Genomic DNA, 57,671 nt, shown 5'->3' with positions numbered 1-57,671 from the left:
CCGCGCGAGACGTCGCGCGAATCGGGTCTGCGACGGCCACCACACCCGCGAGCGCACCGTCGACCGCGACGTACATCGCCGTCTTGCCTTCGTCGGCGAGGCGATGGGCAACAGCGCGCAGGGGCGAGACGTCGACGGCGAAGTCCTGCAGCAAGGCTTCGTTTCCGACGGCCAGCGCGCGTCCCAGCACCACCCCTGTGGCCCCACGCCCCGTGTAGGATGCGAAGGCTTCCGGAGTCTCGACGGTGAGCCCCCGGCCGCGGGCATGGCGAACGAGCGCATCGGCCAGCGGATGCTCACTCATCGTCTCGAGTGACGCGACGAGCGAGAGCAACGCGTCGCTCGCCATCGGGCTGTCCTGTACGACCTCGACGTCCGTCACCGTTGGCCGTCCTTCGGTCACCGTGCCGGTCTTGTCGAGCACGACCGTCGTAATGTCGCCGGCACGCTGCAGCGCCTCCCCACCCTTGATCAACACGCCGAGCTCCGCACCCTTGCCCGTCGAGACCATCACGGCGGTGGGGACGGCCAAGCCCATGGCACAGGGGCACGCGATGATCAGCACGGCCACGGCCGCCGCGAACGCCCGGACGGTCGCTTCGCCCACGCCGCCGCCCGTCGCGTGCACCGCCACAAACCACGCGGCGAACGTCGCCACGGCGAGCGAGACCACGACCGGAACGAAGATCGCGCTGATGCGATCCGCCAGGCGCTGGATCGGGGCGCGCGATCCCTGCGCATCGCGCATCAGCTTCACGATCTGCGCCAGGACACTCGTTTCGCCAAGCGTCGTGGCGCGGTACCGGAATGCCCCCGTGCGATTGATCGTCCCGCCGATCACGCGATCACCCGTGCGCTTCGTGACGGGCAGTGACTCGCCGGTCAGCATACTCTCGTCCACCGCGCTCTCTCCGCTGACGATCTCCCCGTCCACCGGCACGCGCTCTCCGGGCCGCACGAGGATCATGTCGTCCGCGCGCACGCTGTCGACCGGCACGTCCTGCTCCGCCTCATCGCGCAGCACACGCGCCGTCTTCGGCTGCAGGTTCGCCAGTGCGCGGAGCGCGGTCGACGTCTCGCGCTTGGCGCGCGCCTCGAAGGCATTCCCGGTGAGTATGAGCGCGATGATGATGATCACCGCCTCGTAGTACACGTCGGGCGCTACCCCATGGCGCACGAAGAAGCTCGGTGCGACCGTGGCGACCACCGAGTACACGAACGCCGCGCCCGTGCCCACGGCGACGAGCGTGTTCATGTCGGCGGAGTGATGGCGAAAGGCAGCCCACGCCCGCGTGTAGAAGTGCCGGCCCGCCCACGTCATGACGCCGAGCGTCACGAGGAGCAGCCCCCATGAGAGGACCGAAGCCGGAATGGCGTAGAGCCATGGCAGCACGCTCCGCAGGCCCGGCGTCATGTGCTCCATTGCCCACCCCATGAACGGGTCGGCCACGGGCCCATTGTGTCCTGCATCCATTGCACCCATAAGGGGCATACTGAGCAGCATCGCCAGGACGCCCGCGATGGCGCTCGCCCACGCTTTCGCGCGCAGCTCCCGAAACTCCTCCGCCGTCGCGGCGTCGCGCGCAGCTTGCTCCTCGAAGGCGGTGCGATCCGCACGAGGCAACTCCGCGCCATAACCGGTCGCGCGAATCCGCTCGACCAGCGCGTCCGGCGTGATCGCCGACGCGTCGTACGCAATCGTGGCATTGCCCATCATCAGATTCACCGAGGCGTCGACGACGCCCGGTGTCTTGCTCAACGTCCGCTGAACGCGACCCTGGCAGGCGGCGCACGTCATGCCCGTCACCGGGATGACGACCTGCTCCGCCGATGGCGGAGGCGCAGCGGGCCGCGGGTGCGTGATATTCGCGGTGGTCATGGTTCGTGTCCTCGCGCGGGGGGAACTACTCGGCGATGAGCTTGCCGCGCAGCATGCTCATCCCGCAGGTGAATTCGTAGACGCCAGGCTTCGCCGGGGTCACGGTGACCGCGGTGGTCTCGTGCGCCGGCAGGTAGGTGCGGATGCCGAAGTCCGCAAACACGACTTCTTGCGAGCAACTCGAGGTCTCCTGGCGGTCAAACAGGAGGCGAACCGGGGCGCCGGCCTTCACGCGAATGGCGGAGGGCGTGTAGCCGCCATGGACGGCCACGGTGACCTCCTGCGTGTGCCCTGCCGAGCCTATGGCGGCCGTGGCCGGGGCGCGCTCCGCGGCGAAGAAGTACCAGTTGACCCAGAGGATCGTGGTGCCGGCTCCGGCGATCACGAGCCAGTCGATGCCGCCGAGTGAGGCGAACATGGTGGATGTCTCCGTGTGTGTTGAAGGAACGTGAAGGAGCAATCAGCGCGACGAGCAGCAGCCGCCGCTCGTCGGCGCCTGCGGAAGACCCGTCTTGGCCTCCGCACTGACCGCCGTGCCTGCACCGTTGCCAAGACCCGACCCTGACGCGAAGCTGGCCGGGTAGCCGGCCTCGCGGAGCGCCTGGATGAGCGCGGCAGGGAGCACCGTCCCTGGCTCGAGCCGTACCGACGCCCGGCCGATGCGTACGTCATCGACCTCGACACCGGGCAGACCGTTCAGGGCATTGCTCACAGCCCGGACACAGTGTCCGCAGGTCATTCCAGCTACCGCTAGGTCGAGGCGTTGTGAGGCTCGGGACTCGGCTGCGTCAGCAGCAGCGGAGGAGGGGGGTGGGCTCATGGCGGCGCAGTGGGCGCCAGCCGTCTTGGGGGTACTCGGACCAGTCATGTCGCGGACTCCGATTGACAAAGGATCGGGGTATCCGTGTGGATACCCTGGTGGGGTATATGATACATACCCCCACCCCCTATGTCAACAGGCTCCGGGACTAGGCGGTGGACACAGCCCCGTCGATTCGCACGGCGTCCTGACGCACGTGCTCATGCGGGCAGCGCTGCCCGGGCTGGTGCTCGTGATCCACCGCGCAGAACAGGTGCGAGAGCGCGTTCTGATGGACGTGCGCGCAGTGCGCAACGCCCGCAGCGGCGCCCGTCGGCATGGGATGCGCTACCACGAGGCCTGATACCCACACCGCGCTGAGCATCGCGGCTGCCCCGAGCAAGGAGCGTCTGGTGAGATGAGAGGAGACCACCGCCGTTCACCGGCAAGTCGCCGCACGCGGCGCTCCAGCAGCGCGTCGTGCTGCATGGGCCGGCCGCCTTGACTCAGAACCAGGCCGACGACGGCACTCCGCGGCAGCGAGCTCGAACCGCCACCTCCGAGCGGCGGAACATCCCACGCCGCCACGGCCAGGATGGCGCTCGCGAGGTCGAGCGGTCGTTCTCCCGCCGCAGCATCGTCTGCCACGACCGAGCGCTCGGAGTGGCTTGTGACCCGGTCCGGTCGGTGGAGCGATCCGTGGCCCGATGTCGACATTGCCGAACATGCCGAGCGATCCGGCGCCGCGCGCATCATCGCCGGAGTATTGAGCACGGCGCCGCCGACTGGTCTCGGAATCAATGTGACCGTCTCGACATTATGCGAGGAGTCCCAAGATCACGAAGAACGGGTCTCGCAATCACGCACATAGCTCGCCCGAGACCCGCGAGCGTAGATCGCCCGCCTGGACCGTCCAGTCATTTCCGCAGACGGATCGCTTCCCACTCGAGAATTCAGGCGACAAACGGCGCGTGGCATCTCAGATTCAATGTGTAGAGCGTTTCAGAATCAACAATCGGTGCGTCGCAACTTCATGCAAGCGTTAGGGTCAGGGCCCCGCCACCGCGGGGCCCTGACTCGTTCCCCCATCACTCATTCCCCCACGCACCGTCCGCCTGCAGCGCACACGTAGTGCCTTTCCCCTGCGCCAACACGCGCCGTTTGCGCCGCGGCCGTGCGGTGTTCGCCCGTCGCGATGCTCATTGGTCGGACCTATCGTACCGCGTCACCCAAACGGGGTACGACCGTGAGCACGACACATCCCTCAGACCACGCGACGCCCCCCACGGCGCCCGAACGCCGCTCGCTGTTGTTCCCCCTGGCCTGCATCGCAGCCGTGATGGGGGGGATTGTGGGCCTGCTCGCCCCTCGCATCGTCCCCGGCGCCCCCTACGGCGTCACCTTGGCCATCGGCGTGATCGGCCCCTTCCTGGGGGCGGGGGTCGCCCGGACCATCGGCGTGACGCTGCGCTGGCTGGTCGCGTAGAACGACGTTGGGGCGACGCCCTCGTGGGCGTTGCCGCACAGGGCCGAGCGTGTGAGGCGCGCGGAGGCCAGCGACCGGGCGCAGGGTGACGCCCCACCCGCCCGCCCCCTCCTCCGCGGCCGCTGCGTATCGCGGACTGGTGCCTCGGTCGGCAGATTCCGAGAGTCTGGCACCCGTCTCGTTTGGCGCGCGCCTCGTTCCGCCCCTCGCAATCCGTCGCCGTTTGGACCCCTCAGCCACGACGCGCTCGCTCAGCCGCAGGCTCGATCTACCCGCCACGCTCGAATCGCCCGCGACGCCGGCACTCTGCCAGTGCGAGGGCGTAGCGTCGCCCCGGCCTCGGACGACGGCGCCGTCCGTCTCGCGCGGGTGCGTGCGCGGCATCCTCGCGTCGCACCTCTCATCGCGCCTCGCGTCCCGCCTCGCCTCGCTCGCCCTACTGTCGCTGCTCGCCCCTCCGCTCTCCGCCCAACTCGTCCGCGGCGCCGTCACCGAACGTGGCTCCGGGGCGCCCCTCGCCGGCGTCGTCCTCACGCTCGTCGATGACGAAGGACGCACCGTCGTCGCCGGACTCAGCGACGCCGGCGGCGCATACGAACTGCGAGCCCCCAGGGCCGGGCGCTTCGCCCTCCTGGTCAAGCGCATCGGTGTCCGGCCGACCCGCACCGCGCCGTTCGCCCTTGCGGCTGACGAGGCGCGCCGCGAGCCGATCGAGGTCGACGCCGTCGTCCCCGCCCTGGGCGCGGTGCGGGTGACGGAGCGCGCGAGCTGTCGGCAGCCGAAAGACGGCGACCCGCGGCTCGTCGCCCTCTGGGAAGACGTACGCGCCGCCCTCACCGCGTCGGTGCTCACCGCGCAGCGCGCCGAGAGCGGACGCGTGACCCGCTTCAGTCGCGATGTCGACGCCGGATCGGGGCGCGTCGTGCGCGACGAACGGCGCACCTCGATCGAGACCATCGGCCACCTCTTTCGCAGTCTCCCCGCGGCACAGCTGGCCAGCGACGGCTACATCGTGCGGCGCGCCGACGGCAGCACCGACTACTACGCCCCCGACGCCGACGTCCTCCTCTCCGAGGAGTTCCTGGCCGCGCACTGCTTCCGGCTCGTGTCGGGTGTAGGCGCGCGCGCCGCGTTCAACGGCCTGGCCTTTTCCCCAACGCGCGAGAGCGAGCGCCCCGATGTCGCCGGCGTCCTCTGGCTCGACGGCGCCTCGTCCGAGCTGCGCGAACTCGAGTTCACCTACACGGCGCTCCCCCCCGGCGTGCCGGGCGACGCCGCTCGCGATGGGCTCGGCGGGCGCGTGCGTTTCGCGCGGCTCGCCGATGGGCGCTGGATCGTCGACGACTGGCGCATCCGGATGCCGCGCGCGGCGGCCACCGGGAACAGCGCCGGAGAGACACGCCTCACGCTGTACCACGATGCGGGCGGGAGCGTCGAGAGCGGCGTCACCGCCGCCATGGCGGCGTCGACTCCCACGGGGGCGTCGATTGCGGGGACGGTCTTCGACAGCGTCGCCGGCGCACCGGCGGCCGGGGTGACGGTCACCCTCGAGGGGACCGCGCTCGCGGCAACCACCGGTGCGGACGGGCGCTTCTCGCTCGTCGGCGTGCCGGCGGGGGCCTACGCCATCGGGCTCTCCACCCCGGCCTTCGACTCGTTAGGGCTGGTGGTGCCGTCGCCCTTCCTCGACGTGCCGGCCAGCGGCACCATGCGCGTTAGGCTCGCGCTGCCGTCGCTGCGCACGCGCGCCGCCCGCCTCTGCCGCACCCCGGTCGACCTCGCGCGGGAGGGGATCGTCGTCGTCACCGTGCGTGATGCCGCCAGCGGAGAACCGCTGCGCGCCGCCCCCATGCGCGCCACCTGGCGCGCCGTCGAGTCGCGGGGGAGCACACTCACGGAGGTGCAGCGCGACCTCGAGGCAGTGCTCGACGACGCGGGGCGCGCCACGCTGTGCGCGCTCCCCGGCGCGACGCTGGTGCAGGTCGAATCCGCCGCCGAGACCGGCGCCCGGTGGCGCGACACGTTGCGCCTGACGGCCGGTTCGATCGGCGCTCGCCGCCTCCTGGTGCGACCACCGGTGGTCGCGCGCCGTGACACCGTCGCACCGCCGAGCGCCAAGGGAGAGCGCGCTCGCGGGCTCGCGCTCTTCCGCGAACATCGCGCCGCCGGACGCGGGCGCTTCCTCGACGAGTCGGCGCTGCGCGCGCGCGACGACAGTCGCACCTCCGACGTGCTGCGCTCCATCACCGGAGTGAGGCTCCTCCCGCTTCCCACGGGGGGAAACGCGGTCGCGTCTCCCTCACCACCGAGCTTGCCGCAGGTCGCGATGATCCAGGGCTGGGAGCAATCGGGAGAGCGATTCTCGCGCTCGTGCTACATGCAGGTCATCGTCGATGGCATGCGCATGTGGACCTGGGGGATGCAATCGCCCTTCGATGTGGACGCCCTCCCCGTGCAGTCGCTCGCCGGCATCGAGCTGTATCGCACGGCGGCCGAGACGCCACCTGAGTACGCCGGCAACTCGTCGGTCTGCGGCACCGTGGCGTTCTGGACGCGTCGGTCGTGAAGTCGGCGCCATCACGCTGCACAACGAAACTGTCACGCTGTGTGCACAGCTGCGCATCGTGGATCCCACTCGTAGTTCCCCGAGTTGCGCCTCAACGGTTCACACGTCTTATTACTGATACTCGCAGCTATACCTGTTCGCCTTCGTGCTAGGGTCGCTGGCTGCGAGCCGCCCCCGGGAGCAATCCCGGGGGTTTTCTTTTTCCACCCACTCCGCTCCCGAACCTCGGCGCTGCACGCGCCCCACCACCTTCGCCCGACCGGCGAGCCCGTGCGTGCCGGAACACGGTTAGGCGTCGCGCGGTTATCCTGCTACGAGTCCTTTCAGCCCCCGTACAGGAGACCTGCTCTTGGCGCGCACCGAATCGACCATGCTCGCGCTCGGCACCACCGCTCCCGACTTCGCCCTCCCCGACGTCGCGCACGGACGCACCTTCACGCGCGATGGCGTTGGGCAGGGACGCGCGATGCTGGTGATGTTCATCAGCCGTCACTGTCCCTATGTGCAGCACGTGGCCGCCGAGCTCGCCCGCCTCGATGCCGACTACCGCGACCGCGTGGCCCTGGTGGCCATCGCCTCGAATGACGTCGTGAACTATCCCGACGATGCACCGGCGAGCATGGCGGCGATGGCGCGCGAGTTCGGCTATGCCTTTCCGATTCTGTTCGACGAGTCGCAGGAGGTGGCCAAGGCCTACGCGGCGGCCTGTACCCCGGACTTCTTCGTCTTCGATACCGATGGACGGCTGGTCTATCGCGGCCAGCTCGACGACTCGCGACCGAAGAACGAGCGCCCGGTGACGGGGCGCGACCTACGCGCCGCCCTGGATGCCGTCCTCGCGCACGAGCCGCCCGCCGCCGACCAGTTCCCCAGCCTCGGCTGCAACATCAAGTGGCGCAAGGGCAACGAGCCGACGTACTTCCCGACGCCGGCCCGTTAGGCACGCTACGACGAGTAGTACGCCGCGTTCTCGTCCACGTACCCCTTGGTGAGGTCGCAGCCGTAGGCCGTCGCCGTCGCCGTGCCGAGTCCGAGGTCGACCACCAGCTCCACCACCTCGGCCTTGAGCGTCTCGCGTACGGTGGCGTCCGCGAAGTCGAGGCGCATCCCGCCGCGCACCACCGGCGTCGCGTTGATCCAGGCGTCGGTGCGGCTGGCGGCGATGGGAACCTCGAAGCACTTCCCCACGGCCATCAGCAGGCGCCCCACGTTGGGATCGGCCCCGTGTACCATCGTCTTCACCAGGGGCGAGTTCACCAGCGACTTGGCCACACGGCGCGCCTCGCCCTCGTCGCTCGCCCCGCGCACCGTCGCTCGAATGAGGTGCTCCGCGCCTTCGCCGTCGCGCGCCAGGATCTCGGTCATGCGCAGGCAGCCGGCGGTGAGCGCCGCCTGGAACGCGGCTTCGTCCACCGCGCCGGCGAGACCGTTGGCCAGGATGGCGCAGGTGTCCGACGTGCTCGTGTCGGTGTCGACCGAGAGCATGTTGAACGAGACGTGCACCGCCTCGCGCAGCATGCGGTCGAGCGTGGCGGCGTCGAGGGCGGCGTCGGTGAAGATGTAGGCCAGCATCGTCGCCATGTTGGGCTCGATCATCCCCGACCCCTTGGCCACGAAGGTGATCGTCGCCTCACCCACGCTCACCGACAGCGCCTTGGGATGCGTGTCGGTGGTCATGATCCCCTCGGCGCCTAACAACGGATCGTCGGAGAGGTCGCCCATGATCCCCTTCACCCCCACCTCGATCTTCTCGATGGGGAGGGGGACGCCGATGACGCCTGTGGAGCTCACCAGCACTCGGTCGGCCGAGGTCCCGACTTCGGCGGCGGCAGCGGCGGCCATGCGGCGCGCGCGGCGCACCCCTTCGTCTCCCGTCGCCACGTTGCTGCACTTGCTGTTGGCGATGATCGCCCTGAGCCGCCCGCCCCTGATGGTCTCTCGCCCGAGGATGATCGGCGCGCCCGGAAAGTGGTTGCGCGTGAAGACGGCGGCCGCGTTGGCCTCGACGTCGCTCACGAAGAGCGTGAGGTCGCGCGCCGTAGGCTTGAGCCCGACGTTACGCGACGCGTTATGAAAGCCGCGCGGGAAGCGCGCCGGCTGGTGGAAGTGCACGGGCTGGGACACGGGGCGATCGGGGGTCGGTGAGCCGGGAAACATCCTCACCGTGAATCGCGCGCGCTAGCCCGCGGTCGGGCGCCCGCGTCGACAACTCCCCGACGCGGATGCGTCGGCCAATCGTCGGCGATAGCTTCGGTGATCCCCTCGCCCCCCTCACATGATCGTCGCCATCACCCGCGAAGTCTCGCGCTCCATCACCGAGTGCGAACTGACCCACGTCGCCCGCACGCCCATCGACCTCGCCGTCGCTCGCGACCAGCACGACGCGTATGAGGAGGCGCTGGAGTCGTTGGGCGTGCGCGTGATCCGCCTCCCCGAACTCCCCGACCTCCCCGACGCGGTCTTCGTCGAGGACGTGGCGTTGGTGCTCGACGAGGTCGCGGTCCTCACGCGCCCCGGCGCCGCCTCACGCCGCCCCGAGGTCGACGCGATGGCCGAGGCGCTGGCGCCGTTCCGGCGCTGCGTGCGCATCCCCGAGCCGGCCACCCTCGACGGCGGCGACGTGCTGCGCATCGGGCGCACGCTGTTCGTCGGGCTCACGCAGCGCACCACCGCCGAGGGGATCGCTGCGCTGCGCGCGCTCGTCGCGCCGTTCGGCTACGACGTACGTGAGGTCGCGGTCGCCGGAGCGTTGCACCTGAAGACCGCGGTGACCCAGGTGAGCCCGGACTGGATCCTCGTCAACCCCGACTGGGTCGACGCCGCGCAATTCGATGGCTTCGACGCGCTCACCGTCGATCCCGCCGAGCCGTTCGCCGCCAACGCGGTGATGGTGAGCGGTGGAGTGATTCACTCCACCGCCTTCCCGCGCACGCAGAACATGCTGCGTGCCCACGGGGTCAGCGTGATCGGCGTCGATGCATCGGAACTCGCCAAGGCCGAGGGCGGGGTGACCTGCTGCAGCCTCCTGTTTGACGTCCTCGAGGCTACACTCCCGACCGCCTGACGAACGGACCCACCGTCCTACGGGTGCCCCAGCTTGTACACGTACGCGGTCACGGCGCGGCGGTGCTCGTCGGTCATGGGGATGCCGCCGTCGGCCGGCATCATGCTGGTGAACTTCTTCGGGGCCGACACGCCCGCCTGCACCGTCTTGTAGATCCCCTCCCAGCTCCCGTCGCTGTGCAGCCACTCGGCGTCGGTGAGGTCGGGGGCGACGGTCGCCTGCTTGGCGTCGGCGCCATGGCACGCCTGGCACGAGGTTGCCCCAATCAGCCCGTGGAACAGGCTGTCGCCCTGGGCCAGCATCTGCGGCGTAATGGCCGCCGGGTCGAACGAGGCCGCCCCAGCCGCCACCGCGGGGGCTTCGGACGCGGCGGTCGCCGCCGCATCGGCCGCGGCCTCGCCGCCACCGCCGCACGCGGCGCTCAGGGTGGCGACGACGAGGAGGGTGCTCAGGCTCTGCAGGGAACGCAAGGGCAGGGAACGCGGGGTGCTCAGGGGGCGCATGGCGGCTCCGGAGAGGGTAGGGGCGGGGTGATTCCGGTGGTCGTTTTGGTCGTTCTGAAAAGAAATAGATTTGCTGCAGGTATGACGTCGGGGGGGCCCGGAACCGCTGTCTCAGAAGTCCCTACGCTTGAAGGCCCGCAGCGCCAGGAGCCCCGGCGCGACGGTCCAGACGGCGAGTCCGGCGACCGCCGCCAGGATCCCCATCGGGCTCCCCAGCAGGCGCTGCATCACCGCCCCCGTGTAGCCCATCAGGGCCGAGACGTCGAAGCGCAGGACGAGGAGGACGCGCGCCAGGTCGACCGGATTGGCGAAGGTGAGCGCCAGCATCGGACCCTCGAGCGGGTAGTCCTGGTAGGCCATCGCGACCCACAGCACGAGCCCGTCGTACGCGACGGTCATGAGGAGCCAGACGCCTAACGCCAGCCCCAGCCCCTTGAGGCGATCGTCGACCAGCCCGGCGATGAGCACGGCGAGCGCGCCGAACACCGCGGTGAGCGCGCAGCCGGCCACCAGCATCATGCCGAGCAGTGCGAGCGTCTCGCCGTCGGCCGCGCGGTGGACCAGGACGGGGATCGAGACGCCGACGACAAAGGCCGCCGACAGCGGGATCACCAGCCCGGCAAAGAGGCCGTGGAAGAGCGTGGCCCGCGCCACGGGCTGGGAGAGCAGCAGCTCGTTGAACTCGCGTGCCCCGTGCCAGTAGATCGTCCCGAAGACGATCGTGACCAGCGGGATGAGCAACACGACGACGTTGAGGAGCGAGAGCAGGGCGCGCGGCCCGCTCCCGCCTAACCGCAACAGGACGTCGGTGACCGCGACGAAGAAGAGGGCGTAGCCGATGACCCAGCGGTTGCGCAGCACGTCCATGAGGACGTAGCGCATGATCTTGAGGACGGTGCTCACGCGCGCGCCTCGCCGAGGGGCGCGGACGTCCCCTGCCGCATGAGGTGGGCGATGGCCCGCTCGAGCGTCGACTCGCCGGTGAGCGACTTGAGCTCGTCCTGCGTCCCCGAGAAGTGTACGCGCCCGTCGAGCAGGAAGGCGATGCGGTCGGAGAGTTCCTCCAGCTCGCTCATGACGTGCGAGGTGAGGATGAAGGTGCGCCCCGCTTCGCGCTCCCGGCGGATCTTGTCCTTGAGCGTCCCGCTGGAGATGGGGTCGAGCCCGGCGGTCGGTTCGTCGAGGAGGAGGAGGGCGGGGCGGAAGAGGAACGCCAGCGCCGCATTCACGCGCTGGCGCATACCGCCCGAGAGGACGCGAATCGGCGTCTTGAGCACCGGACCTAACGCGAACTCGTCGACGAGCTGCTCGTCGCGTCCGGCGGCCGCGCCGCGCAGGTCGGCCAGCATGCGAAAGACGTCGTAGGCGGTGAGGTTCTCGGGGAAGCGTGCGGCTTGCGGCATGTAGCCGATGTGGGCGCGGTACGCCGAGCCGCCGTCGAGCCGCTTGCCGTCGATGGAGACCTCGCCGCCGTCGGCGCGCACGAGCCCGAGGAGGATCTTGTTGAACGTCGTCTTCCCCGAGGCGTTGGGGCCGATGATCGCCGTCACCTGCCCGCGCTCGACGTCGAGGTCGAGCCCCTGCAACACCTGCAGGCGCCCGTAGGCCTTGGTCACGCCGCGGGCCCTAACCACGCGCACCATCCTGCGCCGGACGCTTCATCAGCGGGCGCTCGTCGAGCAGTGTCTCTGGAGTGAGCGTCGGGATCACGCGTTCGGCCAGGTCGAGCAGGTCGACCAGGAGCGACCGCAGGAGGAGGAGCGTCGGTGGCGATTGCTCTACCACCAGGGCAAAGAGGCGCACCGGGGCGTGTGGCACGTCGCCGATCCCGTTGCGGTCCAGGTCGTAGCCGCGGTAACGATCCCAGTAGTTCTCCTGGAAGCGCGACACGTTGGACGTGCTGTTGGTCCCCACGTCGAAGGCGTTCCCCTCGAAGGTGTTGCGCTCGAACAGGTTCCCGGTGGCGTTGGCCATCGTCTTGAGCGCCCAGCCGTTCGCCCGGAAGGCGTTGCGGAGCACGACGTTGCGGTTGGCCCCCTCCAGGTAGAGTCCGACCGAGTTGGAGAGGAAGGTGTTCCCCTCGATGCGCGAGTCGTTGATGTCCTTGAGGAGGAGGCCGTAGGCGGCGCTCCCCCAGTTGTGCTCGAAGCGGTTGCCGATCATCTCCACCCGGTTGGAGTACATCACGGCGATCCCGTTGGCGTTGTCGCGGTACAGGTTGTCCTCGTAGCGGCAATCGTCGGAGAACATGAAGTGCATGCCGTACCGCGCACTGCGCTGCGACCGGTTGCCGACCACACGCCCGCGCTTCACGAACTCGAAGTAGATCCCGTCGCGATGCCCGCGCACGTCGTTGCGCAGCACCTGCACGCGCTCGCTGGACCAGATATGCACGCCATTGCCCGACACCGTCTGGGCGCGTTCGTGCCCGCGGATCACGTTGTCGCTCACGAGGCAGTCGTGCACCTTGGCGAGGTAGATCGCGAAGAGTGTCTCCTCGAGGCGGTTGTGCTGCACGCGGCATCCCCCCACGTCGTGCACGAGGATCCCCGCGCGTTCCTCCGACTGGCTCGGCCCCGTGTTGCGGATTGTCAGTCCGCGAACGGTGACATCGTCAGCGGTGATCTCGAGGATGGTGTGCGTGCCGCTGCCGTCGATGATGGCCCCCGCTTCACCCTCCAACGTGATCCCGGGCGATCGATGATGATGCGCGGCTCGCGATACGTCCCGCGCCTGACGAGGATGCGCGTCCCCGGTGCCGCCGACCGGAGGGCGTCGCCGATGCGCGGTACGCGGCCCGTCGGGGAGACCTCGATCGTGCAGGCTGGATGTCGAACGCGACGGCCCGCCCTCGTCCCCACGTCACGCGGGCGAGGGCGGCGACGGCGAGCAGCATGGCGCCGGCGATCGCCGCCACTCGTCGCACCACCGCGCGGTGGCGCGGGGGTGATGAGGGGCGAGAGCACGGAGTGAGGAGGGGGCTCACGGTACTCACGGTGACGGGAATGCGCGACGATCAGTGATGGTGCGACATCGCGGCCGGCTGCGCCGCTGCCCCCTGCGGGGGCGTCGGCGCCGACGCCAGCACCTGCTGCCACGACTTGACCTCGCCGCCGTGCCTGGCCACGAGGTCGGCCGGCGACGCGTCCGGGGCGAACGACGTGATCTGTCGCCCCATCGGACTGTGCAGCGTGCCGCCGGTCACGTAGCGCGCCTCCGCGGCCGGGACCATTCCGCCCCCGTCGAAGTCGGCGACCCACACGCCCTCGAACCGCGCGCTGTCGCCGGCTGCGGCGATGTAGCTCGCCAGGCATTCGACGGCGTCGAAGGTGACGATGCGCCCGGTGGTGGTCCGGACCTCTCCGCCGTAGCGGGTATCCGAGATCGCCATCTTGCAGAAGTCGCAGGAATCTTCCCCCACGACCAGCGGGCGCGGCCCGTCGCCGCGTTGGCAGGCGCCGACGGCCAGCAGCATGGACGAGACCTGCACAGGCGCACCAGGGCCCGGCGAGCGTTGGCGCGGTGCATGGTCAGGCCACCAGTGCTGGGGTCTTCAACCCGGCTGACCTGAGGGCCCGCTTCAGGCGGGACGAGGCGGCGGCGCTCGAGCACGAGCACCAGAAGCCCCAGTCCGAGGGAGATCATTGCGGCATAGCCGCCCACACCCGGAATCGACGTCGCCGTGAAGTTCAGCAACTGCTTCGACCCGATCAGCGGTGGCTGGTACGTCATCCCCGGCACTTTGATGATCGCATTCTCCATGTCGAGGTCGTGCCCGTACTCGTACTCCCACTTGTAGAAGTCGACGAGCCCCGCTAGCGCGACGACGAGGAAGGTCCCGACCCATACTTGTGCCACGCGCCGGCGCCCCAGTGCGGCGGCGGCCAGCCCTCCGGCCATGAGGGCCCCAACGATGAACGGCATCAGCTTGAGTTCGGGGATCGCATCGGGGACGATGCGCTTCATCCCGATGTAGTGATTCAGGTTGTTGATGTTGTCGAGATCGTTCTCCTTGGCCCCTTTGACGGTGTTGATCCAGATCTGCATCCCGATCCCTTCCGGGTACTGCGGGGCATCGAGGAAGACGCGCCAGATCGGCGTCACGAACATCGCCACGAGCAGGAGCGCGGAGAGGGCGAGCAGGAGGCGGGAGCGATTGGACAGCATGGCGGTCATGCCTCTAAGAGTGAAAGGGAGCGAGCCAGGCGAGCACTCGCCCCCTCGAACGCGTCAACCTATTTGCCGGCGCCCGTTGTGGCGGCGAAGGCATCCCGCGACTTCTTGCTCGTCGTCGCCGAGAGTGCCACCGCGCTCCCCGACGGGGCCACGCGGATGTAACCCTGCATCTCCTGGTGCAGCGCGCTGCAGAAGTCGGTGCAGTAGAAGGGGTACACGCCGGCATACTTCGCCACCCACGTCAGCGTGCGCGTCTGGCCAGGCATGACCAGCAGTTCGGCGTCGTTGGCCGAGCCGATCGCGGCGAAGCCGTGCGGCACGTCCCAGTCCTGCTCGAGGTTGGTCACGTGGAAGAGGACCGTGTCGCCCTGCTGGATCCCCTCGATGTTGTCCGGGGCGAAGTGCGAGCGAATGGCCGTCATCTTGACGTGCACCGTCTTGCCCTTGCGGCTCACGCCCACTTCCTGCTCATTGCGGGCGACGTACGGATGCTTGTTGTCGGCGAGCTTGAAGAACTTGAGCTGCTCACCCTTGATCTTGCTGGCCAGGATCGCCTGCGAATAGTGCGGTTCGCCAATGGTCGGGAAGTCGAGCAGGAGCTTCATCTTCGGCCCGCTGATGTCGTACAGCTGCGCCGACTGCGTGAGCTCCGGTCCCGTCGGGAGGTAGCGGTCCTTCGTGATCTTGTTCATCGCGATCACGTACTTGCCGTACGGCGTCTTGGTGTCGCCGCCGGGGACGGTGAGGTGACCGATCGAGTAATACGTCGGGACGCGGTCGGCGACCTTGCAGTCCTTGAGCGACCACTTCACGATTTCCGACGAGATGAAGACCGAGGTGTAGGCGTTGCCCTGGGCGTCGAACTCGTTATGCAGGGGGCCGAGCCCCGGGTTCTGCACTTCACAGTACATGGTGGCGTCGTAGTTCACCACCGGGATGCCGTAGGCCTCCTTCTCGAACTTCTTGTCGGCAATCGCCTGCTGGAACTTGCTGTACGAGTGCACCGGGATGACCGTGGCGAGCTTGCCGCCGCCGACGATGTACTCACCCGTCGGGTCGACGTCGACGCCGTGCGGCGACTTGGGCGTCGGGAGGAAGTACACCGCCCCGGCGCAGTCCTTCGGATCGAGGACCTTGACCGTCGTCTTCATCTCGGTCGTCGCGGCGTGCGTCTCGTGGCTGTACACGTTGTGCGCGTACTTGGTCGGCCACGTCTTCGCCTTGCCGGCGGCCACGCACTGCTCGGCGGCCTTCCAGTTCACGGCGGCGATGTAGTCCTTGTCGTTCTTGGAGGCGTTCACCTCGAGCTTGGTGTTGGCCTGCTCGGTGTTGTACGAGGTGAAGAAGACCCACCCGTGCGACGGTCCCTTGCCGGGACGCCCGAGATCGTAGTCGAAGCCAGGCATCAGGATCTGGAAGGCGACGTCCATCTTCCCCATCTCGTCGGCCTTCACGAAGGAAATCGTCCCCTTGAACTCGTCCTTGAACTTGTCGAAAGCGACATCCTTCTGCGGAATCGGCACCGAGAAGCGCGTGGCGCCGATCACGTATTCGGTGTTCTCCGTCGTGAACGGGGCGCCATGGTTGCCGCCGGTGTTGGGCAGCTCCAGCGTCTCCGTCGTCTCGAACGACTTGAGGTCGATGCGGGCGAAGCGCGGGGTGTTGTTGGCATTGATGAAGAGCCAGCGCCCGTCGTGCTCGCCGGCCGTCATCGAGAGCGACGGATGGTGCGTGTCGTCCCAGGGCACGTTGCCCCACGACGTGTTGAGCATCGCCTTCGTCTCGACGTTGTAGCCGTACCCGTTTTCCGGGTTTTGGGAGAAGACCGGGATGACACGCAGCAGGCGCCCCGACGGCAGGCCGTAGACGCCGACCTGGCCGGAGAATCCGCCAGACGTGAAGAAGTAGAATTCGTCGTAGCTGCCAGGTGCAACGTAGGTGCGCGCTGCCGCGTCGCCTAAGTTGCCGATGCCGCTCGGCTTGGCCTTGGGGGCGCAGGCGTAGAGCAACGTCACGCTCAGCAGCACTGCGCCAGCCGACGCCAGGACTCCTGACTTCCGCGTGAAGGACATAGGGGGGGCCTCTCAATAGCAGTGAAGAACCGTTGATGGACTGGACCGAAACGCGGCGTCCGGATCGCACCAATAGCTTCGCACCAGATACTGCATTGGGCGGTAGTGGAATCCTCTATCTTTCGTAGAGGTTTTGCAGCGGTTCGTTGGGAACTCTCCCGACCGCATTGCTGTCGATCGAATCTACCTTTTGCTCCGGAGCCAGTCTGCCTTTTCGCCAGTCTCTCTGGAGTCGTTATGCGCCTCACCCGATTCACCGACAACGCGCTTCGAGCGCTGGTCTATTTGGCGCTCGACCCTGACGATATTCCGACCGTGGGCGAAGTCGCCCGGAAGATGGGAATGTCCGAAGACCATCTATTGAAAGTCGTCCAGCGGCTGTCGCAGCTCGGCTACGTCAAGACCATTCGCGGACGCAACGGTGGGATGCGGCTCGCCAAGCCGGCGGTCGAGATCGTGGTTGGGGAAGTGGTTCGCCGGACCGAGGACAACATGTCGCTCGTGCCGTGCTTCGATCCCACGGAGATCTCCTGTCCGATCTCGGCGGCATGCGGGCTGGCGCCGGCGCTGGATGAGGCGCTGCAGGCCTTCCTCACCACGCTCGATCGCTACACCGTGGCCGATCTGCTCGGCCGGCGCAACGAGCTGCGGCATCTCGCGCAGTTCCCCGCCGAAGGGGTCATGGCGGGAGAAGGGGCGCCGCAGTAACGGCGCTCCAGCGTCACCCCGGGCCGCCGCTTCAGGCGCGCGGCGCGTCCCCGTTCCAGCGGCACCGCTACTGGTACTGGATGTAGAGCGGCTTGGGGTAGAGGGCGAGCACGTCGGCCGGGCGCATCAGGCGCCACCCGGCTTTCCGCACGTCGTTGTGGTAGAAGATCTTGAAGCCGGTGAACTGCACCGGCTCGCTCGCCACGTACTGATCGTACGACGCCTTCTTGAGGCTCGGCGACCCCCATCCATCCATGTGGATGACGACCTGCACGCGCGGGTCGAGGCGGATCTGCTTCGCGTTCGTGAGCATCGGACGCGTGAAGCGATGCACGACCAGCACCTTCGGCGGGAGCTTGTACCGGTCGACGATCTCCGCGAGATAGTCGATCGCCCAGTTCACGTCACGTGCGTCGTAGGTCCCCACGCGCTTCCCCGGGTTGTGCCCCGATTTCATCGAGAACTCGGGATCGATCCCCAGGTGCACGTCGGGGCGTGACAGGTATTTCTCCAGCGGCGGCAGCTCGGCCTGCAGCGTGCTCTTCGCCACCTGCACGTCGAGGAAGAGGATCCCGCGACGACGTCGCGCCCAGTCGTACACGCGTTCCACGAGCGAGTCGGACATGCGCGTCCGCCACTTGCCGTCCTTCCCCGCGCTCCCCTGGGCCACGGTGGCGATCAGGTGCAACGCCGGCACCACGGGAGTGAGCGTGTCGGTCCGCGACCACTCCTTCACTTCACGATCGAGGCGGCGCAGCATGTCGTCCGCGTCGTACTCGCCCAGGACCCCCATGCGCCTGGAGAGCGGGTTGCCGTAGTACGCGACGATGCGCTTGCCGGGGAGGATCGATCCGGGGAGCGGCTCGGGCCCTTTGACCGGCCACCCGGGGGCGAGTCGCGGCACCGACGGCTTGCGCGCCGCGGAGCCCCCGGCCGACTTCGTGACCCGCGACTTCTTCGACGCCGCCTTCTTTCGCCCCGTCGCCTTCTTTCGCCCCGTCGCCTGCTTCCGTGCGGTCGCTTTCGCGGCGGGCTTCACCGTCTGCCTTGCCGCGGGCTTCGTCTGGTCGACCCGGCCAACGAGAAGCGGCGCGGCCGATTCGGTTCGCGACGGAGGGGCGGACACGCGCCTGGCCACGGTGCTGGTGGCGGAGACCGCGAGCGAGAGGGCGAGCAGGAGTGGGGCGAACATCGGTGCCGGAAATGCAGGATTCGGGCGGGCGAGCGAGGCAGCCTAACGGGGACCTGCGCCTTCGGCAAGCGAGGGGCGCATCACCGAAAAATCGGACATTAAGTCCACCTCATCTGACTGAAAACGATACGCTCGAGATCGGTGAGACGCGACGGCGAGTTGCGCGTCATAGGAGCGTGAAACTCCTCGTACTCAACTGCCACGAGGCCTGGATCCACCAACTCGGTGTTCTCCGGGCTGAGCTCGATATCGTCGTCGGTCTTCCCGGTCGATACACGCGCGGATGGGACCAGCGCATGCGCCCACTCCCCGAGGGAGCGCGCACCGTCACGCTCGACGACGTCCGCTTCGGCGGCGTGCAGTACGACTGCGTGATCAACCACAACATCACCGACCTGCTCGACACGAAGTTCCTCGACGCCCCCAAGCTCCTCGTGCTGCACGACATGCTCGAGGGACGGATGGCGCAGCAGGACGCGGACTTCGATGCGCGCGAGATGCGGGCGGTGCTCAACACGTACCTCGCCTCGGTGGGCGGGCACGCCATCGCCATCTCCCGTTCGAAGGCCAAGTCGTGGGGGGTGACGCACGTGGTGGTGCACAACAGCGCCGATCCCGAGGCGTACCTCCCCTACGTCGGCGACCTGGCGTGCGGCCTGCGCGTCGCCAACCACGTGTCGTCCAAGCGCGTATTCCTCGCCTGGGACTTCCACGAGGAGGCACTGGCCGGGCTCCCGCTGCGCATCGTTGGGCACAACCCCGACCTGGCGGGGGTCGACGCCGCCGACGACTGGGATCACCTCAAGCGCATGCTCGCCTCGCACCGCTTCCTGGTGCACACGGCCGACCCGCGCTTCGAGGACGGCTACAACATGGCGGTCCTCGAGGCGATGGCGGCGGGCATGCCGATCCTCACCCACCGCCACCCCACCACGATCGTCGAGCACGGCGTCACCGGCTTCGTGGCCGAGTCGCCGCGCGAGATGCGGACGTACGCCGAGCGACTGCTCGCCGACGAGGCGCTGGCGCATGAGCTGGGGGCCAACGGGCGGCGCCACATCGAGCGCCACTTCTCGCCGGACCGCTTTCGCGTGGAGCTCGGCAAGGCGATCCAGGAGGCGCGCAAGAAATGGTCGCGACGCCGGGGGCGGACGATCGCGCGCTAGGCTGGCTTCTGTGAGCAGGCCCTGAAAAGCTCGACACGGGGGTTCACGGAGGGAACACGGGGGTTCACGGGGGAGGTCCTGGGGGCGAAGAGGTGTCCCCATTCCAAGCCGTGGCGCGCCCAAGTGTTGCGTCCGCACACGAATCCTGCACCGGCGCGTGCCTTCCTCCGTGAACCCCCGTGTGACCTCCGTGAACCTCCGTGTCATGCTGTTGAAGTAGTCCGGTCCACAGACGGCCGCACGTCGAGCCTCTGACGTCGCCCTCGCGCCGAAAAGAACCGCGCGCCTTCCCCCGGAAGTGCTCCTCGCGTCCCCCGCCAGCCACGCGATAGCTTCCCGCGCCTCTTCACCGCGAGAACTCCCGTGTCGGCACGTTTGCGCGCGCTCCTTGCCTCTCTTTGCACGCTGGCCCTCGCTGCCCCGCACGCGGCCGCCCAGCCCAAGCCCGGCGACTTCTCCCTCCCCGAGTATCGCTTCGAGTCGGGCGAGCGCCTCACGGACGTCCGCCTGCACTACGTCACGTTAGGCACCCCGCGGCGCGACGCCACCGGCGCGGTGGGGAACGCGGTCCTCATCCTCCACGGGACCGGTGGCACCGGGAGCCAGTTCCTGGGACAGGGCTTCGCCGGCGAGTTGTACGGGGCAGGGCAGCCCCTCGATACCGCGCGGTTCTACGTCATCCTCCCCGACAACATCGGGCACGGCAAGTCGAGCAAGCCGAGTGACGGACTGCACATGCGCTTTCCGCACTACGGCTACACCGACATGGTCAAGCTCCAGCGCATCCTCCTCTCCAAGGGGCTCGGCGTGGAGCGGCCGTACATCGTGATGGGGACCTCGATGGGGTGCATGCACGCCTGGGTCTGGGGGACGCTCTTCCCCGATGCGGCGCGCGCCCTCGTCCCGCTGGCCTGTGCCCCCACGCAGATTGCCGGTCGGAACCGCATGATGCGGCGCATGATGATGGATGCCATCACCCAGGACCCCGACTTCAAGGGCGGGGAATACAGCGCGCCGCCGCGCGGCCTGCGCGCCGCCCTGGGGCTGCTCTACATGATGGGGTCGGCCCCGCTGGTACAGCATCGGCAGGCCCCCACGCGGGCCGCCGCCGACTCCGTGATCACCGCCTACCTGGACGCGCGCATGAAGGCGACCGATCCCAACGACATGCTCTATCAGTTCGACGCGTCGCGCGACTACGACCCCTCCTCCCTGCTGGAGCGGGTCACCGTCCCCGTGCTGCACATCAACTCGGCCGACGACCTCGTGAATCCCCCCGAACTGGGGCTCATGGAGCAGCTGATCCCCCGGGTGAAGTCGGCGAAATACATCCTCCTTCCCATCACCGACCGCACCCGCGGGCACGGGACGCACACCATCCCGGCCATCTGGGGCGATTCACTCCGCCGCTTCATGGCGACCCTCCCGCCGCCCCCCGGGGGCGGGCGGTAGCGGGCGGGACTGGCACTGATTTCGCCACGGAAATCGACTGGTCCCGGGGATTGACCTCGGGCGATTCCAGTCGTCCCTCTGGTAATGCGCCAAGCTCTGCCTTATCGCCCCCGCTTCAACGCGCCGCCGGCTGCGGTGCGACCCACGTCGGGTGCGCGCCCTGCGTCCGGAGCGCGTGTCGCGGCGGAGCGCCGGCCACGTCCAGGCGTCGCCCGCTTCTGGTGGCTGGTGGGGGGGATGCTCGCGCTGGGCGCGCTGCTGCAGTCGGCAGAGGCGCAGCGCCCCGCGGTGGCGACGCGCCGCGCCCACGACTCGGCGCTGGCCGTTGCGACGGCCGACAGCGCCTGGGCCCGCATCGCGCACACCTTCTACGACACCACCTTCCGCGGCCAGGACTGGGCGGCGGTGGGGCGCACGGTGCGCGACCGCGCAGCCCGCGCCGAGGGGATGGACGAGGTGCGCGCGGCGATCGAAGCGATGTTCGCCTCGCTCGGGCAGTCGCACTTCGCCCTCGTCCCGTCGGAGGCGGTCGCGTCGTGGAGCGACGCCCCGGTCGATGGCGAGTCGTTAGGCGACGTCGGGCTCGAGTTCCGCTATCTCGACGGCGTGGTGATCGTGTCGCGCGTGGTCCCGGGATCGCCCGCCGACGTGGGGGGTGTGCACGCGGGCTGGATCGTGAAGACCCTCGGTGACCTCGACGTCGCCGGTTTCACCAGGACCCGCTTGCAGGTGCCGGCGGGGAGCGCGCGCAAGCTGGCGGAGTTGCAGCTGCCGCTCTCGCTGATGTCGCGGACGCAGGGGCGCGTGGGCTCGGTGCTGCGCGCCTCGTTTCGTGATGGCGAGGGGCGCGAGCGGACGCTGGCGGCGGCGCGTCGCCCGGTGCAGGGCGAGATCGTGCGCTTCGGCCACCTCCCGCCCCAGGTCGTGCGCTTCGAGACCCAGCGCTTCACCGACGAGCGCGGCTGTGTGGGCGTGGTACGCTTCAACGTCTGGATGACGCCGGTGATGCCCCGCCTCGACGACGCCATGGTCGAGTTCCAGCGCTGCCGCGGGATCGTGCTCGACCTGCGCGGCAACGTGGGCGGGGTGGCGGCGATGGTGATGGGCTTCGGCGGCTACTTCGTCGACACCGTCACGTCGTTAGGCACGATGACCACGCGCGCCACGGCGCTGCGCTACCTCGCCAACCCGCGCCGGAGCGACCGGCGCGGCGCCTCGCTGGCCCCCTTCGGCGGGTCGCTGGCGATCCTGGTCGACGGGCTGTCGGTGAGCACCAGCGAGATCTTCGCGGCCGCCATGCAGGTGGTGGGGCGCGCGCGGATCTTCGGCGAGACCTCCGCCGGGCAGGCGCTTCCCGCCATGCTCGCCCCGCTCCCCAATGGCGACGTCATGCAGTACGTGGTGGCCGACTTCACCGCGCCGGACGGCCAGCGCATCGAGGCCCGCGGGGTCACGCCCGACCATCGGCGCCCCCTGCGCCGCTCCGCGCTCCTGGCCGGACGCGACGAGGCCTTCCTCGACGCCCTGGCGTGGGCGGGCGGGGCCCCGGTGACGGCCACGACCACGGCGGCCGATTCCCGTCCGGTCGTTCCCAAGCGCTAGGGCAACCGGACTCCCGGTCCGCGAAAACTCCTGCAACTCGCGCCGCCCGACGTCCGTAGGATCCTGCACGAACGCCCCCGTTCCGGCACGTGTTAGCTTGTAGTCGGGCGCCGGTTGGCTGTCTGGCGTTCACCCACACTCTCGGAGATTCCGAATGTCGACTGTGTCCCTCCGTTCGCCGCGCGTCGTGCGCGCGCTTGCGGCTGTGCTCATGCTCCCCGTCGTTGCCTCGGTTGCCAGCGCGCAGGCGCTTCCGCCGGCCAAGGACCTCATCGCTCGCTGGGCGAAGGAAACCAACGCCGAGGGGTGGAAGAGCCACAAGTCCTCGCGCATGAAGGCGGCCTTCGACCTGCCGGCGATGGGGATGAGTGCGAACATGGAAGTGGTGACCGTATTCCCGAACCTGATGGCGTCGAAGACCGAGATCCCCGGGATGGGGGAGATGCGCCAGGGCTTCAATGGCGACGTGGCGTGGATGATCAACCCGATGCAGGGGCCGTCGCTCCTCACCGGGCCGCAGCTCGACGCGGCCAAGGAAGACAACGACCCGAGCAACTACTCGCGCATCTCGCCGGCCATCGTCTCCAGCGAGACGGTGGAGAAGGCGACGTTAGGCGGCCAGGAGTGCTACAAGGTCAAGCACACCTGGAAGTCGGGGAAGGTCTCGTTCGACTGCTTCGCGGTCGCGGACGGGATGATCACCTGGTCCAACGCCAAGTCGGTGACGCCGATGGGTGAGGTCGAGACGACCCAGACCTTCGCGGCCTACAAGGACTGGGGCGGCGTGAAGCGCGCCACGACCACGACGATCGACCAGATGGGGCAGCAGATCGTGATCACCGTCCAGGCCTACGAGTGGGACACGGTCGACGCCAAGGAGCTCGAACTCCCGGCCGAGATCAAGGCGCTGGTCGAGAAGAAGTAGGCGGGGCTGGCTGTGAGCCCCAAGACGCGCTGGTTCTGGTCGCTCGCTGCCACCGTCCTGGTGGGCGACGTGGTGTCCAAGCGACTGGCGGAGCAGGCCTTGCAGCCGATGCACGTCCCTCACGAAATCGTGGGGGACGTGCTGCGTTTCACCCTGACCTACAACCGGGGAGCAGCGTTCAGCATGTCGCTGGGCGAGTACTCCCGCTGGGGCTTCGCCGTCATGGCGACGATCGTCCTCGTCGTCCTGCTGCGCAGCCTGGCCTCTACCCCGGCTGGCGATCGCTGGCAGGGGGCGGCGATCGGGCTGGTGTCGGGGGGGGCGCTCGGCAACCTGATCGACCGCCTGCGGCATCCCAACGGCGTCGTCGACTTCATCGACATCGGCCTGGGCGACGTGCGCTTCTGGATCTTCAACGTGGCCGACATGGGCGTTACGTTCGGGGCGATCATGCTCATCATCGCGATGCTCAAGACGCCGGCCCAGGCTCCCCCCACCGAATCGGTCCTATGATCGCGCTCGTCCATGCGGCACTCGCGGCGACAGCCTGCCTCGCCTCGCCGGTCGCGGCGCTTCCCGGCCATCCGGTCGTCGTCGCCGCGGTCGCCTATCCGTCAGCCGCAACATCGGCGGTCCCCGACACCACGTACCGTCGCTTGTTCGAGGGCGGGGCCACGATGGAGGCATTCCTCGGCGCGGCGAAGGCGCGCAAGGAACAGTGGGCCGCCAACTACGCCCGCGGCGCCGTGGCCGACGCCGTCCTCGCGCGTGCGCGCTCGGCCCCGGGGCCGTGGAAGCTCCTCGTCGTCGCCGTCGACGGCTGTTCCGACTCGGTCAACACCGTCCCCTACATCGCGCGGCTCGCCGAGCAGGTGATGGGGGTCGAGCTGCGCATCGTCGACAACATCGTCGGCCGCGCGGTCATGGACGCCCATCGCACCCCCGACGGACGCGGTGCGACGCCCACGGTGATCCTCCTCGACGCCAACTACCAGGAGCGGGGCTGCTTCATCGAGCGCCCCGCCGAGCTGCGCGACTGGATCCTCGGCAGCAAGGGGAACAAGGCCGACAAGGAGATCTTCGACCACAAGATGTCGTGGTACGACGAGGACAAGGGGACCAAGACCGTGTCCGAGATCGCCGAGATGATCGAGGCGGCAGGGAAGGGGGAGGTGAAGTGCTGACCTACATCTTGGGCTTCGAGCCCATGGCGAGGTAGTCGATCGCCAGCGAGGAGAGCGCCTTCACCCCCGGCACGAGCGCCGCTTCGTCGGCAAAGAAGCGCGGCGAATGGTTGGGGGCGATCTTCGCCGGGTCGGTCCCCTTGGGCGTGACGCCAAGGAAATAGAAGACCCCCGGGACCTTCTTCTGGAAGAGCGAGTAATCCTCGGACGTCGTCGTCTGCCGCCCGATCTCCACCTGCGCGGCGCCTAACGCACGACGCAGCGTGGGAGCCATCGCCTCGGTGAGCGCCGGGTCGTTGTACGTGACCGGCGTCCCGGGCGTGATCACGACCGTCGCCTTGGCGCCGTTCGCGTCGGCCATCGCCGTGACGATGCGCTGGAAGCGGACCAGCAGCGAGTCGCGCGTCGGCTCATCGAAGGTGCGAATCGTCCCGCCGAACTCCACGGAATCGGGGATGATGTTGTGGCGCACCCCGCCCCGGATGTAGCCCACGGTGACGATGGCCGGCGTGAGCGTGAGGTCCACCTGGCGCGACACCAACGATTGCATGCTGGTGATGACCTGCGACGAGACGGTGATCGGGTCGATCCCGTTCCAGGGGAGGGCGCCGTGCGTCTGGCGGCCCCGGATCACGACGCGATAGGTGTCGCTCGACGCCATGAGCCCCCCCGAGCGATAGACGATCTTCCCGGTCTCGAAGGGGAAGACGTGCAGCCCGAAGATCGCGTCGACCTTGGGGTTGTCGAAGACCCCTTCCTCGAGCATGACCGCGGCGCCGCCACGCTCCCCGACCGGTGCTCCTTCCTCGGCGGGCTGGAAGACGAAGACCACGGTCCCTTGCAGCTGGGCCTTCATCCCGCTCAACAACTCGGCGACCCCCATGAGGATGGCGACGTGGTTGTCGTGCCCGCAGGCGTGCATCACGCCGACGTCCTGCCCGTTGTAGGTGGAGCGCACGGTCGACTTGAACGGGAGGTCGACCTCCTCCGCGACCGGGAGCGCATCCATGTCGGCGCGCAGGGCGACCACGGGGCCGGGCCGTCCGCCGCGCAGGATCCCCACCACGCCCGTCTTCGCCACCCCGGTCCGCACCTCGATCCCCAGCGCCTTCAGGTGCTCGGCGACGAGCTTGGCGGTGCGGAACTCGCGGTTGCCCAGTTCGGGATTCTGATGAATGTCGCGCCGCCAGGCGACGACCTTGGCCTCGAGGGCGTGGGCGCGCCGGTCCACCTCGGCGTCGAGCTTGGTAGGCGCCTGTGCGGAGAGCAGGGCGGGGGCGAAGAGCAGGGGGATCAGCGTTAGGCGCATGGTCAGGTGCCGGGCGTGGTGGGGCCTTGTTTCGCTACCGCAGAGAACACAGAGACAGTACGAGAACGCGGGGGGGATGGTGCAGCGTTGAATCCGGCGCGCGTCGTGCGGAGGAGAAGCATGACACGGAGGTACACGGGGGGAACACGGGGGTTCACGGAGGCGAACAACAGCTGAACGGCATGATCGTCCAATGGCGCCAGTCCGCGAGAGGGAGAGGAGGATCTGATGTGCGGGCAGATGCCTCGCCACAAGGAACTCCTCCGTGAACCCCCGTGAATCCTCCGTGAACCTCCGTGAAGAGCTCTTGACCTTTGGATACGTCGCCAGCACCACCTACCGCCCCTCCCCCACCCGCCCCACCGGCGCGAAGAAGTTCACCCCGCGCACGTTTTCATCGATCGACAGCGCCCGCTGCAGCGACGGAAAGGCCCGCGCCTCGCAGCTGATGCGTTCGCAGGTGCGGCAGGTGATCCCCACCGGGACGGCGGCGTCGATGTTGGTGAGGTCGATGCCGTCGGCATAGACCACGCGACGCGCTGAGGCCAGGTCGCAGCCCAGGGCGACGGCGTACATCACCGCCGGCGTGCGGAAGTCACCCGAGTGACGGCGCACCGTGCGCGCCACCGAGAAGAACGCCGTGCCGTCGGGGAGCCGCGACAGTTGCGTGCGGAACATCCCCGGCTGGAGGAAGGCCGCGTGCACGCTCCAGAGCGGGCAGAGCCCCGAGAAACGCGGGAAGCGCATGCCGGCAGGTGCAAACTTCTTGGAGATGTTGCCGGCGATGTCCACGCGCACCATGTGGAACGCGACCCCCTCGCTCCCCGGCTTGTGCAGGTTGGTGAGGCGATGGCACACCTGCTCGAACGACGCGCGGAAGCGATGCCCCAGCAGCTCGATGTCGTAACGCAGCTGCTCGGCCGCCTCGAAGAAGTCATCGTACGGCATCAGCACCGCCGAGGCGAAGTACGAGGCCAGGGCGACGCGCGCCAGGGAGCGGCTCTCGTCGGTGGTGAGGTACTGGTCGGCGGCAATGCGGTCGAGGGTCTCGCCGCACTCGAGCAGGCCGATCTGGTGTGCGAGCTGGAAGTTGCGCGAGCCGCGGCGCAGCACCTCGGAGAGCGACAGTTCGCGGCGCGGGGCATCGTACCGCCGCACCGCCCCCTTCATCTCGGCCACCGTGCGGATCGTGACGCGCACGCCGTGCCGGGCTTGCAGGTGACGGGAGAGGGAACCGAACAGGTTCTCGCGATCGATCGTCGCCTCGCGCCAGAGCCGCGCGGCTTCGCCTTCCAGCTCGGGGAAGTAGTTCTTGTTGCGCTCGAGCAGGTCCGAGACCTGTTCGCTCGACAGGCGCACGCGGCCGATGGAGGCGAGTTCCTGCGACATGTCCTCGCCGCCGCCATCCTGCGTGTCGGCCATGCGCTGCGCCATCGAGTCGAGCGAGGTGCGGCTCGTGGTGTACGCGTGGTGCAGCCGCACGACAGCGCGCGCGAGTTCGGGGGCCGTCTCGGACAGCTCGCGGATCTCGCGCGGGGTGACCGGGTGATCCTCGAAGAGCGGGTCGGAGAAGACTTCGCCCAGATCGGAGGCGAGGGGGGCGTCGGAGCCGGCGGCGAGGTCGCGGAGCTCGAGCCCGAGCACCTGCGCGAGCTTGAGGAGGAGGACCGTGGTAAGCGACCGGCGGTCGTGCTCGAGCAGGTTGAGGTACGACGCCGAGATCCCCAATCGCTCGGCGAGCGCCGCCTGACTCAGGTTCTGCTCCAGTCGGGCCGCCCGGATCCGGCGCCCCAGTCGCAATCGATCTGACATGCGTCCTCCTCGCTTTACCGACTTTTCAATTTACTGAAAACGTTACCATTTACTCTAACAGCGCCCTGGGGGCCAAGGAAAGCGCCGATCGGTTCCGGAATTCGCCCCAGGCCCTGCATGGCTGGGAGCGTGGGAGGGGGGGAGAGGAGACGCTCGGAGGGGCGCAGGAGACTGAGGAGAGCGCAGGAGAGCGGGGGAGATCGCGGGGGGCAGGACAGGGCGGGGGGCGCAGGAGGCGCGCGGTGGCGCGGACGCGGGGGCGGTCCCGCGACCACGCGGCGACCGGACACGGAGGGGATGCGCGGCGTCAGAGAGACGGGGGCGGCGCCTCAAGAAACGCCAACCGAGGCCGACAATTAGGGGACCGTAACCTCTCGCGAGACGCCGCCAGACATGCCTGTCCCGATGGAATCGACCGAGCGGGCGCTCGACCCCTCGCCGCTGAGCGACGCCGCCAGCCGGGCGATGATCCAGGCGATGAGTCACGGCGCGATGATGCACGATGCCGACGGGCGTGTCGTGGCGTCCAACAACAGCGCCGCGCGGATCCTCGGCCTCTCCGCCGCCGAGCTGGTCGGCACGACGCCGCACTCCCCCTGCTGGAGCGCGGTCAGCGAGGACGGCGCGCCGCTTCCGCCTGAGGATCACCCGGTGCTCGTGACGTTGCGGACCGGCGTGGCGTTCAACCAGGTCGTCATCGGCTTCCCGCGCCCCGGGGGGCGGCGGGTCTGGATCTCGCTCAACACGCGCCCCATTCCGGCCGACGACGGCGAGGGGGTCGGCGCGGTCGTCTGCACCTTCAGCGACTTCACCACGAGACGCGAGGAGGTCGCGGAACTCGAGCGGCAGGCGCTGGTCGCGCGACGCACCAACGACGCGGTGATCATCACCGACGGCGTGGGGCGCATCGAGTGGGTCAACGCCGCCTTCCTCGCCATGACCGGCTTCGGGATGGACGCCGCCGTCGGGCGCACCCCCGGCGAGCTGCTGCAGGGGCCCGAGACCGATCCCGAGACGATCGTCGAGATGCGCGAGGCGCTGCGTTCGGGGAACGGCTGGCACGGCGAGGTGCTCAACTACCGCGCCGACGGCAGCGCCTTCTGGATCGAGCAGACCATCGCGCCGGCGCACGACGGTGGCGGGCAGATCACGCACTTCGTCAGCATTGCCCGCAACATCTCCGGGCGCCGCGAAGAGGCGCGCCGGATGTTCCAGCTCTCGGCGGCGGTCGGCGCGTCGGTGGACGGGGTGGCGCTGATCGATTCGTTCCAGGACTTCCGCTTTGTGAACGATGCCTTCGGGCGCATGATGGGGCACGAGCGCGGCGAAGCGCTCGTGGGCAAGTCGTGGCGCACGATGTACGACCGCGAGGCCATCCGGCACTTCGACGCCGAGGTGATCCCGTACCTCTACATGCACGATCGGTGGCGCGGCGAGATCCTGGCCAAGCGGCGTGACGGCTCCACCTTCCCGCAGGAGCTGTCGGTGACGCTGCTCTCCGGCGGCGGGATGGTGCTCGTCACGCGCGACATCTCCGACCGCAAGGAGGCCGAGGCCGAGCAGGCGCGGCTGACGGCGATCCTGGAGGCGACGCCCGACCTCATCGCCATCGCCTCCATCGACGGCGACGTCCCCTACCTCAACGCAGCAGGGCGGCGCATGATCGGGGTCGGGGCCGACGTGCACCTCACCTTTGCCGACATGTTCCCGGAGTGGGCGCTGCAGGAGGTGCAATCGGTCGGCGTTCCGTTCGCCGTGGAATACGGGGCATGGAACGGCGAGACCGCGCTCCGCACCGCGGACGGGCGGGAGATCCCGGTGTCGCAGGTGATCATCGCGCACAAGGGGACGCAGGGCGAGGTGGAGCACCTCTCCACCATCATGCGCGACATCACCGAGCGAAAGGAGGCCGAGGATGCGCTGCGCAAGATGTCGTTATGCGACCAGCTCACGGGGCTCTACAACCGGCGCGGCTTCTTCATGCTGGCGCAGCAGCACCTCAACGTCGCCCGCACCAATCCCGGGCACGCCATCCTGCTGTACTTCGACCTCAACGACTTCAAGCCGATCAACGACACCTACGGGCATGCCGCGGGTGACGAGGCGCTGAAGGAAGTCGCGGCGATCCTGCACGAGACCTTCCGCGACTCCGACCTGTGCGGACGGCTGGGGGGAGACGAGTTCGTGGCGCTGGCGGTGAACTGCCTCGATCCCACCGGGCAGGTGCTCGTCAACCGACTGGACGAGCGCATCGCGGCGCACAACGCGCGCGAGGGGCGCCCGTTCAAAATCTCCATCGGGCGGGGGGTGGCGCGCTTCGACCCGCACAACCCCAAGAGCCTGCAGCAGCTGCTCGACGAAGCCGACGCTCGACTCTACGAGGACAAGCGGGCGCGGAAGGCGGCGCGTTAGGCGCTGCGCCGGACCTTCCGCACCAGTAGGGCCGGCAGGATCACCATCGCCGCCAGCGTCCCGGCCAGCGTCCCGCCGGCCGTGGCCAGGGCAATCGCGCCAAAGAGCGTGTCGGTCTTCTCCCCCACCGCCAGCGGGAGGAGCGAGGCGAGCGAGGCCAGCGTCACCAGGACGATCATCCCCGAGCGGTCCACCGCCGCGCGCAGTGTGCGCAACGGAGTGAGGCGGTGCAGCTGGCGATTGACCGTCCCGGCCCGGCGGCGCTGCAACGCGGCGTCGATCATCAGGATCGCCTGGTGCACCGCCAGCCCCACCACCAGGATCACCCCAACCGCGGCTTCGCGCGTGAAGGCGGCCCCGGCCATCCAGAACGCCGCGATCACCCCGCCTAACGCCACCGGGAGCGAGAGGAAGACCATCGCCGCCCCCCACACCGAGTCGAAGACGATCGCCACGGTGAGCAGCACCAGCGTGACCCCGATGGCGAAGACGAGCCACAGCCCCTGCTCGCTTTCGTCTGGCTCGAAGAAGCCGAAGCCGGCATCGGCCGCCGAGTAGCCCGGCGGGACGGAGATCGACTTCATGAAGGCATCGTGCGTGCGCTGCGCCAGCTTGTTGGGGCCGCGGAACTCGTACGCCACGATGCGCACGTACTGCTGGTCCTCGCGCGAGATCGCGCTCAGCGCCTCGCGCTCGTCGACCGCCGAGAGCGAACCGATGGTGACGGGGGCCCCGCCGGGATTGGGGACGATGGCGGCGCGCAGGTCGTCGAGCGAACGGTCGCGCGCCCCCTTCGCCTTGACCGTCACCGGAATCTCGTCACCGCCGATCTCCAGCAGCTGGCGACCGACGGGGCCGCGCACCTCGCGCGAGACGGCACGCGAGAAGTCGGCCGCGGTCACGCCGTAGCGCTCCAGCGCGGCGCGATCGGGTTCGATGGTCACGGCGTACGCCTTGCCCGTCGAGAAGAACGACGACGAGTTGATGTCGACGTCGCGCACGCGCGGGATGCGCTCGAGTCGCTCCTTGAGATCGAGCGCCAGCCGCTCGACGCCGCTGAAGGAGTAGCCGAGGATCTTGATGCGGAAGGTGGCCGATGACACCCCGCCCATGCCTGACGAGAAGCCCGGCCCCTGCCCGCGCACCGAGATCGACGCCCCGCCGATGAACACGGCGCGCTGCGTGAGCGCCTCCTCCAGCTCCTGCGGGATCGCCGAGTACTCGGCGTCGCGCCGGAAGAGGACGCGCATCCCCGCGCCAAAGCCGCCGTAGGTCTGGGCCGTGACCTGCTCCACCCCAGGGCGCCCCACCACCTGCGCCTCCAGCTCGCGCATCGCCGCGTCGAGCGACGCGGGGTCGGAGCCGCGGGGAAAGTTGACGAAGGCCGTGAGGGTGGTGCGTTGCTCGCCGAAGCCGCTGAACGAGAGGCGCGGGACCTTCTTGATGAACCCCCACGTCAGCACGCCTAACGTGGCGACGGTGAGCGAGAGCGTGACCCAGCGCCAGCGCATCACCGCGAGGACCAGGCGCGCGTAGGCGCGGCGCGAGCGCGGAAAGGCCGCTTCGTGCACCCGGTGCCCGCGGGCGAGCGCCGGGATCATCACCACCGAGGCAATGAGCGACCACCCCAACGCGATCGTGAAGGCACTGGCAAACGGGACGAACGCGGCGCGGGCGTTCCCCTGCAGGTACAGGAAGGGGAAGAGCACCACCGCGGTGGTGAGCGTGGCGCCGGTGACCGCCGGGGCAATCGCGCGCGCCACGCGGGCGCGATCGTCCGGCGTGTCGGGGACGGTACCCAACCGGTCCATCACGATGAGCCCGTCCTGCACCAGGATCCCGACCCCCATCGCCAGTCCGGCGAGCGTGAGCAGGTTGGCCGGAACGTCGAAGACGTACAGGAGGAGCGCGGTCCCGGCCACCGAGACCGACGCCGAGAGCATCACCAGGCCCGTCCCGCGCCAGTCGCGCAAGAGGGCGAGCAGGACGACGAGCACCAGTCCGAAGGCGATCGAGCCGCGAATGAGCAGGTCACGCAACTGCTTGGCCAGTTCGACGGAGTCGTCGTACACGACCTGCAGCTTGACCGCCGTCGGCAGGCGCCGCTCGATGTCGTCGAGCGCCTGCTTCACGGCGCCGGCGGTCTTGATGGCATCGGCGCCGGCCAGGCGCGACACGCCGATGGCGATGGCCGGCTGCCCGTTGATGCGGAAGAAGAAGCCGCGGGCGTCTTCCTCCGGACGCACCGAGGCCAGCGACCCTAACGCGAACGGCTCGCCGCCGCGCCCGAGGATCGGGAGGTTGGCCAGGTCCTCCACCGCCTGAGGCTGGTCGCGTAGCACTACCGGGCGTTCGGTGTTGCCGCGCTGCTCCTTCCCCAGCGCCTGCACTACGCGCGCCCCGGTGAGGGCGTCGCCTAACGCCTGCGGCGAGATCCCGAGCTGGCGCAGCAGGGCGGGGTCGTACGTGACCGAGACGCCGGGCTCCGTTCCGCCCTGTACGCTGATGTTGCCGACCCCCGGAACCGCACTCAGCCGCGGCTCCACCTGCTCGTCGGCGATCTTCTGCAGCGTCCCGGCGGTGTAGGGGCCGGAGATGGTGAGGGTGAGGAGGTCTTCCTCGGACAACTCCTCGGGGACGTAGTTGCTCACCCGCGGCGAAGTGACCCCCGGCGGGAAATCCTTGCGCAGGAGTTCGATGCGCTCGAGGATCGAGAGGCGCGCAATCTGGACGTCGGCGTTAGGCTCGAGCTCGACGGTGATGCGCGACCCATCCTCGGACGACTCGGAGCGTGTCTTGCGCACCCCACGCACCGACTGGATCGCCGCCTCCACGGGCGACGAGACGTACATCTCGACCAGCTCGGCGCTGGCGCCCGTCCACGTGGAGGTGATCGAGAGGCGCGGCAGCTCGATGGTGGTGCGCGTGGCGAGGGGGAGGCGGGTGAACGCCACCAGCCCCGCCAGCAGCAGCGTGACCGCGGCAGCCCATACCACTGCTGGGCGGGAAACGGCGGCCCTTATCATGGGGCCTGGAAGACGGGAAGACGGGAAGACGAGAAGAAGGGAGGGCGGGAAAAAAGGGAAAAAAAAAAAGAAAAAAAAAAAAGACGAGAAGACGAGTGGGAGCGTCGAGGGGGCGGGCACTCGGCGGGAGAGGCTACTGTTCGCCACGAGCCACCTCCCCTCCAACCAACGACGCCCCTTCTCGTCTTCCCGTCTTCCCGTCTTCCCGTCTTCTCTCAAGCACCGCATACGCCGTGGGAAGGAGGAAGAAGGTGACGAGGAGCGCACTTATGCTCCCTCCGATCACCCCCGCCGCCAACGGCTGGTACAGCGCCCCGCCGCTCCCCCACCCAAAGACCAGCGGCAGCACGCCGGTGATCGTGGTGATGCTCGTCATCGCGATCGCCCGCAGGCGCTGGTGCCCGCCGAGCATGATCGCCTCCTCGATGCTGTGCCCTTCCTCGCGGAAGCGACGGATGGCATCGAGCTTCACCACCGCCTCGTTGTCGGCCATGCCGATCATCACCACGATCCCGATGAGGGCGACGGCGTTGAGTGATTGACCGGTGACGTAGAGGAAGAGAATCCCGCCGACTGCTGCAAGGGGGACGGTCAGCATGACCACCAGCGGCACCGTGAACGACGCGAACTCCCCCGCCAGCACCAGAAAGACCAGCGCCACCGACAGCCACGCCACCAGCGTCAGTTCGCTCGTGGTGCGCTCCTGCTCCGTGTCGGCGCCGCTCACTTCCCACGTCACCCCGGACGGGAACCGCATCGCGGTCATCGTCGCGCGCACATCCTCGGCGGCGGTGCGCGTGCCGCCGCTCTCGATGAGCCCTTCGACCACGGCCACCGGGCGCTGCCCCACGCGCACCACCTCGATCGGTGCCTGCCGCTCCTCGGCCCTAACGAGCTGCGCGATCGGCACCCCCTTCACCGGCGTCGCCATTGCCTCGGCCAGGTCTTCGTTCTTGACCCCCGCAAAGCGCACCGAGATCGGCGTGCGGCGATCGGTCTCGCGGTAGTCGCTCGACTCCACCCCGCCCAGCCCACCGGCCAGGGCGTTGGACACCGCCTCGACGGAGATGCCGCGTTCGGCCAGGAGGTTGCGCTGCAGCGTGATCTCCACCACCGGCTGCGTCCCGCCGTTAGGGTCGCGCACGTCGGCGAGGGACGGGAGCTTCTGCAGCCGCGCGCGCGCCGAGTCGGCCCAGCGGGCGGCTTCGGTCAACGTGCGCGCGCTCATCTCCACGCGCACCAGGCGCCCTTCGCGCCCGATGAGCGACCCGAATTCGGACTGCCCGGCGAGATCGAGCGCCAGCGCGCCGGCCGCGAGATCGGGGACCGCCGCGCGCAACTTGTCGGCAAAGGTCGCCGCCTTCTGCCCCTCGGGAACCGGGACGAGCAACTGCGCCGTGGCCGACGACCCCGGCTCCGCGCCAGCGAGGATCTCTTCATCGGTGGCGATCCCCACGCGCGAGTAGATCCCCTTCGCGCCTAACGCCCGGGCCGCATCTTCGATGCGCGCCACCTGCTGCGTGGTCGCCTCGATGGCGGTCCCTTCGGGGAGGTGCACCGACGCGACGACCATCCCCTCATCAACCTGCGGCAGAATTTCACGAGGAATCCGCCCGAGCACCCAGACGGTCAGCGCAACGGAGGCAATCGCCACCCCAAACACCGGCCCAGGATTCCGCAACGCCCACCGCATCCCCCTCTCATACCAGGCCTCCGCCCACCCCCCCAGCCGAGTCAAAGAAGACCGAGGATCGTTCTCTCGTCTTCTCGTCTTCTCGTCTTCCCGTCTTCTCCCCACGATCATGACCGGCATCAGCGTGAGGGCCAGCACCAAAGAAGCGCCCACACTGGTGACGACGGAGAGCGACAAGTCCCGAAACAACGCCGCCGCGAGTCCCCGGACAAAGATGATCGGCCCAAACACCAGCAGCGTCGTCAGCGTCCCCGCGATCAGCGGCCCGCTCACCTCTTCCGTCGCCTCGATCGCCGCATCGAACAGCGACATCCCTTCCTCGCGCTTGCGCGCCGCCGCCTCGGCCACCACGATCGCGTTGTCCACCAGGAGCCCCACGCCTAACGCCAACCCGCCCAGCGAGAGAACGTTGATCGTCACGTTCAGCGCCTGAAGGATCACCAATGCCAGCAGGACCGAGAGCGGGATCATCGTGGCGATGGCCAGCGACATGCGCCAGTCGCGCAGAAAAAGGAGGATCACCAGGAGCGACAGCGCCCCGCCGATGAAGATCTCCTGCCCCAGGTTGGAGAGCGCGTCGACTACGAACGTGGCCTGCGCCGCCACCAGGGTGAGCCCGATGGCGGGGAATTCCTTGCGCAGCTGGTCGGCGACCTTGTTGATCTCCCCCGTCACCGCGACCGTGTTGGCCCCGGCGTCCTTGTAGACCACCAACCCCACCGCCGGCTTGGAGTCGAACCGGGTGAGCGTCTTGGGGTCGGCGATGGTCGTGGTGACGGTCGCCAGGTCCTTGAGCGTGATCCCTGCACCTGTCGGCCCCACCGGGACGTCGCGGATCTCGTCAGGCGAGCGGAACTCGGTGAGCGTGCGCACCGAAAATCGGAACTGCCCGCGCCTGATCGTCCCCCCCACGCCGCTCACGTTGGCCGCGCGAATGGCGGCCGAGACGTCGTTCGGGGTGAGGGAGAGGGCGCGCATGCGCGCTGGATCGACCTCGATACGCACTTCGTCCTCGGGGGCGCCCACGACGGCGACCGACGCCACACCCGCGATCTGCTCCAGTCGCCGCGCATGCACGTCTTCTGCCGTGCGCGCGAGCTGCCGCATGTCGCCGGCGATCGACATCGAGAGCACCGCGATCGGCCGCTCTCCCGGGTCGCTGGTGAGCAGCGTCGGCCGCTCGGCGCGCTCGGGGAGCTGCGATCGAGCGTTGTCGAGCCGCTCGCGCACGTTGAGCAGCGTCGTCTGCATGTCCGTCCCCCAGGCAAAGCGCGCCGTGGTGGTGGCCTCGCCGTTGCGACTGACGGAACGCAGCTCCACCAGCCCCGGCGTGGCGGCAATCGCCTCTTCCACCGGCTCGGCGATGAACCGCGACACCTCCTCGGCGGCCGCCCCGGTGTAGAGCGTGCGGATGGTCAGCACCGGGAGCTGCACGTCGGGGAGGAGCGAGACCGGGGTGCGACCGAGGGACACGCTGCCTAACAACACGATCGCGAGGACGCTGGCGATCGTGGTGACGGGGCGGGTTACAGCAGATCGGGCGAGAGACACGGAGTCTTGCTCTAGAAGACGGGAAGACGAGAAGACGAGAAGACGAGTTTGGAGTGCGCGGTGCGGCGGTGGTGCGCGTCGTGTTCCGAGCAGTTACTCGCTCTTGGCTCTGCCTACCGTCTTCTTTTTCGGCTCCTCGGCTTGCACCACGCGCACCGGCGCATCATGCGTCAACGTCAGGTGCCCCTCGACGATCACGTCGTCGCCGACTTCCACCGGAAGCAGCCCCGACGAGGAGTCTGGCAGCACTTCCGTCTCGATGCCGTTGGTGCGCCCCGGGAGGATGTAGACCCACTGGGCGCGGCCGTCCTTCACCACGAAGACCAGGGGGCGGCCGTCGCGTTCGATGACGGCGCGGGCCGGGACCAGGCGGCGATTGGTGAGGCGGGAGGCCTCGAGGCGCACGTCGGCGTACATCCCGGGGCGCAGCTTGCCGCCTCCGGCAAGGCGTACATAGGCTCGCCCCGAGCGGGTGGTCGAGTCGATCACCGGGAGCACCGCGCTGATGCGCCCAGTCACCTGCTCGTCAGGGGCAGCGGCCGAGGTGATGAGGGCGTTCCCCCCTTCCTTGATCAGCGGGAGATCGTGCTCGAGGACGTTGGCCTCGATGCGGAGCGCGTTGAGGTTCACGACTCGCGTGATGTTGCCACCGGCGGCCACACGTTCGCCTTGCGACACGTCGACGCGGTCCACCATCCCGTCGTACGGAGCGGTGATCGTGGCGCGCTCGCGGTCGAGCCGCGCGCGGTCGAGCCGCACGCGTGCGGTTTGGAGACCGGAGCGGGTGAGCGCGATGCGGCGCTGGTCATCGCTCGGGGGGCGGCCGAGCACGATCGAGTCGGGGGCGACGGCGTCGTAGTAACGCACCTGCGCCTCGTCGACCGCCGCCTGCGCCTCAGCGACCGCGAGGTCGAAGGGGCGCGGGTCGAGCGTGACCAGCGGCGCACCGCGCCTAACACGATCGCCGGGGTGCACGAGGACCTTCTCGACGGTGCCGGCCACTTCGGCCTTGAGGAGCGCTTCGCCGTCGGAGCGAACCTGGCCGGTGGTGGTGACGGAGAGGACCAGATCGCCGTCGCGAACCGCGGTGACCGCGACCGGGAGCGCCATCGCGGTGCGCGGGGTGGCGGAAGTGTCGCCGGCTGCCGCGGCGGAGTCGGCGGCGGCGGAGTCGCTGGTGGCGGCGCCGCGGAGCTTGTCGCAGGCGGTGAGCGTGCTCAGGAGGGCGCCGGCGAGGGCGGTCGCGTGAACACAGAGCCGCGCGCGCGCACGGGCGCGGGGAGGGACGAGGCGAACGGTGGCCGTCATGGCGTCGGGAGAGTGAGGCGCTTCACGGAGCGAATGTACGGCCACGGGGCGAGTCGGGGGGAGTTGTGGGGTGACTTCTACATATGTCGCGGGAAAGAGAAAAAAGGTTGCCTGTTCGGCTGAGGCGGGGCGAGGGAACCCAACAAAGCGATTGAGGAGCAGTACTACCGCTGCACGCGACGCGAAGCTGACATGGCCTTGGTGATCATGCCCTCCAACGACGGCATCACGGAGAAGGCGCGCACGAAGGGCGCCCCTTCCTCCGTCTCGCCTGCGAGCGCGAGCAGGCCGTGGCCGAATGCGATATCGATGGCCGGGAAGGGGAGTTCGATGGAGAACAGGTAGCCAGCGTCGATGACCGAGTAGAAGTCGACGAAACGCCCCCGCTTGGGGCCGCGGCCACGGAAAAGGACGGCGAACGAGTTGCCCACCGCGGTGGCGCCCATCGCTCCCTGCGTGCTCGGAAGCATCTCCCAGGAGCCTTTGCCGAGCGCCTTAGCCTGTCCCATCGGAATCTCATCGATCCAACGAGCCCGTGCGCGAACTCCCGTTTCGTCCAAGAGTGCGAACATGGGACCGAACGTCACGCTAATCATGCAGACCCCTGCTTGCGGGTGCTCAAATATCATGGATTGCCGCACGAGCGACGGTAACGCGCGCAGCTCCGGCCATGGGAGATCCTCCGAACCCCTCTGGCCCGTTGGCACGTGCACTCGCTCGATCTCGCCGCTTTCGGTCGAGCGCAGGTGGATGTGCGTGTTCCCGGCTTCGCAGACCCCCCTTGGATTCACCCCCAGCCGATAGTCGACGCGCGGCCCCTCCTTGCCGTCTTCGGTAACCTCGGTGAGGCGCGAGAGCGCGAAGTCGACGACGAAGGCGCCTCCGTCCCGTCTTGCTGTGACCTTGGCAACACCGCCGAACTCTCCCGGCCCGCGGCCGGGACGCCCGAATCGCCAATCGATGCGGCCAGACTTAGGAGAGAGCGCGAGCAAGCGCTGCGCAATCGCATCGTAGACAAGGAAGTGTTCGCGAGATGCGCGAAGTTGTAACGGCAACAAGATTGTTGTGTCTTCGGGGTTACCGCCAATCATCCAGCGAGGGGTGAGTCGGACGTCCCGCAGCTCGCGCCCAGCGACACCAGGGCCCTCGACGCGCGGCCCGATAGCTCCGTCCCACGCGACCGGGATACTTAGTCCATGCCGGGATACTGCGAACGAATCGACCGATGTAGGCACCCGCACGGCACCCACAAACCACAGAAGAAGAGAAGCCAAAGAATAAACACTCGCAGTGCTCATCGCAGTGCTGCTCCATGGGTTGAATCGGATGACTCGTAGGTGTCTGAGATCGAGAGCAGCTGCTTCGCCGCGCGAATGATGTCGTACATCTCCCTGGGACTCGTTGGTAGGACGAACGCTGCCCGCACGCGACGCGACCGATCGACTAGTACCATGGAAGGCGCCACGTGTTGAGGTGTCAGCTGTCCGATTCTCGCTGTCGACACGATCACTTCGAACCCGCTGTTACGAATCGATAGCTCTGCAGATCGAGTCGTGGCCGTACGCCACGGCCATGGCGAGAGGAGTAGAATGAGCGGCGGAGCCACGCGTGACTCGGCGAGTCGAAGTCGGACGGTGCGAGCAAACCACAAGAACTCGAGGCAGTCGGAATCCCTGAGCACGATGACGGGCAGAAAGTCCCATTCTTTCGGCCGAAACGCGGGAAAGTCATCGCGCGTCGGGAGAACAAATATCTCGCGTTGATCCTGCCTGAGTCCGAATCCAAGTAGTGTCATCGTCAGCAAGAGCAACCAATGCCACCAATCCCCACTGCGCCGCGGAACTGGCGATTCCCTCCTCGAAAACCTACTGACCCGCTGGTTAACGCCAGTCCCGCGACCCAGGTCTGGCGTCACTCGTCGGTCATCCTGCCAATCAGGTCCACGTAGCATCCAGGACCGCAGACTTCGGAGAGGTCGACGCGTTTGCACACGGTCATCTCGACTGACGGACAGCCTCCCTCGAATACCTGTGCATCCCCCTGTTCGGCGTGAGCCACGAATACTACGCATCCGAGCAGCCCCGCGTAGATCAGCACTCGCTTCATAGCCGCCTCCGTTCACGATGTGAAATGGCGCGCGAACGCCAATCGCCGCGCGCCAGCGGCTCACGAGTACGTCGCGAGCCGTCGACTATGGTGAGAACGCGAGCATCTATCGGCAAATAGAAACATGCGACAGAACTACGACACGACCTAGCGTTGGTCGAGCTTGTCATCGGGTACACTCAGTCGCCCGCATTGGCGCCCGTCCGGACTCGCGAAGCTGTCGCGCAGCTCGCAAGGCTTCCGACTCACTTCGGGCTGATGTAGCTGGCGATCGTAGCAGGAGACCGGCGGAGATGCGCGGCAACAGCGGGAAAGGTTGCCGTCAAATCGGCGTAGAGCGAAGGAGGCGCCGCCTGAGTGATCGTTACGGGCGCCCCTAGGGAGTCACGGTGGTTGTCGATCCGAGGGCCTTCGCGACCATTCCATCGAGTGATTGAGTCGCCGAATACGACCGCACGAACGGCGCCCCCTCCTCGGTCTCCCCGGCGAGCACCAGCAATCCATGAGCGAAGGCGACGTCCGTGGCGGCATACGGAAGTTCGATCGAGAAGAGATACGCGGCGTCGGTCACCGAGTAGAAGTCGACGAAACGCCCGCGCTTGGGGCCCCGGCCACGAAAGAGGACAGCGAAGGAGTTGCCGACGGCGGTGGCGCCCTGCACGGACTTCACGCTGGGGAGCATCTCCCATGAGCCCTTGCCGAGCGACTTCGCCTCCCCCATCGGAATGTCCTCTATCCATCGCGAGCGAACGCGCACGCCTGATTCATCCAGAATTGCGAACATCGGACCATATGTCACGGAGACCAGGCAGACTCCAGCGCTTGGATGCTCGAAGATCTTTGAATGGCGAACGAGGGAGGGCAGACTCCGCAACTCGGGCCACGGAAGTGGTGAGTGTCAAGGTAGTTGTCGTATGACCTGCTACTCTTCGTTGGCCCTCCCGGTGGAGGTCGGGACGCGCTCCGGATTCCGCCGGACGGTCGTGATCGGCGACCAGTTGCGCGTCGTGCCACTCCACCGCCCGGGCTGCCGCGCGCGGGCGGCGGTATAGACCGCGTGGCGTCGCGCGAGGATCGCGGCATCGGCGCGCGCGTGCCGTTGCGCCGGCGTCACGAAGCGAATCGCGCTGTGCTGGTGTTCGTGGTTGTACCACTGCACGAAGGCGGCGACCCAGGTCGACGCGCTCGCCCCATCGGCAAACGGCTGCGACGGGAAGGCCGGGCAATACTTGAGCGTGCGGAACAGCGCCTCCGAAAACGGATTGTCGTTGCTCACGCCGGGACGACTAAACGAGGGCAGCACGCCGAGGCGCTCGAGCGTGGCGAGCATGGTCGCCCCTTTCATCGGGCTCCCGTTGTCGGCGTACAGCACAATCCCCTGCGGCTCACACGCCGCCGCGTGACACGTGGCGGTGAACAGGTCCGCGGCGTGCTCGGCGCGTTCCGTGGCTTGCACCGACCAGCCCACGATCTTCCGGCTCCAGATATCCAGGATCAGGTACAAGTACAGGAAGACGCCCCGCACGGGCGTCTTGAGATACGTGATATCCCAGCTCCACAGCTGATCCGGCCCGGTGGCGACGTGCGCCGGTACGGCCCGGCGCTGCGGCACCTGCGTGCGCCCGCTCAGGCCGAGCACCGCGCAGGCGGACACCCGCCGGGCCCCGCTGGCGACGGCCGCGTCGACGAGCGTGATCATGAGCGCCCGCGCCGCGGGGGCGTGGGCTCGTCCGCGTCCCCCCAGATCGCCTGGACTTTCTTTCAGGACCAGCAGCGCCGCCGTCTCGGCGAGCGCGCGGTCCTTCCGCGCCAGCCCCCGCTCCAACGCCTGGATGCGCTTCGCCTCGGCAGACGCCCCGCCCGGCGCCCGGCGCGGCGCAGCGTCGAGCGCCGTCTCCGCCGCTTGGCGCCACGCGGTGAGCTGCGTGTCCTGCACCCCTTCGCGGCGCAGCAGGGCCCCGAGGGCGCTTTCCTCCAAGCCGGCCGCCGCCAGCACGACACGGAGCTTCTCCGCGCCGGTCCATTCCTTTCGTTCACGTCGAGGCATGCCGTCCATGCTACGCACGTCGCGCAACCATCGCGAGAGCGTCGGTTGCGGCACCCCCACCGCCGCCGCCAAGCGCGTCGCACTCACCGCCTGCGGCCCGACCAGTTGCTTCACCACCCGCGCCTTGAACGCGGCACTGTACTCCGCCATCGGACCCTATTCCTCCGCCCCCTACGACGTGACCATGACCGATGCTGACGCACCGCTCATGTGACAACTATCCTGACACAGGGGGTGATCCCCGGGAACGGTCGCGATGGAGCATGCCATGCGCTGCACCTGGGGCGAGATCTTGGCAGCTGGCGACACCTATGCGCCGTCCGTCACGGTGACGAAGTCGTGCTCCCTCGTGTCAGTACGTACGATTCGACCGACGTCACGCCGTCCGCGTCCGTCCGAATCCCGAGCACGAAGTCAGGTCCGATCTGCGTGGGTTCAAATCCCGCACGGAGCTCGATCCGGTCCACCATGTTGCCACTGGCGTCGAAAATACGGGCGGTGCGCGATGCCACGAATCGCTCGGCCGGTGTGACGTAGGACAGTACCCACAGTAGGCCCTCGGAGTCGACGAGCAGGCGGCCGAGGAGAGGAAGCGATGTCGGAAGGGACATCTGCCGAAACATCGGGCGGAGCGCACCGTCAACGAAGCGTCGTCTCAATGCTGGTGCGTTGCTGTACAAGGTGTTCGCTTCGTTCACTCGCCGCGCCAACTCTCGCTCGACGTCTTGTGAGGTAACGGCGCGGCGATCTTCGCTCCACCGAATCATCGCGAGACTGCGGTCGCCGAAACGCCGCACATGGACGACCGAAGAGTCCGATTGCGCGAAGAAGCCCGCGCTGCGCGAGAACGCAGCGAGAGGTTCCGGAGTGAACGGCACCTCGGACTGGAGGTCGCCGGGACCTTGAAATCGATATGTATCCGGCAGGCGAAATAGATGTTGCGGATCGCTCCAGTCCCGGGAAAACAGGAGTATGGAGGTGAGGGGGCGTGTCGTCTGTGCGACGGGAAGCGGACTGATCACGTTCATGGTCCGGGCGGCGACACGACCGTCCGGCAAAGCAGCCAGAGGTATGAGATATCGTGTACTCGAGTCCCCGCCCATCGACGTCCAGGTCCGTGCAAACTTCCCACTTGAGTCAAACAGGGCGAAATTGCGAGTGAGACCGCCCTCAAATGTGATCAAGGAGTCGTCACCGGTGCGCCACAATGCGGCGAGTGCGCCGAACTCACCGGGTCCCTTGCCACGTCTGCCTATCGTGCGGACGAGGGTACCGGTCGCGGCGTAGAACTCGAGACGAGTGCTTTGTGCGGAAGCGACAACCGTCACGCCGTTCGTGAGCCGGACTGCGCCGACAACATCGAGCGGGCCTCTTCCGGATGCTTCGTCGTAGCGTAGGACGTAGCTGGCGTTGCTGGCCAATGAGAGCTCGCGTCGTCGAACAGGTCGCGCCGATGAATCTGCTTGACGTGCGGAAGTGCCGTCCGACTCGAGAACACAGGCGACGCAGAGCACGGCAACGAGTGCAGTCCGAACCGATACTCGGTGCCGCGATTGCCGAAACTCAAACTGTGCTGTCATTCGGATCGCATTCTCAGTGGCAATCGGTGCGACGCGTCTTGAGAGAGAGCCCGATGACCGCGTGAGCGGCAGCGCGCGCGGGCACCGTGTAGAAGAGTTTGTGTGAATTCCGAAGACTGCTCAGCTTCCCGAACGGCTCATCATTCTCACGGCCGTGGATTCTGGAAGTACGCCTTCATAGTACTCATGCGGACTAATGAAGGTTGGCGTGCCCTTGATTCCCAAGTCCCTTGCGAGTGCCACGTCGCTCTCTAGGCGTTCCTGGGCGGATCGACCTCTCATGCACGCCGTGAAGGTGGCTGTGTCGGTAACGCCGGAAGCTAGCGCCTCTCGCACCCAGTTGGTGTCAGCGATCCACGTCGTGGTCGTGAAGAGGCGCTCGTGCATTGGCACGAAGCGCCCGACACGATCTGCGCAGATGGCGGCGAGTGCCGCGCCTCGCGCACGGGGATGGATCGCCAAAGGAAGGTGTCGAAAGGCAACACCCTGAGACCTACCTGCTGCAATGCTCGCGGAGAGAACGGTGTGTTGCTGCCTGCAGTACGGGCACTCATAGTCTGAGAACTCCACGAGCGCAATCGGCGCCGAGGAGGAGTCGAGACGACTTCCGTCCGCCACTGTTGACCAGGAAGTGGCCAGTATCCGGTCGCGACGGCGCTCCCGATTCCACTCTGCGAGGCGTGCACCTAACGGTCCACTCGGTCGAAGCAACGCGTATGCCACAACAACGAGCACGACGACATTCACAATGATGCTCAGACGATCGCGTTTCATGGCTGGGAGGCTGGTTGCTTGACGCATGACGAGAGAATCGACCGCGCGCTCATCCGCGACTGCTGAGGAAAAGACTCTGCGAGGAGCGCGCGCGCCGGTTGCGAGTGCTAGTAGCAGTGGTTGCCTGAGCACGAGCCGCTACAGCAGTTGCAGTTCTGGTCGCCGCAGATCACTTGGCAACAGTTCGAGCCGCAGCAGATGCATTGACCGTTGGGTGACGGATCGCAGATCGGCGCTGCCGACGCGCTTGACCCCAACAGGGAGGCGGCAAAGAGTGCGAGCGCCAGATTGCGAGCGTGGGACAGTACGGTGCGGATCATGAGGCCTCTCCAGCTCAGAGTTTGAGTCTTCCGTCCGGCGTGACTTGCGACCGCGCCATGCGCGTCGGCCGCTCACCCGTCGCGGAGAAGCACGTTTGGGGGCACTCAGCGCACTTGCAAGGGAGAACGTGCGACAATCGAGGCCCAAAGTGCGACATCGGCAGTGAGTGGAGTCACCAGATTGTCGTGGAGGGTGCTAAGGTCAAGCACCTCAACGAGAGGAAGAGCCCGTGCCAGCGAAGCCCAAAGCAGATCGAGTGCGGCGGAAGTACGAGTTCATCACGGCACATCGGTAGCAATTCCCCACTGAGGTAATGTGCCGCGAGTTGGGCGTCGCGCCCAGCGGGTACTACCAGTGGCTTAAGTGCCCGCAGTCAGCGCGAGCGGTGGAGGACGCGCGATTGCTGCGATTGATCCGTGCCTCATTCACGGCGAGCCAGGGCATCTACGGGGCGCGCGGGTGTTCGTTGATCTCCGGGAGGCCGGCGAGACGTGCAGCAAGCATCGCGTTGCCCGCCTGATGCGTGAGAACGGCTCCGCGCGCTGCATGGTTATCGCACGCGCCGTTGGGAGGTCGGCAAGCCGGCCGTGCTGACGCCGAACCTCCTCAAGCGCCAGTTCTCGCCTACGCAGCCTAACGCGGCCTGAGCGACGGACATCACCTACATCCGGACGTGGCACGGGTGGCGCTACCTCGCGGTCGTGATCGATCTGTTCTCCCGCAAGGTGTCGGGTGGGCCGGTGGCCCGACGATCCATCACGAACTGGTCTTGAACGCGCTCGCATCAGCCGTGAAGCAGCGGCGGCCGCGGAGGACCAATGTGCACTCCGATCAGGGGACCCATGTCGGCAGCGATGCATGGCGACGCTTCTGTCGCTCCAATCGCCTTGAGCCGAGCATGAGCCGGAACGGCAACTGCTGGGACAATGCGGTAGCGGAGTCCTTCTTCAGCAGCTTTAAGAATGAACGGATCAAGGAGCGCATCTATGCGAGCCGCGACGTCGCACTGACGGACATCGCTGACTACATCGATACTTTCTACAACCGTACCCGATGGCACAGCCACATTGGAGGCCTCAGCCCTGAGCAGTGTGGGGTCACCCACAAGCCTGGTCGACGTCGAGTGAGTTCGTTTGAGAACTTACCAGCTCTCCACGAAAGTCTGGCAACTCCAAAAACCACAAAATGCTGGCGCGTGGCTCGCAGCTGCAGCGGGAGGAGGATGGTCGTGTCATTCGCGTCACCCCCAATGTCCCATTGTTGTCTGAGGCGACCGGTCGCGACGGTCCTTCTCCCTCATTGGAGAGGAGGGCGGTCGTCACCTTCGTTCGCGACCCCACACGTCCAGGCCATTGGCGCAAGCAAAGTCGACACAAGGAACAACCAAACAGGATAAGGCATCGAAGTCAGCGATCTGAGAAGAAGGCAGTGAACCGCGCTTGTGCGGCAGTATCACGCGAGACCCTCCGTGCCGCCGACTGAGCTACCGCGTGGCCGCCCTTGCCCGACTCACAAGCGTCTCAAGCGAAGGCGAGGCGCTCATCGCACGAACGAAAGGAGCACCATCCGATGTCTCACCCATGGCGACGAGCAGTCCATGGCCGTAGCCGATGACCTTGGCTTCGAAGGGCAGCACGATGGAGAACAGGTAGGAGGCGTCGGCGATCGAATAGAAGTCGATAACGCGCTTTCGCTGCGTCGAGCGCCCTTCGAAAAGGACCGCAAAGGTCTCTCCCACACCAGTCGCGCTCGTCGTGGTAATGACGCTGCCGGGCATCATGGTCCATGATCCTTTCCCGAGTGAGCGAGCTCGCGCCAAGGGAACCGGCTCGATCCAGGAACCGGTGGCTCGAACGCCGTCCTTGTCGAGTATTGCGAACCTTGGCCCGAAGGAGAGGGTCGCGAAGCACACATCGCCACGGGGATGCGAGACAAGCAGGGACTGTCGAACTAGTCCGGGATGCCCTGCCAGTTCTGGCCACGGCAACGGTCCGTCGGCAACTACCGTGGTGTCGTCGACGACTCGTTGAATCTCGTGGTCCACCAAAGCTCGCAGACGTACTTGAGACTCCTGCAGGTCGCAGACGCCGCGCGGATCGGCACCGAACGGATACGCATACCGGCCAAGGATAGTGCCCTGATCCGAGAGACTCGACAGTCGTTGATTGCCAAGGTCGAGAATGCGCACCCCCCCGGCCGGTCGTGGACTGACGAACGCAATTCCGCCGAACTCGTTCGGTCCACGGCCGGCGCGGCCGAAGCGCCATGCTTCCTTCCCCGAGATGGGCGAGAGTGCCACGACTCTTCGCGCGATGGCATCGTACACGACGAAGTGTTGCGCCGTTGTAGTAAGGGAGAACGGAAGCAGGAATGTGGTATCGGCATCATCTCCCCCGATTGTCCAAGTCGATCGGAGGCGAATCGCCGGGTAGCGTCGTGTACTCGCTGACGACGATCGCTGGCCGCGATCCGAAGCACTCACCCTCCCTACCGGCTTCCGGGCGTGTCGCGAGAACGAGCTTGTTGCGCGATCAGCGTCCGCGAAGTGAGCGGAGCGGAGCTGAGCCTTTGCGGCTGGCGCGAAGGTGGTGGCGAGCAATAGGAGCAAGGTCGCACGGTGAGGACCTTGCCCAATGCGTTTGCGCAAGCGATGGCTGCACATGATTAGCTCGAGTATCGCGAGAGCGCGAGGACCGCGGCGACGACTCCGTACATGTCACGGACGGATGGACGAATGGAGTATTCCGCTAGCTGAGTTCCTTTTCGGTCCAGCAGCAGGAGTGTGGGAGAAGTGACGATACGCGAGGGAATACCTGGCATGCGTCGCGGGCGCTTCATCGGTAGGACGACAAAGCCAGCATCGATGAATACAGAGAGGGCGTCGGGGGTCCGCTCCTTCAACCAACCCGGCTCGGACACGACGACAATCACCGGCGAGGCGAAGTCATCGGGCGGCAACTTCCGCCGTAGAAGCATCGCAAACCACAGGTAGTTGGTGCAATCATGAACCGACAGGAAAAGCACCGTACGGTAGGATCTTCCCGGATGGCGATGTACGAATGACCGCAGCGACTCCTCGAACTGTGCTTCCTTATGAATAAAAACACCAGCGCGAATGAGAACGCCAAGAAGCAACTCCGCGAGCACGGCGGCGATGGACCGCGATGCACGCGAGCGAGACCAATGGACGGTACCGTTGGAGATCATCGGGATGACGGTGTCCACTGACTTCTCTCGCGTGCGACTTCACTCGATCAATTGTAGCCCGCGAGTGTGACCGTACAGCCTGGGCCGCAGATCTCCGAGAGGTCGATCGTAGTGCAGAAGGTCGGCGCGATCTCCGGGCAGGCATACACCGCGGTGGCCGCCCGGGCATCCGCCCCGAGCGCAGCGATACCTCCGACGAGCGCTAGCCCAACGACCCATAGCTTGCGTTTCATAGTCGCAATCCTCCCCTTCGAGAAAGGTGACCTGCATCACGCCACGAGCGACCCGCGGCCCAGACAGTCTGAGGAAGCCGCGCTCGTCGCCGACGACAGTCGCGCCCACAAGGCCACGAGACAAGTGCGCGAATGCGACAGACGGTCACGAAAGGGCGACAAGGAATCGTTGTGTGGAAACGGTGCGAGTAGGCTGGACCTGCGGCCCTATTGGGACGCCAAGCGGACGCGACCGATTGTGCGCCCCACGTCCGAGCTCGCAGGCGGCGCGCACAAGAGATACAAAGAGCTGCTGCTCCGCTGGCGGTTCGGCTGCGCAATGATGTCCGTGACTCAGTCTGGTTACTCCACGTTGATTGCCGTGAGCATGGCATTCGGTGTGGAGGGGACGGCGAACGCTGCTCGACGACGTCCAGGCGCTCGCTGTCGACGAGGCTTCTGCGAGCCATACCACGACGCAAGAGCACGAAGGCGGCAAGTCAACACGAACGCGAGACAGCGACGGTCGGTACGGGTGCGCCTCGAGCAGCTGACGAGCGCGGTATCCGAGCACCCGTCCGCTCGCCGAACTGATGCAAGCGACCGTGTCCGCATCAACGATCGAGCGCATCGGCCATCCCAAGCATGGCGACCGCGCGGCGCGTGCGCGAGTTCGGATGCGCGTTCGCCCGCGTGGCAACCGACGAGTGCGTGCGCGCATTCCCTGACTTGACAGCGTCGGGCATTCGCTGAATTCTCGAATCGTTGGTGGGTTGAACCGTTCGCCCGCCGTCGGCGCTCGGCCAGCCCATCGAACGGACGACAGGGGACTTCTCGGGATGGAAGAGGGGATGAATGGGGAACGTTGGGGGGGGTAGTTCTCGTTCTTGCGGACGAAGCGACCGTCAGCGAAATGTCGTGCGGATCTACCGCCGGCCTCGGCGATGCCTCGCCCGGCCGAGCGAAGGTACGCTACGAGCGCATGGCCGACATTGCGCAGCTCGGTTCGGCGATTTCGTCGATGGGGAGCGATGTGATCGCTGTGGTACTCGATCCGGAAGTCGCCGCACCTGATGACGAGACGGCGCTCAGAGTCGCTGCGCAACTGACCCGAACCGGACGCGAGCTGCGCGTGGTCGTGTATCCGGCAATCAATCCGCAGGCCATGCACGCCGTGTATCGTTTGAGCCTGCATCGGCAATGCGAATTGGTCGTGCGCGCCTTCGACGCACTCCCAGAATGGACCCGCGGCGCGGCAAAGGGGGGCGAGGCGACTCCGAGACGATGTGAGGCTGTTCAACAACTGACAACCTTGCCCGTGCGATTTCGCCGCGCATGGATCGACGCGCTCGCGGCTCCCGGTGAGACGACGGTAAAGCGCGTGCTTGCATGCGCGAGCGTCGAACGGAGAACGCTCGAGCGCGCGCACGAGGAGGCCGGTGTACTGAGTCCGGCGCGACTGCTACGAGCATTGAAGGCGGAAGACGGGTAGGGTTGCGTCGCGATGAAACGCCCCGAGTTCTCCGACCGACGTGCTGGCGGCGTTCGTCGCTACCCATCGCGAAGCGAATGGAGTCAAGCCCATCTGCGCGGTTTTGCCAATGGGTCGATTGATGCGGCAGGGCGTGATCGGGCGGTTCACCCGGTGCGGTACAATCGGGTGTGACGGAAGGCTCGGCTCGTTGGCGATGCGGATTGCGACCGCGGGCCTAAGTATCACCCGAGTCGTGTCGCACATCTGTCGCATCCTGCTTGTGGCCCGCCATGTGAAGTCTGCGCACCGTGGGACGCGCCGACGGCTCGCATGGCCGTGGCGGCGTACCTGATTGCGCAACCGTCATCGCTCGTTCGAGCAAGCTGGGAGCGCCACTGGAGCGATCGTACGACGTTCAGAGCGGCCAAGCGGCACTGGAGTGAGATGGAGCAGGCCGGATCACGACTCTTCAGCGCGCGCGGAAGGGTGGAGGTGGTCGTGATTTCCGACTATGAGTGTCCCTTCTGCCGAGCCTCGCAGGCGGCGATCGACTCCGCGGTCGCTAGGGGCGTCGGAATAGCCCTACTTCACTATCCGGGTCCTTCGCATCCCAATGCGGAGGGTGCGGCGCGAGCCGCCATCTGCGCCGAGCCAAGCGGGCACTTCCCGCGCCTTCACGCGCAGCTGATGCAAACAGATCTCTGGCAGAAGGATGAGGACTGGCTCCGTGAAGCGGGCGCGGCGGGCGTTACCGAAATAGAACAGTTCGATGCTTGTGTGACCGGTGAAGATGCGCGAAAACGACTGTTGTTCCAGACGGAATTGGCGGACAGCTTACTGGTGACTGGTACACCGACATTTGTCTCGCTCAGCGGCGTACATCGCGGCGTCGCGTCCCTCTCTCAACTCCTGGAACTCGCGGGCCGTCGTTGATTCCTATTGCGTTCTCCCACCAGCGCCTCCTGACGCGCGACGGACACGAACAGCGTGCCTGCGCGTCCGTCCACGAGAGCCAACGGCGAGTTGAAGAGACCCGTGGTCAACTCCGCCGAAGGGCCGGTGCAAGACCGTATCGTCACGCGCTCCATGTGTTGCTCGCGCTCTCCCTGTCCACCAGCGTCGGTGCGCAGAATCGTCAAGGTCCACGGGGCCTGGACGAACGACGCGTCGCACTCAAGCCGTTGCTCACAATTGGTGATGAGTCGGACGACGCAAAGCGTTTCGATCGCATCGTCGGGGTCACACGCCTCCCTGGCGGCGAAGTGGTTGTGCTCGATGGCGCGTCACAAGAGCTGCGCGTGTACGCGTCGAATGGAGACTTCATGAGGCGCATTGGCAGACGTGGTGCCGGACCGGGCGAACTGGAGAACGCGACGGCTTTGTGGCGCGTTCGCGACTCACTTTTCGTCGCCGAGCAACCGCCCGCTCAGAGCCGCGTGAACGTCTATGATGTACGTGAGGGATTCAAGGGACGTTTGCTCCTGCGGGCCAGAAACGCGGCCCGAGGTTGGTGCGGTAGCGCGCCTCGCGAACGGTGCCCTGCTCGTCGTGCCAGCCGGGTTTCGGACCGTTCGTGCCGCCGCCCTACGGAAGAGCGGTACGCGACAACGGCCGTCGGCCTTCGCAAGTTGGAGATCCGGGAGGTGCGCTGGATGGGCGAGTGGCCGAGTGCCTCGTGGCTAAGCTACGCGCTCGTCAGGCCCCGTGCGAACGGGTGTCGCACGATACTCGCTGGGACCTGTGCTCGTCCTCGGTAGCAGCGCCGATCGAGTGTGGATCGGTGATTCCGGAGACGGTGTCATCAAACGATATGACGGTGCTGGAACGTTCGTGGGTGTGGCCAGAATGCCCACCGACCGGCGACCCTATACCGACTCGATCCTTGCGAGAGTGAAGGTAGAGGCGCTCGGCGAAGCAAGTACGAGCGATGAAAGGGCGAGAATCGAGGCTGAGTTCGAGATCGGGCTACGAACACGGCTCGCACCGGCATTTGCGCGGTTTGTACCAGGTCCGGATGGCGAGATGTGGGTCATGGCATTCAACGAAGACCCCAACAGCAGAACCCAAGCCGTCGTGTTCGACGTCGGAGGTACAGCCATGGCCACGGCAGTCGTGCCCGCTCGTGTGCGAGTGTTTGAGGTTGGGCGAGACTACCTGGCCGGCGTGCACACGAGCAACGAGGGCGTGGAGTCGGTGGTAGTGTATGCGTTAGGCAGCAAGGTGAGATGAGGCCATGCGAATCGCACGAATCGCCGCCGGTGGGCTAGTGCTCTGTGCCATCTCGTGTGATCCGGCGCACAAGCCGGCGCGACCGGTCAGCCCGCTAGTCGGGCGGTGGGTTCAAGTATTCCCCGCGCTTGGTGCACTTGACACGCTGTGGCTACGCGAAGACGGAATGGTGGTTGGCCTTGCCGCCGGACTGGATGACACGGGATACGCACTAGAACGCTGGAAACTCGGATCGACCTTCATGCCTGGCGGATTGTGCCTCGGGGAAGCTCTGTCCGAGTCGGACCCGCGACAACCACAGTTCCTGTGTCAGGCGTTCAGCATTTCCGGTGACACACTGTGGCTCGCGAAGAGAAGCCAGACGGTCTTCCTGCGATATCGGCCGACTGACGCCACGCATGCGATAGCGCCTTGGCCGGCTCTGACAGGCGCGCCAATAGCGCCGCGGCGGGTGAGGAGGCTGGGTCGGCACCAGGCAGAGCCCTCCATCCGTAGCGGTGAAAGGATCGCCGATGCGCTGGGCCCGCGGCGCGCAAGAGCGATCGACAATGCACGAGTGGCATGGCGCAGAAACAGTCTCGACGGGAAGATGGGCTGATCGCCAATCGCGCGCCTGGGCAGTCGGGGGCGTGCGACGAGTGAAGTGGCTCCGTTTTTCTGTACAGCCTGACGGGGCTGGATAACTGGAGCGCGAGCGGGGGTCACGCGGCCGCCTGGAGCGGTGGCGGGAAGAAATAGGCGTCGTCGGGCGTGCGGTCGGTCAGGCTGGAGTGGGGCCGTCGGCTGTTGTACAGCCTGAAGTAGCGGTCGATGCCGGCGGTCGCGGCGGACACGGAGGCGTAGGCATGGAGGTAGACCTCCTCGTACTTGAGGGAGCGCCAGAGGCGCTCGACGAAGATGTTGTCCCGCCAGCAGCCCTTGCCGTCCATGCTGATCTGGATGCCGTGATCGTGGAGCAGGCCCGTGAAGGCGGCGCTGGTGAATTGGGCGCCCTGATCGGTGTTGAAGATGGCCGGGCGGCCGTGGCGCGCCAGCGCCTCCTCCACCGCCGCGATGCAGAAGGCGCTGTCGAGCGTGATGGACACCCGCCAGCTCAGCACGCGCCGACTGGCCCAATCGAGGACGGCGGCGAGGTAGACGAAGCCGCGCGCCATCGGGATATACGTGATGTCCATCGCCCAGACCTCGTTCGGCCGGGTGATCGTCCGATGGCGCAGCAGATAGGGAAACACGGGATGCGCGCGGTGGCGGCGGCTGGTGCCGGGTTGCGGACACACGGCGGCAATCCCCATGTGGAGCATCAGGGTGCCGATCCGTCGGCGTCCCACACCCGGGAAATCCCCGCGCAGGAGACGGCGCAACATGCGCGCGCCGGCGAACGGGAAGTCCAGGTGCAACACATCGATCTGGCGCATCAGCGCGAGATCACCCGGCGACATCGGCCGCGGCACGTAGTACACCGCGCCGCGACTGATCCCGAGCGCCTCGGCCTGCCGCGTCACAGGCAACGCGTGCGTCCGGTCGATCATCGCTTGGCGCTCAGCAGGCCGGCCTTGCCGAGCGCGTGTTCTAAAAAATCATTCTCGAGCGCGAGCTCGCCGATCTTCGCGTGGAGGGTCTTCACGTCGACCGGGGGCTCGACGGGGCCGCCGCCGAACACGCCGGCCGCGCCCGAGAGCAGTTGATCCTTCCAGGCGGTGACCTGCCCGGGATGCACATCAAACCGTTTGGCTAACTCGGCGAGCGTGCCTTCGTTGCGCACCGCGGCCAAGGCGACCTTCGCCTTGAAGGCCGGGGCATGGTTGCGACGGGGACGTTTCGACATCGGGGACTCCTCGGTTGTGGCGAACATGTCGCTGGGGGAGCCCGCGGTCCACTCATCCACCCTGTTCAGAAAACCGAGACCACTTCAGAGGGCCCTCTGCTGCAGGTGCATGCGCATGACCTCCCTTCCATCGTCGTGCGTGACATCGTGAACCACCGAACGACATGGCGCGACGAGCGTTCACTCCCTCGGCGCTCAGCGCGCCCGATTCGTCAGTGCTTGCCGAACAAGTCCATCAACGCCGGCGCCACCGGTACGCACGAACAGATGGCGCGCCGTCGTCACTCTCACCGGAGAGAACCAGCAGCCCGTGCCCGTAGGCGATGTCGGTCGGAGCAAACGGGAGTTCGATGGAGAAGAGATACGCGGCGTCGGTGACCGAGTAGAAATCGACGAAGCGCCCTCGCTTGGGCCCTCGTCCGCGAAAGAGCACGGCGAATGAGTCCCCGATCCCCGTGACTCCCTGAACGGACTTCACGCTGGGGAGCATCTCCCAGGAGCCCTTGCCGAGCGACTTCGCCTGCCCCATCGGGATCTCCTCGATCCAGCGGGCGCGCGCGCGCACCCCCGAGTCGTCGAGAATCGCGAACATGGGGCCGTATGTGATGCTGACCAGACACACGCCGGCCTTCGGATGCTCGAAGATCTTCGACTGACGAGCAGTGACGGTACCTCACGCAACTCAGGCCACGGGAGATCTGCGGCCACTGCTCGACCGGTCGACAGTGAGGTCCGCTCGAGCTCCTTTGCCTTCGGTCGCGCGCAGCTGATGCGCCAGTTCCCCGCCTCGCACACTCCGCGGGGTTCACCCCCATCTTGTAGTCGACTCGCTCGCCCCCTTTGCCATCTTCGGTGACTAGCGTCAGGCGCGAGCTCGACATGTCAACGACGAAAGTCCCACCCTCCCGACGCGCCGTAACCTTGGCCACGCCGCTGAACTCGTCCGGACCGCGTCCTGGCCGACCAAAGCGCCAGACGATCTTGCCGGTAGCCGGTGTCACGCCCAGCAGTCGAAGTGCGATAGCGTCATACACGACGAAGTGCTCGCGAGTCGCGCGCACCTGCAGCGGCATCATGATGGTGGTGTCATCCGCGTCGCCGCCAATCTGCCAAACCATTCGCAGCTTGGTCGCGACGACCCTCCGCGAGGCATTCCGCCGGGCGCTCTCGGAAGGCGAGAAAGCGGGTTTCGACCGGCTTGAGGTCGCAGCCGGTCCACGTGAGCCTCGCGACACGATACTGACGGTCGACGCGCGCTCCTGCGGCGACTTCATGGCAAGCGCGAGCACGAGGTAGGCGATAGACGCGCGGATACTCATGTCCGTTGGAGTGATCGGGCGACGACCAACGCGACGAGCTCGATGTGACGAGCCAATCGTGACTCTCGCCAGAATCTATGTAGAATGGGAGCACCGACGGAGACTGTGGCGGTCGCGCGACGGCGGCCGTTCGAGGCCACAGATTCGCAACCGGCCATCTCTCGCGTCCAGACAAAACGAGTCGAGGTAGCTTATGCTGAGAGTCCGGTCCGATCTCGCGCTGCTCGCCGCAGTTGTCCTCGTGCTGGCGCCACGACTCGTTGCACCGGTCAGCGCCGCCGCTTCATCAGACCTGCGCTCGAACCAACCCCCCAACTGGACCGCCCCCCGCCGCGACGCCGGCATCACGTTGCGGCCGCTCTGGCGCTCCGACACGCAACGCGGCGCCGCCACGCTCACCTATCCATTCGACCTCGTCTTCGCCGCGCAAGGACTCGCCATCTACGATCGTGGCGAGAAGCGCGTGCAAAGTGGTCGACGCGGCCACCGGACGCGCGCTTTGCCGTTGGACGACATGGGCCGGGGCCTGGCGAGTTCGGCGATCGCGCGGTGACTTTCTTCGGTCGGCCGCACGTCCCCTCATGGTCGAGGCCATCGACGGTCGTATGACCGCACTCGAGGGGACAAGCTCACGCCGATACGGATCCGCAGGGAACGACGCTGGTCCACCGGCTCCCAGTGGGGGCGAGACCAACGGCTGCTGCAAGTGTGGGGACTGGGGCAGTCGGACGATGTCGCGGTCACCGTGGGCGATGGCGCACGCATCGTCGATTTCATACCGGTCCCTTGGCCACGCCATCGCACGCTCACGTTCGCTGAACGTCAGGTGCCGCTCCAGCAGCTCGACGATTCCTCCTGCGTCTACCTCCCGTCTATCAGCAGGGTGCGCGATCATTTCCCTACTGCTCTCCCCGAGACCGGGATGCACATCGAGGCACTCTCAGGCTCGCGAGGAGATCCGCAGCTCTAGCAAGCAGCGCCGTCGTGGCGAGCGCCTGTCGCATCTTCGCGCCGCGTTGTCGCAATCTTTCTATTGAACACGACATTTCACGCTCGACATGATACTTACCACATCGTGCTCGCGGCTTCGAAGTCGAGCTCAACGAGCGCGATTCATCTGAGTGCTCTATCAAGTCGCGGACGAGGCGAGCAAGCGCGCGCTGGAAGGAGTGGGTCAGGTGTCACAAGCGAAGGAAGTTCTAGCATTCACCGCATCGAGGAGTGATCATGCCGAAGAGACTTCTTGGAAGCACAGTGCTGGCCGTCGCGGCGATTAGCATCAGTGCGGCCGAAGCGAAGGCCGGCCGTGGCATAAGTGAGGCCATCATGAACGCAGCGCGCGTTTGCTCAAGCCGATTGGAGACTTGCGGCGGTGGGGCTGGTATTGTGTGCGGACATCAACATAGCGCCACTCGGGTCGCGGAATACAAATCAGAGCGGTTGCCACGTCGGCGCGACGGTGAGTCGAACCGGTCCGTCACCTGCCTTCCACCGACTTCAGGCGAAGGCTGCGAGACTCGCCGTCCGACTGGTGCCCGTGTTGCGCCTGGTAGCCCTGGTGGGCTGCTCCGGCGATCGAATCGGCCGGAGAGAAGCCCATATTGCGGGACCGAGGCTTCTGAACGATCGACTCACTCGTGCTCTCCGAGAAGGAGGTGTGTTCGTCTCCAAGCCAAATGACATTCTAGCGATTTCAGAACTCCCGCGTGCCAGTCAGCGACGCGGCCGTAGGCCAGGGTGCTCGGAAGTACGCGGCGGATGGAGACCGCCAGGCTCACCATTGGAGGAAGAGGACGCGGTCCCGGCGAATTCGCATCGCCTGGCTGGATGTCTCTTGTCGGCGGTTCGCTCTTGCTCGTCCAAAACTCTCCGGCCCTTCGCATTGAAGCGTTCGATCTTCGCTCGGGAGAGTGGCGCTGGGGTCGTCGATTTCACCGCCAAGGCGACCACTGGACTGGCATCGAGGGACGGAGTCGTTCTTCTCCGGACTCCTAGACGCGACCAGGCATTCATCGTTCGTCGAGTTTCCTGACAGCTTGCCGGGTGGTCGCGCGCGGACGGTGCCGTACGACACATGATGATCCTCTGTTAACAGACGCGTTCAGGCTTACTCGATTGGCCGTCCATGGTGGTCGGATTGCCCAAGCATTCGAAGTGTCGAATTGGCTGTTCGTGTTCAGCCCCGGGCCACGGCAGATGGACAGCTTCCATATCGCGGTGGCGAGACGCAAAGGTGCGCCCACGCGATTATTGCCCACTGCTGCGAACGAATGAGTCGCTTGGAATGAAGGCAGTAAATCATGTCTCGCAACCCATCGCGCTCGGCTGGTTGGACTCGAGCGCAGTAAGGCGTCGTCACGGTAGATCCGGATCGCACCAGTCCGAGATACCGTGGCAAAGCTTTGTTGGCGTAGTGAACATTCGTCGACGCGAAGCGTGTGTGCGGATGGTGCGCTGGACGTGCCGTCGGATCCAGCACCGGTCGCGACGTTCGAGGCGATACGCTCCTGGTTCTGTATCAGGATGTAAGTTCGACGGGGGCAGCCGAAACGATTGTGAAGCGGCTTCACGTGGACTTGACGTCATGCGAATGGAGGACTACGCAGTGATCGCTCGCAGCCACTCGCAGACCCTGTTGGGACCCGGACCTTGGCGAATCCGTTGCGCGCTCAGCTGGACTCTGGTGGGCGCT

Annotated in this window: 41 protein-coding genes and 1 pseudogene (1 of these 42 running past the window's edge); 17 read left to right on the top strand and 25 right to left on the bottom strand. The window is 67.1% G+C overall.

Annotated elements, in window-relative coordinates:
* The 3 genes in view from IPN47_22985 to IPN47_22975 are tightly spaced (at most 42 nt apart) and all read right to left on the bottom strand, a layout consistent with a single transcriptional unit that may run on beyond the window.
* Positions 1 to 1,879 carry the 5' portion of a copper-translocating P-type ATPase gene (locus IPN47_22985; protein ID MBK9410862.1) on the bottom strand. The gene continues 536 nt to the left of window position 1, outside the view, so 1,879 of the gene's 2,415 nt are visible here — the first part of the coding sequence; it begins with the start codon at positions 1,877 to 1,879; its stop codon lies off the left edge, out of view.
* Between the two features lie 25 nt (positions 1,880 to 1,904).
* Positions 1,905 to 2,297: a cupredoxin domain-containing protein gene (locus IPN47_22980; protein ID MBK9410861.1), complete on the bottom strand. Its 393-nt coding sequence runs from the start codon at positions 2,295 to 2,297 to the stop codon at positions 1,905 to 1,907.
* 42 nt (positions 2,298 to 2,339) lie between these two features.
* Positions 2,340 to 2,699 (bottom strand): heavy-metal-associated domain-containing protein, encoded by a 360-nt coding sequence (locus IPN47_22975; protein MBK9410860.1) that lies wholly within the window; start codon positions 2,697 to 2,699, stop codon positions 2,340 to 2,342.
* Between the two features lie 1,315 nt (positions 2,700 to 4,014).
* Between IPN47_22975 and IPN47_22970 the strand changes: the two genes are divergently transcribed.
* From IPN47_22970 to IPN47_22960, 3 genes are all read left to right on the top strand, one after another.
* The gene (locus IPN47_22970; protein ID MBK9410859.1) at positions 4,015 to 4,164 is read left to right on the top strand and encodes a hypothetical protein; all 150 of its coding nucleotides are present in this window, start codon (positions 4,015 to 4,017) and stop codon (positions 4,162 to 4,164) included.
* Positions 4,165 to 4,537: 373 nt separating this feature from the next.
* Complete coding sequence (locus IPN47_22965; protein ID MBK9410858.1) at positions 4,538 to 6,730, top strand: carboxypeptidase regulatory-like domain-containing protein; 2,193 nt, start codon at positions 4,538 to 4,540, stop codon at positions 6,728 to 6,730.
* Positions 6,731 to 7,079: 349 nt separating this feature from the next.
* Positions 7,080 to 7,670, top strand: a complete 591-nt coding sequence (locus tag IPN47_22960) for a thioredoxin family protein (GenBank protein ID MBK9410857.1) — start codon at positions 7,080 to 7,082, stop codon at positions 7,668 to 7,670.
* Between the two features lie 5 nt (positions 7,671 to 7,675).
* Here IPN47_22960 and argJ read toward each other — a convergent pair whose 3' ends face one another.
* Entirely contained in the window at positions 7,676 to 8,887 is a 1,212-nt protein-coding gene (gene argJ, locus IPN47_22955) for a bifunctional glutamate N-acetyltransferase/amino-acid acetyltransferase ArgJ (GenBank protein MBK9410856.1), read from the bottom strand.
* Positions 8,888 to 9,005: 118 nt separating this feature from the next.
* On the opposite strand from argJ, the gene IPN47_22950 reads away from it, so the two are divergent.
* Positions 9,006 to 9,794: a dimethylargininase gene (locus IPN47_22950; GenBank protein ID MBK9410855.1), complete on the top strand. Its 789-nt coding sequence runs from the start codon at positions 9,006 to 9,008 to the stop codon at positions 9,792 to 9,794.
* A gap of 17 nt (positions 9,795 to 9,811) precedes the next feature.
* On the opposite strand, the gene IPN47_22945 is transcribed toward IPN47_22950, so the two are convergent.
* The 6 genes from IPN47_22945 to nosZ all read right to left on the bottom strand — a co-directional run bounded on the left by IPN47_22945 (position 9,812) and on the right by nosZ (position 16,545).
* A complete protein-coding gene (locus tag IPN47_22945) occupies positions 9,812 to 10,264 on the bottom strand; it encodes a c-type cytochrome (protein MBK9410854.1) in 453 nt (150 codons plus the stop codon).
* A gap of 144 nt (positions 10,265 to 10,408) precedes the next feature.
* The gene (locus IPN47_22940) at positions 10,409 to 11,200 is read right to left on the bottom strand and encodes an ABC transporter permease (protein ID MBK9410853.1); all 792 of its coding nucleotides are present in this window, start codon (positions 11,198 to 11,200) and stop codon (positions 10,409 to 10,411) included.
* On the bottom strand, positions 11,197 to 11,931 hold the full coding sequence (locus IPN47_22935; protein MBK9410852.1) for an ABC transporter ATP-binding protein: 735 nt from the start codon (positions 11,929 to 11,931) through the stop codon (positions 11,197 to 11,199). The genes IPN47_22940 and IPN47_22935 overlap by 4 nt, the downstream gene beginning before the upstream one ends.
* Positions 11,924 to 12,979 (bottom strand): nitrous oxide reductase family maturation protein NosD, encoded by a 1,056-nt coding sequence (gene nosD, locus IPN47_22930; protein MBK9410851.1) that lies wholly within the window; start codon positions 12,977 to 12,979, stop codon positions 11,924 to 11,926. The genes IPN47_22935 and nosD overlap by 8 nt, the downstream gene beginning before the upstream one ends.
* Before the next feature lie 334 nt (positions 12,980 to 13,313).
* The gene (locus IPN47_22925; protein ID MBK9410850.1) at positions 13,314 to 13,772 is read right to left on the bottom strand and encodes a nitrous oxide reductase accessory protein NosL; all 459 of its coding nucleotides are present in this window, start codon (positions 13,770 to 13,772) and stop codon (positions 13,314 to 13,316) included.
* A 760-nt stretch (positions 13,773 to 14,532) separates the two neighbouring features.
* The gene (gene nosZ, locus IPN47_22920; protein MBK9410849.1) at positions 14,533 to 16,545 is read right to left on the bottom strand and encodes a Sec-dependent nitrous-oxide reductase; all 2,013 of its coding nucleotides are present in this window, start codon (positions 16,543 to 16,545) and stop codon (positions 14,533 to 14,535) included.
* A gap of 237 nt (positions 16,546 to 16,782) precedes the next feature.
* On the opposite strand from nosZ, the gene IPN47_22915 reads away from it, so the two are divergent.
* Positions 16,783 to 17,253, top strand: coding sequence for an Rrf2 family transcriptional regulator (locus tag IPN47_22915; protein MBK9410848.1), 471 nt, complete (start codon positions 16,783 to 16,785; stop codon positions 17,251 to 17,253).
* 67 nt (positions 17,254 to 17,320) lie between these two features.
* On the opposite strand, the gene IPN47_22910 is transcribed toward IPN47_22915, so the two are convergent.
* Positions 17,321 to 18,445: a hypothetical protein gene (locus IPN47_22910; GenBank protein ID MBK9410847.1), complete on the bottom strand. Its 1,125-nt coding sequence runs from the start codon at positions 18,443 to 18,445 to the stop codon at positions 17,321 to 17,323.
* Positions 18,446 to 18,621: 176 nt separating this feature from the next.
* On the opposite strand from IPN47_22910, the gene IPN47_22905 reads away from it, so the two are divergent.
* The 6 genes from IPN47_22905 (at position 18,622) to IPN47_22880 (ending at position 24,774) form a co-directional block, all read left to right on the top strand.
* The gene (locus IPN47_22905) at positions 18,622 to 19,611 is read left to right on the top strand and encodes a glycosyltransferase family 4 protein (protein MBK9410846.1); all 990 of its coding nucleotides are present in this window, start codon (positions 18,622 to 18,624) and stop codon (positions 19,609 to 19,611) included.
* Positions 19,612 to 19,986: 375 nt separating this feature from the next.
* A complete protein-coding gene (locus IPN47_22900) occupies positions 19,987 to 21,063 on the top strand; it encodes an alpha/beta fold hydrolase (protein MBK9410845.1) in 1,077 nt (358 codons plus the stop codon).
* Positions 21,064 to 21,300: 237 nt separating this feature from the next.
* Positions 21,301 to 22,665, top strand: a complete 1,365-nt coding sequence (locus IPN47_22895) for a hypothetical protein (GenBank protein ID MBK9410844.1) — start codon at positions 21,301 to 21,303, stop codon at positions 22,663 to 22,665.
* A gap of 154 nt (positions 22,666 to 22,819) precedes the next feature.
* Positions 22,820 to 23,590: a hypothetical protein gene (locus tag IPN47_22890; protein ID MBK9410843.1), complete on the top strand. Its 771-nt coding sequence runs from the start codon at positions 22,820 to 22,822 to the stop codon at positions 23,588 to 23,590.
* A 12-nt stretch (positions 23,591 to 23,602) separates the two neighbouring features.
* Positions 23,603 to 24,103 (top strand): signal peptidase II, encoded by a 501-nt coding sequence (gene lspA / locus IPN47_22885; protein MBK9410842.1) that lies wholly within the window; start codon positions 23,603 to 23,605, stop codon positions 24,101 to 24,103.
* Positions 24,100 to 24,774, top strand: a complete 675-nt coding sequence (locus IPN47_22880; protein ID MBK9410841.1) for a thioredoxin family protein — start codon at positions 24,100 to 24,102, stop codon at positions 24,772 to 24,774. The genes lspA and IPN47_22880 overlap by 4 nt, the downstream gene beginning before the upstream one ends.
* Position 24,775: 1 nt before the next feature.
* Here the strand turns inward: IPN47_22880 and IPN47_22875 are convergent, their stop codons facing one another.
* The gene (locus tag IPN47_22875) at positions 24,776 to 26,083 is read right to left on the bottom strand and encodes an amidohydrolase (protein MBK9410840.1); all 1,308 of its coding nucleotides are present in this window, start codon (positions 26,081 to 26,083) and stop codon (positions 24,776 to 24,778) included.
* 336 nt (positions 26,084 to 26,419) lie between these two features.
* Complete coding sequence (locus tag IPN47_22870; GenBank protein MBK9410839.1) at positions 26,420 to 27,895, bottom strand: DUF2083 domain-containing protein; 1,476 nt, start codon at positions 27,893 to 27,895, stop codon at positions 26,420 to 26,422.
* A gap of 393 nt (positions 27,896 to 28,288) precedes the next feature.
* Between IPN47_22870 and IPN47_22865 the strand changes: the two genes are divergently transcribed.
* The gene (locus IPN47_22865) at positions 28,289 to 30,307 is read left to right on the top strand and encodes a PAS domain S-box protein (protein ID MBK9410838.1); all 2,019 of its coding nucleotides are present in this window, start codon (positions 28,289 to 28,291) and stop codon (positions 30,305 to 30,307) included.
* Here the strand turns inward: IPN47_22865 and IPN47_22860 are convergent.
* The 8 genes from IPN47_22860 to IPN47_22825 all read right to left on the bottom strand — a co-directional run bounded on the left by IPN47_22860 (position 30,304) and on the right by IPN47_22825 (position 44,392).
* Positions 30,304 to 33,303, bottom strand: a complete 3,000-nt coding sequence (locus IPN47_22860; protein MBK9410837.1) for an efflux RND transporter permease subunit — start codon at positions 33,301 to 33,303, stop codon at positions 30,304 to 30,306. The genes IPN47_22865 and IPN47_22860 overlap by 4 nt on opposite strands.
* A 163-nt stretch (positions 33,304 to 33,466) precedes the next feature.
* Positions 33,467 to 36,577 carry an efflux RND transporter permease subunit gene (locus tag IPN47_22855; protein ID MBK9410836.1) on the bottom strand — a complete coding sequence of 1,037 codons (3,111 nt, stop codon included), beginning with the start codon at positions 36,575 to 36,577 and terminating at the stop codon, positions 33,467 to 33,469.
* Between the two features lie 93 nt (positions 36,578 to 36,670).
* Complete coding sequence (locus IPN47_22850; GenBank protein MBK9410835.1) at positions 36,671 to 37,885, bottom strand: efflux RND transporter periplasmic adaptor subunit; 1,215 nt, start codon at positions 37,883 to 37,885, stop codon at positions 36,671 to 36,673.
* 164 nt (positions 37,886 to 38,049) lie between these two features.
* Positions 38,050 to 38,976, bottom strand: coding sequence for a hypothetical protein (locus tag IPN47_22845; protein MBK9410834.1), 927 nt, complete (start codon positions 38,974 to 38,976; stop codon positions 38,050 to 38,052).
* Between the two features lie 1,391 nt (positions 38,977 to 40,367).
* On the bottom strand, positions 40,368 to 40,712 hold the full coding sequence (locus tag IPN47_22840) for a hypothetical protein (GenBank protein MBK9410833.1): 345 nt from the start codon (positions 40,710 to 40,712) through the stop codon (positions 40,368 to 40,370).
* A gap of 201 nt (positions 40,713 to 40,913) precedes the next feature.
* Complete coding sequence (locus IPN47_22835; GenBank protein MBK9410832.1) at positions 40,914 to 42,188, bottom strand: IS3 family transposase; 1,275 nt, start codon at positions 42,186 to 42,188, stop codon at positions 40,914 to 40,916.
* A gap of 173 nt (positions 42,189 to 42,361) precedes the next feature.
* The gene (locus IPN47_22830) at positions 42,362 to 43,459 is read right to left on the bottom strand and encodes a hypothetical protein (protein ID MBK9410831.1); all 1,098 of its coding nucleotides are present in this window, start codon (positions 43,457 to 43,459) and stop codon (positions 42,362 to 42,364) included.
* Between the two features lie 279 nt (positions 43,460 to 43,738).
* On the bottom strand, positions 43,739 to 44,392 hold the full coding sequence (locus IPN47_22825) for a thioredoxin domain-containing protein (protein ID MBK9410830.1): 654 nt from the start codon (positions 44,390 to 44,392) through the stop codon (positions 43,739 to 43,741).
* Between the two features lie 550 nt (positions 44,393 to 44,942).
* Between IPN47_22825 and IPN47_22820 the strand changes: the two are divergent.
* A pseudogene (locus tag IPN47_22820) lies at positions 44,943 to 45,797 on the top strand (IS3 family transposase).
* Between the two features lie 399 nt (positions 45,798 to 46,196).
* Here the strand turns inward: IPN47_22820 and IPN47_22815 are convergent.
* Both IPN47_22815 and IPN47_22810 read right to left on the bottom strand, forming a co-directional pair.
* A complete protein-coding gene (locus IPN47_22815) occupies positions 46,197 to 47,039 on the bottom strand; it encodes a hypothetical protein (GenBank protein MBK9410829.1) in 843 nt (280 codons plus the stop codon).
* Positions 47,040 to 47,377: 338 nt separating this feature from the next.
* Positions 47,378 to 47,938: a hypothetical protein gene (locus IPN47_22810; GenBank protein ID MBK9410828.1), complete on the bottom strand. Its 561-nt coding sequence runs from the start codon at positions 47,936 to 47,938 to the stop codon at positions 47,378 to 47,380.
* Positions 47,939 to 49,114: 1,176 nt separating this feature from the next.
* Between IPN47_22810 and IPN47_22805 the strand changes: the two genes are divergently transcribed.
* The 3 genes from IPN47_22805 to IPN47_22795 all read left to right on the top strand — a co-directional run bounded on the left by IPN47_22805 (position 49,115) and on the right by IPN47_22795 (position 51,835).
* Positions 49,115 to 49,624, top strand: coding sequence for a hypothetical protein (locus tag IPN47_22805; protein MBK9410827.1), 510 nt, complete (start codon positions 49,115 to 49,117; stop codon positions 49,622 to 49,624).
* Positions 49,625 to 50,050: 426 nt separating this feature from the next.
* Positions 50,051 to 50,539: a DsbA family protein gene (locus IPN47_22800; protein MBK9410826.1), complete on the top strand. Its 489-nt coding sequence runs from the start codon at positions 50,051 to 50,053 to the stop codon at positions 50,537 to 50,539.
* An 807-nt stretch (positions 50,540 to 51,346) separates the two neighbouring features.
* Complete coding sequence (locus IPN47_22795; GenBank protein ID MBK9410825.1) at positions 51,347 to 51,835, top strand: hypothetical protein; 489 nt, start codon at positions 51,347 to 51,349, stop codon at positions 51,833 to 51,835.
* Positions 51,836 to 52,536: 701 nt separating this feature from the next.
* On the opposite strand, the gene IPN47_22790 is transcribed toward IPN47_22795, so the two are convergent.
* Together IPN47_22790 and IPN47_22785 are read right to left on the bottom strand one after the other, a co-directional pair.
* A protein-coding gene (locus tag IPN47_22790) for an IS3 family transposase (protein ID MBK9410824.1) occupies positions 52,537 to 53,660 on the bottom strand; the annotation gives its coding sequence in 2 pieces (ribosomal slippage) (positions 52,537 to 53,414 and positions 53,414 to 53,660; 1,125 coding nt in all).
* Between the two features lie 235 nt (positions 53,661 to 53,895).
* Positions 53,896 to 54,252 carry a hypothetical protein gene (locus IPN47_22785; protein ID MBK9410823.1) on the bottom strand — a complete coding sequence of 119 codons (357 nt, stop codon included), beginning with the start codon at positions 54,250 to 54,252 and terminating at the stop codon, positions 53,896 to 53,898.
* Positions 54,253 to 55,172: 920 nt separating this feature from the next.
* Between IPN47_22785 and IPN47_22780 the strand changes: the two genes are divergently transcribed.
* Positions 55,173 to 55,532, top strand: a complete 360-nt coding sequence (locus IPN47_22780) for a hypothetical protein (protein ID MBK9410822.1) — start codon at positions 55,173 to 55,175, stop codon at positions 55,530 to 55,532.
* Positions 55,533 to 57,671 lie beyond the last annotated feature (2,139 nt).

The organism is Gemmatimonadota bacterium (assembly GCA_016719105.1).
In the GTDB taxonomy this organism is placed as follows: Bacteria; Gemmatimonadota; Gemmatimonadetes; order Gemmatimonadales; family Gemmatimonadaceae; genus SCN-70-22.
The sequence above is the reverse complement of the archived record's forward strand: the minus strand, read 5'-3'. Positions and strand labels throughout refer to the sequence as shown.

What these genes read in the sequence shown, in the direction of transcription:
- IPN47_22980 (MBK9410861.1), bottom strand. Translation starts at nt 2,297, where the DNA reads ATGTTCGCCTCACTCGGCGGCATCGACTGGCTCGTGATCGCCGGAGCC.
- IPN47_22975 (MBK9410860.1), bottom strand. Translation starts at nt 2,699, where the DNA reads ATGAGCCCACCCCCCTCCTCCGCTGCTGCTGACGCAGCCGAGTCCCGA.
- argJ (MBK9410856.1), bottom strand. Translation starts at nt 8,887, where the DNA reads ATGTTTCCCGGCTCACCGACCCCCGATCGCCCCGTGTCCCAGCCCGTG.
- IPN47_22950 (MBK9410855.1), top strand. Translation starts at nt 9,006, where the DNA reads ATGATCGTCGCCATCACCCGCGAAGTCTCGCGCTCCATCACCGAGTGC.
- IPN47_22925 (MBK9410850.1), bottom strand. Translation starts at nt 13,772, where the DNA reads ATGCTGCTGGCCGTCGGCGCCTGCCAACGCGGCGACGGGCCGCGCCCG.
- nosZ (MBK9410849.1), bottom strand. Translation starts at nt 16,545, where the DNA reads ATGTCCTTCACGCGGAAGTCAGGAGTCCTGGCGTCGGCTGGCGCAGTG.
- IPN47_22915 (MBK9410848.1), top strand. Translation starts at nt 16,783, where the DNA reads ATGCGCCTCACCCGATTCACCGACAACGCGCTTCGAGCGCTGGTCTAT.
- IPN47_22910 (MBK9410847.1), bottom strand. Translation starts at nt 18,445, where the DNA reads ATGTTCGCCCCACTCCTGCTCGCCCTCTCGCTCGCGGTCTCCGCCACC.
- IPN47_22895 (MBK9410844.1), top strand. Translation starts at nt 21,301, where the DNA reads ATGCTCGCGCTGGGCGCGCTGCTGCAGTCGGCAGAGGCGCAGCGCCCC.
- IPN47_22890 (MBK9410843.1), top strand. Translation starts at nt 22,820, where the DNA reads ATGTCGACTGTGTCCCTCCGTTCGCCGCGCGTCGTGCGCGCGCTTGCG.
- IPN47_22880 (MBK9410841.1), top strand. Translation starts at nt 24,100, where the DNA reads ATGATCGCGCTCGTCCATGCGGCACTCGCGGCGACAGCCTGCCTCGCC.
- IPN47_22875 (MBK9410840.1), bottom strand. Translation starts at nt 26,083, where the DNA reads ATGCGCCTAACGCTGATCCCCCTGCTCTTCGCCCCCGCCCTGCTCTCC.
- IPN47_22870 (MBK9410839.1), bottom strand. Translation starts at nt 27,895, where the DNA reads ATGTCAGATCGATTGCGACTGGGGCGCCGGATCCGGGCGGCCCGACTG.
- IPN47_22865 (MBK9410838.1), top strand. Translation starts at nt 28,289, where the DNA reads ATGCCTGTCCCGATGGAATCGACCGAGCGGGCGCTCGACCCCTCGCCG.
- IPN47_22850 (MBK9410835.1), bottom strand. Translation starts at nt 37,885, where the DNA reads ATGACGGCCACCGTTCGCCTCGTCCCTCCCCGCGCCCGTGCGCGCGCG.
- IPN47_22845 (MBK9410834.1), bottom strand. Translation starts at nt 38,976, where the DNA reads ATGATTGGCGGTAACCCCGAAGACACAACAATCTTGTTGCCGTTACAA.
- IPN47_22840 (MBK9410833.1), bottom strand. Translation starts at nt 40,712, where the DNA reads ATGGGGGAGGCGAAGTCGCTCGGCAAGGGCTCATGGGAGATGCTCCCC.
- IPN47_22835 (MBK9410832.1), bottom strand. Translation starts at nt 42,188, where the DNA reads ATGGCGGAGTACAGTGCCGCGTTCAAGGCGCGGGTGGTGAAGCAACTG.
- IPN47_22825 (MBK9410830.1), bottom strand. Translation starts at nt 44,392, where the DNA reads ATGAAACGCGATCGTCTGAGCATCATTGTGAATGTCGTCGTGCTCGTT.
- IPN47_22805 (MBK9410827.1), top strand. Translation starts at nt 49,115, where the DNA reads ATGGCCGACATTGCGCAGCTCGGTTCGGCGATTTCGTCGATGGGGAGC.
- IPN47_22800 (MBK9410826.1), top strand. Translation starts at nt 50,051, where the DNA reads ATGGAGCAGGCCGGATCACGACTCTTCAGCGCGCGCGGAAGGGTGGAG.
- IPN47_22785 (MBK9410823.1), bottom strand. Translation starts at nt 54,252, where the DNA reads ATGTTCGCGATTCTCGACGACTCGGGGGTGCGCGCGCGCGCCCGCTGG.
- IPN47_22780 (MBK9410822.1), top strand. Translation starts at nt 55,173, where the DNA reads ATGCTGAGAGTCCGGTCCGATCTCGCGCTGCTCGCCGCAGTTGTCCTC.